Raw genomic sequence first — 48,575 nt, 5'->3', positions numbered from 1 at the left:
GCGCTCCAGGATGAGCTCGTGGGCGCGGCGCAGGATCTCGCTGCGTGCCCGGGGCGCCGTACGCGCCCACTCGGCCTGGGCCTGGACGGCGGCCTCCTCGGCGAGCCGTGCGTCCTTGGGGCCGGCGTCGGCGACGTGGCAGAGGATCTCGCCGGTCGCGGGGTCGTCGACGGGCATCGTGGCGCCGTCCGCGGCGTCCACCCAGGCACCGCCGATGAACAACTGGGTCAGTACCTCGGTCATGATGTCTCTCCTGTGTGATCGGCGGCGGGGTCGAGGAGTTCCGCGAGGTGCAGGGCCCGGGTGCCCTGGGCGCCGGCGAGGTGGTCGATCTGGGTGGCGCAACTGAAGCCGTCGGCGACGACGGGGCGTCCGTCGAGGGCGTCGAGGCGGGGCTTGAGGGCCAGGTCCGCGACGGCCATCGAGGTGTCGTAGTGCTGTGCCTCGAAACCGAAGTTGCCGGCGAGTCCGCAGCAGCCCTCGGCCTCGTCGACATCGCGGACGCCGAGGCGGCGCAGCAGGTCGGCGGGGCGGCGGCCCTTGAAGGTGGCGTACTCGTGGCAGTGGGTCTGGAGCACGACGTTCCCGGGCAGCGGCGGCGGGCTCCAGCCCTGGTCGGCCAGGTCGGTCAGGGCTCCGGTGAAGGTGTGGACGCGGTCGGCGACGCGGCGGGCGGCATCGGTGCCGAGCAGTTCGGGCACGTCGCGTTTGAGGGCGGCGGCGCAGCTGGGTTCGGCCACGACGATGGGCCGGTCGTCGCCGTCGTCGAGGGCGTCGACGGTTCGGGCCATGATGGTGCGGGCGGTGTTCAGCTGCCCGGTGCTGACCCAGGTCAGTCCGCAGCACAGGCCGTCCCGGGGCGTGCAGGGGACGCCGGCGTCGGCCAGGACGCGGCTGGCGGCTCCCGCGACCTCGGGGCGGAAGGCGCGGGTGAAGCTGTCCACGAACAGCACCGCCTTCGCCGGCCCTGCTGCCTTGGACGCGCGCAGGATCCGGCGCAGGGCGCGCCGGGAGGCGAAGGCGGGGATCCTGCGCTTCGTCGTGACGCCGCCGAGACGGGCGAGCAGCGTGCCGAACGGTCCGCGCAGCAGGGCGTTGATCGGTCGTGCGGCGTATCCGGCCAGGGCGGACGTCCTGGGCAGCCAGCCCAGTGAGTAGTGGGAGCGGGGGCGCAGGCGGCCCTTGTAGTGCTGGTGGAGGAACTCCGCCTTGTAGGTGGCCATGTCGACACCGACCGGGCAGTCGCTGGAGCAGGCCTTGCAGGACAGGCACAGGTCGAGGGCATCGCGCACCTCGGACGAGCGCCAGCCGTCCTGGACGGCCTCGCCGCGCACCATCTCCTGGAGCAGCCGGGCCCGGCCGCGGGTGGAGTCGTTCTCCTCGCCGGTGGCCCGGTAGCTCGGGCACATCACCCCGCCCGCGTCACTGCGGCAGCGGCCCACACCGACGCAGCGGCGCACGGCGCCCGCGAAACCGTCCTCGTCGTGCGGGAAGCCGAACGTCGTCTCCACCAGCGGGAGTTCACGCAGAGCGAGATCCGCGTCCAGCGGGGCCGGGTCGACGATCACGCCGGGGTTGAGCAGCCCGTCGGGGTCGAAGGTCTGCTTGAACGCGGCGAACGCGGCGATCATGCGGTGGCTGTACATGACCTCGAGCAGCTCACTACGGGCGCGGCCGTCGCCGTGCTCACCCGACAGCGTGCCGCCGTGCCCGACCACCAGCGCCGCCGCCTCGGTCAGGAACCGGCGCATGACCGTCCGGCCCGTCTCGCTGGCGGGATCGAAGTCGATGCGCACGTGCACGCAGCCCGCGCCGAAGTGCCCGTACAGCACGCCGGTCAGCTGGTGCGAGGCCAGCAGTTTGCGGAAGTCGCGCAGGTAGGAGGCCAGGTTCTCCGGCGCGACGGCCGCGTCCTCCCAGCCCGGCCAGGACTCCCCGCCGTCCACGAGCCGGGCGGCCAGCCCGGCCCCGTCCTCACGCACCCGCCACAGCGAACGGCGCTCTGCCGGGCTCTCCACGACCCGGCCGCCGGTCATCCGCCCCCGGGCCCTGAGCACATCCAGCAGCTCGGCGGCGCGGGCGTTCACCGCGGCCTGGTCGTCGCCTTCGAGCTCGACGTACAACCAGGCCCGTCCCTCGGGCAGCCCGGTCACCGAATCCGCACCACGGCGGGCGCGCATGGTGGCGACGATCGCCTCGTCCATGCCCTCCACCGCACTGGGCGACCAGCGCAGGATCTCCGGTACGTCCTCGGCCGCCTCGACCACATCCTCGTAGCCGAGGGTCAGCAGCGTGGATGCCTGTGCGGTCGCCACCAGGCGGACCGTCGCGGCGGTGACGACCGCACAGGTGCCCTCAGTGCCCACGAGCGCGCGGGACACGTCGAAGCCGTTCTCCGGCAGCAGATGATGCAGCTGGAACCCGGACACCTGACGCGGGATCCGGCCCAGCTCGGTACGGATCAGCGCCAGGTTGCCCTCCACCAGCCGCCGGAGGTCCGCTTCGAGCCGGGCGACGCGCCGCACAGCCTCCGCGTCGCCCGGCTCGGCGGCCCGCAGCCCCGAGTGGTCGGCCACGGCCCGCACGCCGTCGGCCGTCACGATCTCCAGGGCCTCGACGTGGCCGCTGGTCCGCCCGTCGCGCACGGACCGGTTCCCGCACGCGTCGTTGCCGATCATGCCGCCGAGGGTGCAGCGGCTGTGCGAGGACGGGTCGGGTCCGAAGTCGAGCCCGTGCGGGGCGGTCGCGCCGCGCAGGGCGTCGAGGACGACGCCGGCCTCGACGCGTGCGGTGCGGGCCGCCGGGTCGATGTCCAGGATCCGGTTCATGTACCGGGAGAAATCCAGCACGACACCGGGCCCGACCGCGTTGCCGGCCATGCTGGTGCCACCGCCCCGGGCCGTGACCGGAACACCCGTCTCGCGGCAGGCCCGCAGCACCGCGACCACGTCGTCGGCGGTGCGCGGGTAGGCCACGGCCCGGGGCGGCACACGGTAGTTGGAGGCGTCGTAGGCGTAGGGGCCCGTCGCCCCCGGGCCGGTCTCCACCCGCAGGCCGGGCGCGATCTCGGCGATACGGGCCGTGAGACCCGCCAGGTCGCGGGTGGTGGTGGTCATCGGCCCGCCGCTCCCGAGGTGCCGGCCTCGACGGCGTTCGCCCAGGCCTGGAGGCCCTCGTCCACGCCCGTCTCGTCGATCACGAGGGCGGGGATCATGCGGACCACCTGGTTCCACGCGCCGCACAGCAGCAGGAGCAGGCCCTCGTCGACGGCGGCGCGCTGCACACGGGCGGCGGTCTCGGGGTCGGGGCTGCCGTCCTCGGTGACGAACTCGGTGGCGAGCATGAGGCCGAGGCCCCGGACGTCGCCGATGCCCGGGGTCCGGTCGGCCACCGCCTCCAGGCCGTGGCGCAGCCGCTTGCCCATGGCTTCGGCGTTCTCGACGAGCTTCTCGTCGCGGACGACGTCGAGGGTCGCGCAGGCGGCGGCGCAGGCGACGGCGTTGGCGCCGTACGTGCCGCCCTGCGATCCGGGCCAGGCCTTGGTCATGAGTTCCTCGGAGGCGGCGATGCCGGAGAGGGGGAAGCCGCTGGCCAGGCCCTTGGCGGTGACGAGGATGTCCGGGGTGACGCCGAAGTGGTCGTGGCCCCAGAAGCGCCCGGTGCGGCCGACGCCGGTCTGCACCTCGTCGAGGATCAGCAGGAAGCCGTGCCGGTCCGCGCGCTCGCGCAGCCCTTCCATGAAGGCACGGTTCGCGGGCACGTACCCGCCCTCGCCGAGCACCGGCTCGACGATGATCGCGGCCGTGTCGGCGGGCGACGAGATCGTCTGCAGTGTGTAGTCGAGCTCCTTCAGCGCGAAGCGGGTGGCGGTCTCCTCGTCCCAGCCGTAGCGGAAGGCCGTCGGGAACGGGGTGACGACCACACCGCTCATCAGCGGGGAGAAACCGGACCGGAAGCGGGTCCCTGAGGTGGTCATGGAGGCGGCGGCGACCGTACGGCCGTGGAAGCCGCCGTGGCAGACGATGACGTTGGGCCGGCCGGTGGCCTGGCGCGCCAGCCGCAGCGCCGCCTCGACGGCCTCGCTGCCGGAGTTGGTGAAGAACAGGCTGTCGAGACCGGCCGGCAGCACCTCGCCGAGCTTGTCGACGAGGCGGCGCAGCGGCTGGTGCATGACGGTCGTGTACTGGCCGTGGATCAGGGTGCCCACCTGCTCCTGCGCCGCCGCCACGACCTTGGGGTGGCAGTGCCCGGTGCTGGTGACGCCGATACCGGCGGTGAAGTCGAGGTAGCGGCGGCCGTCCTCACCGTAGAGGTGGACGCCTTCGCCCCGGGCCGCCACCACGGGTGTGGCCTGGCGAAGGTGCGGCGACAGTGCGGTCATGTTCGTCTCCCGGCCTACGTCGAGGTCTGATGGCTTGCTCAGCTCCGGTAACCGAGCATCCAAGCCACCGCGAAAGGCGACAACGCGTGATCTGTCCAGCCGGAACGCGTTGTTCGGACGTTGTGTCAACCGCCGGACCCCTCGGGTCCCGCCCGCCCCTTGTGTGGGCAGCTCTTGCGCAGGTCAGTGCCGCTTGTCAGAGTGACCGGGCAAGCAGGGAGACACCGTGAACGAGAACCATCCGACGGCCCCGGCCGGTCGCGCGCCGACCGTCGGCGACGTCCTGGCCCTGCCCGTCCTGGCCGCCGGACAGCCCCAGGTCGTCACCGGGCTGGCGCAGCTGGACCGGCCGGTGCGCTGGGTGCACATCACCGAGCTGACGGACCCGGCCTCCTTCCTCAAGGGCGGCGAGCTGGTCCTGACCACGGGCATGCCGCTGCCCGAGGACGCCGCGGGCGTCCGCCGGTACGTCGACGAACTCACCGAGGTGGGAGCGGCCGCGCTGGTCATCGAGCTGGTACGGCGCTACCACCGCCCGCCCGACGCCCTCGTCCAGGCCTGCCGTGCCCGGGGGCTGCCCCTGGTGACCCTCGCCCGGGACGTCAACTTCCTGGAGGTCACCCAGGTCGTCCACGCCCTCATCCTCGGCAACCAGGCCGAAGCGATGCGCCGGACGCAACGCGTCCACGAGGCGTTCACGGCCCTGACGTTGCGCGGCGCGGGCCCTGCGGACGTGGTGCGCGCGGCGGCGGAGATGAGCGGCCGGACGGTCGTCCTGGAGAACCTGGTGCACCAGGCGCTGATCTGCGAGCCGTCGGGCAGCACGGTGGAGGAGGCGCTCACCGACTGGGAGCAGCGTTCCCGGGCCACCGCGCCCGGTGATCACACGGAGGTGGGCGGCCCGGAGGGCTGGCTCACGGCACCGGTCTCCTACCAGGGCGAACGCTGGGGGCGCCTGGCCATGCTCCCGTCCCCCGGTGAGGATCCGGGCTTCGGGCCGGAGCACATCACCGTCCTGGAGAGAACGGCGATGGCCCTGACCGTCGCCCGGCTCATCCACTCCACGCCCTGGGAGCACGCGGCCCATCGCAGCGCCCTGCGGGAGCTGGCGGAGCAGCGCCACCACTCCCCCGAGGACGCCCGCGCCCGCTGCGCCGCGCTCGGCCTGCCCACCCGGGACAGCCGCTTCCTGGCGATCCTCGTCGACCTGGGCGCCGGTGCCGGGGGGAGCGAGCCCGAGACCCGGCTGCACGCAGAGCTCAGGTCGGCGGGGGTCCCGGCGCTCGTCGGGGAGCTCTCCCCCGGCCGCCTCGGCGTCCTGCTGGCCCTGCGCCCCTCCCAGCCGTGGCGCCCCGTGGCCGAACGCCTGAGCCGCACCGCGCTGAGCCTGGTCCCCGAGGCGATCGTGAGCGTCGGCTCACCGGTGGCGGAACTCGCCGACACCGCACGCTCCTTCCGGGAGGCGGCCCGGGTCACCGAGGCCACCCCGCCCGGCCAGGTCCTCCCCGCGGACCGCTCCTTCCACGAGCTGCCGGACATCGACCTGCGCCGCCTGCTGTACGCCCTGCGCGGGGACACCCGCGTCCAGGACTACACCGAACGGCGGCTCGGCCGGCTCATCGACCACGACACCCGGCACGGCACCGACCTGCTGACGACGCTGGGCCACTACCTCGACGCCGCCGGCAACAAGACCACCGCGGCCCGCCGCGGCGGCCTGTCCAGGGAGACCATGTACCAGCGTCTGCGCACCATCGAACGCCTCCTCGACACCGACCTCGAATCCGGTGAACGGCGCACCGAACTCCACGTGGCGCTCACGGCCTTGCGCGTCCTGCGCACCGAGTGAGCGTGGGTCGGCCCGAGGCCCCGCCCGCCGGACCAGCCGCCATTCCTGTGAGCCGTCCGCGGCCTCGTGCTGGAGGGTCAGCGGCGCCCCTGGGGACGCGCCGGTCAGGTACAGGTCCGGGTTCTTCGCCGCCCGGAACCCGCCGCGATGAAGCTGCCCAGCACCTCGGCCGGTCTTCCTCCGTACACGGCCCCTCCACCGTCGGAGCCGTCACATGACTGCGCAGTCGCTCAGGTGTCGAAGTCCACCGTCAGGGTGTCGGAGACGGGGAACGACTGGCAGGTGAGGACGTAGCCCGCGTCGACCTCGGCCGGTTCGAGGGCGAAGTTGCGGCGCATGTCGGCCTTGCCGTCGGTGACCAGGGCGCGGCAGGTGCCGCAGACCCCGCCCTTGCAGGCGAACGGCAGGTCGGGGCGGGTCTGCTGGGCGCCTTCGAGGATGGTCCGCTCGCGGGGCAGGGCGGAGGTGGTGGAGCGGCCGTCGAGGGTGACGGTGACCTGGCTGACCGGGCCGGAAGGGCCGGCCTCGGCGTGCTGGACCTCGCGTACGGGTTCGTCGTCGGCGTAGAACAGCTCCTGGTGGACGCGGTCGCCGGGGACGCCGAGGCCGGCCAGCACCTGCTGGGCGGCGCGGACCATGCCGTGCGGGCCGCACAGCCACCAGTGGTCGGCGGACGGTACGTCGACCAGCGCGTCGACGAGCGCCGAGAGCCGGTCGGCGTCGAGGCGTCCGGAGAGCACCTCGGCCTCGCGGGGCTCGCGGGAGAGGACGTGGGCGAGCTGGAACCGCGTCGGGTAGAGGTCCTTCAGGTCGGCCAGCTCGTCGGCGAACATCACCGTGCCGGTGCGGCGGTTGCCGTAGAGGAGGGTGACCGTCGAGCGGGAGTCGGCGGCCAGGACGGATTCGGCGATGGAGACCATGGGCGTGATGCCGGAGCCGGCCGCGATCAGGACGTGGTGGCCGGGGGTGGTGAGGTCGGGTGTGAAGGCGCCGGTGGGGGCCATCACCTCGACGGTGTCGCCGGGGCGCACCTCGTGCACCAGCCAGGAGGAGAACAGTCCGCCGGGCACGACCCGGACACCGATGCGCGGTGCCGTGCCGGCGGGTGAGCAGATCGAGTAGGAGCGGCGCTCGTCCCGGCCGTCGATCTCGCGCCGCAGGGTGAGCGACTGGCCGGGCTCGAAGACGAACTCCTCGGCCAGCTCGGGCGGGATGTCGAAGCTGACGGCCGCCGCGTCCTCGCACAGCGGCTGCACGGCGGCGACCCGCAGGGGGTGGAAGACCGGACGTCGGCGGGCTCGCGCGCGCGGCGCCGGGGCGGGGGCCGGCTCCATCAGGTCCTCCATCAGATCTCCTTGACGTACTCGAACGGCTCGCGGCAGGCGAGGCAGCGCCACAGCGCCTTGCAGGACGTGGCGGCGAAGCGGGAGGTCTCCTCGGTGTCCGCGCTGCCGCAGCGGGGGCAGGGCACCGAGCGGCGGGTCGGCGACAGCACGAGCGGGACCGGTCCGGCGGCGCGCGCGGGTGCGGCCCCGGGCGGGGCGATGCCGTGTTCGGCGAGCTTGCGACGGCCGGCCGGCGTGATCCAGTCGCTGGTCCACGGCGGGTCGAGGACCGTGCGGATCTCCACACGCGGGTAGCCGGCCGCCTTGAGCCGGGCGGCCACGCCGGCGCGCATCTCGGCCATGGCCGGGCAGCCCGAGTAGGTCGGGGTCAGGCTCGCGACGACCGTCCCGTCCGGATCCAGGGACACCTCGCGCAGCACCCCGAGGTCGGCCAGCGTGAGCATGGGCAGCTCCGGGTCGGGCACCTGCTCGGCGATGCGCCGGGCCCGTCGCGCGTCCAGAGCCGTCGTCACCATGTCGCCCCCGGATGGGCGCGGGCCACGCTCTGCAACTCGGCCAGCAGCGGGGCGAGATGCTCGGTGTGCTCGCCGGCGCGGCCGGAGCCGGGCAGCGGCCGGTGGGCGGGCATGGGCAGCCCGGCCGCCTCGGTGACCTGGCGCAGGACCGCGACGACCTCGTCCCGGGCGTCGTACGCCGTGAACAACTCACCCAGGTAGGGCGCCACCTGCTCCAGCGCCCTGCGCGTGCGGCGGTGGGACTCCTCGGTGCCGTCGCCCAGCCGCACCACCCACTCGGCCGCGTACTGCCGGTGGTAGGCCAGTTCCTTCACACCCTTGGCCGCGATCGCCGCGAGCACCGGGTCGGGGTGGGTGGTGAGCCGCTCGAAGTGCGCGAGGCGCCAGCCGGAGAACACCAGCAGTCGCACGATCGAGAACGCGAAGTCGCCGTTCGGCAGTTCGGCCAGGCGTACGTTGCGGAACTCGTCGGCGTCACGGAAGTAGGCGTAGGCGTCCTCGTCGCGCCCGGTCCCGTCGACCCGGCCCGCGCGGGAGTACAGCAGGCGGGCCTGGCCGAGCAGATCGAGGCCGATGTTGGCCAGCGCCACCTCCTCCTCCAGCTCGGGCGCCCTAGTGGTCCACTCGGCCAGCCGCTGGGCCGATACCAGGGCGTCGTCGGCCAGGGTGACGCAGAGGGCGGCCAGCTCCCGGGCGTCGACATCGTCGGGGACGGTGGTGTCCACGCCGTGCAGGGGGTCTGCGAAGCCGGTGCCGTAGGCCCAGCGGGTGTCGTCCTCGTGTCCCTCGGCGAGGGTCATGTAGACGTGGTCGTCGCTCATGCCTGTTCCTCGATGGCCTCGGCGGGACTAGATGTGCGGGACGTCGTCGGGGATGTCGTAGAAGGTCGGATGCCGGTAGACCTTGTCGGCGCTGGGCTCGAAGAAGGGGTCCTTCTCGTCGCGGGTCGAGGCGGCGATGTGCTCGGAGCGCACCACCCAGATGCTCACGCCCTCGTTGCGCCGCGTGTACAGGTCACGGGCGTGGGTCAGCGCCATGCGGTCGTCGGCGGCGTGCAGCGAGCCCACGTGGACGTGGTTCAGCCCGCGCTTGCCCCGCACGAACACCTCGTACAGCGGCCAGTTCTGCCTGTCGGCGGTCATGCCACCGCTCCCTTCTGCGCGCGGGCCGCCTGCTTGGCCGCGTGGGCGGTGGCCGCCTCACGCACCCAGGCGCCCTCCTCGTGAGCGGTGCGGCGCCGCTCCATCCGCTGGGCGTTGCACGGGCCGTCGCCCTTGATGACCCGCATCAGCTCGTCCCAGTCGGGCGTGCCGAAGTCGTGATGCCCGCGCTCCTCGTTCCAGCGCAGCTCCGGGTCGGGCAGTGTCACGCCGAGCTTCTCGGCCTGCGGGACCGTCATGTCGACAAAACGCTGACGCAACTCGTCGTTGCTGTGCCGCTTGATCTTCCAGGCCATCGACTGCGCCGAGTTGGGCGAGGCGTCGTCGGGCGGGCCGAACATCATCAGCGACGGCCACCACCAGCGGTCCACCGCGTCCCGCACCATCTCCCGCTGCGCCTCGGTCCCCCGCATCATCGTCATCAGCAGCTCATAGCCCTGCCGCTGATGGAACGACTCCTCCTTGCAGATCCGCACCATCGCCCGCGCATAGGGGCCGTAGGAGCTGCGGCACAGCGGGACCTGGTTGCAGATCGCCGCCCCGTCCACGAACCAGCCGATCACACCGACGTCAGCGAAGGACAGCGTGGGGTAGTTGAAGATCGACGAGTACTTCTGGCGGCCTTCGATCAGCCGCTCGGTCAGATCCGCGCGGTCGGCGCCCAGCGTCTCCGCCGCCGAGTACAGATACAGCCCGTGTCCGGCCTCGTCCTGGACCTTCGCGAACAGAATGGCCTTACGGCGCAGCGACGGCGCACGGGTGATCCACTCACCCTCCGGCTGCATGCCGATGATCTCCGAGTGCGCGTGCTGCGCGATCTGCCGCACCAGCGTCTTGCGGTAGCCCTCCGGCATCCAGTCACGCGGCTCGATCCGCCGATCCCGCGCGATCGTCGCGTCGAAGTGCTGCTGGAGAACCGGCTCGGCGCCGTCCGCCCCCGGGGGGCTGGAGTGTGTCGTGTCCATCCGTCCCACTTCCCAACCGACCATTCGTTCGGTCCATCATAGAACGACCCCGCGCGCCGTGGTAGACCCCGGCTCTTGACAGGCCCGGAGGCGGCTGGATTACTTGGCGACGCCGAAGCTAACCGAATGGTCGGTCGGGTCACAAGATGATGCGATCGAACTACAAGGCGGTGCGAGAAGTGACTCATACCGGTGACGTGACGCCGACCGCGGAGGCGATGTTCGCCGCGGACCAGGCCTCCCGCGGCCTCGGCGTCGAGCTGCTGGAACACGGTGAGGGGACCGCTGCCCTCCGGATGACGGTGACCCCGGCGATGGTGAACTGCCACGGCATGGTCCACGGCGGCTATGTCTTCCTGCTCGCCGACAGCGCCTTCGCCTGCGCCTGCAACAGCCACGGCCCGATGACGGTCGCGGCCGGGGCCGACATCACCTTCGTGGCTCCGGCGCACGAGGGCGATGTCCTCGTGGCGCGGGCCGAGGAACGCACCCGGTACGGCCGCAGCGGCCTCTACGACGTGACCGTCCTGCGGGGCGACACGGTGATCGCGGAGTTCCGGGGCCGCAGCCGCAGCATCCGGGGCACGACGTCGAAGGAGTCGGGATGACCAGCGAGACGACGGCCGCGACGACCCCGGCGGCGGCCGGGCAGCGGCGGGGCGAGCCCCTCCCCCACGGCCTGCTGGACGACGGAGAGCGCCTGGCGCGCGAGGAGCTGCGCGAGCTCCAGGTCGACCGTCTGCGCCGGAGCCTGCGCCACGCCTACGACAACGTGGAGACGTACCGGAAGAAGTTCGACGAGGCCGGTGTGGGACCTGACGACTGCCGGACCTTGGCGGACCTGTCCCGCTTCCCCTTCACGACGAAGGCGGATCTGCGCGACACCTACCCGTTCGGCATGTTCGCCGTCCCCATGGACCAGGTCCGCCGCGTCCACGCCTCCAGCGGAACCACCGGCCGCCCCACGGTCGTCGGCTACACGGAGAACGACCTGTCCATGTGGGCGGACCTGGTCGCCCGCTCGATCCGCGCCGCCGGCGGACGCCCCGGGCACAAGGTGCACATCTCCTACGGCTACGGCCTGTTCACCGGCGGTCTCGGCGCGCACTACGGGGCCGAGCGGGCCGGGTGCACCGTCATCCCCGCCTCTGGGGGCATGACCGCGCGCCAGGTGCAGATCATCCAGGACTTCCGGCCCGAGATCATCATGGTCACCCCGTCCTACATGCTCACGCTCCTCGACGAGTTCGAGCGTCAGGGCGTCGACCCTCGGTCCACCTCGCTGCAGGTGGGGATCTTCGGTGCCGAGCCGTGGACGGAGGAGATGCGCCGCGAGATCGAGGAGCGGACGGACATCCACGCCGTCGACATATACGGCCTGTCCGAGGTGATCGGCCCCGGTGTCGCCCAGGAGTGCGTGGAGACCAAGGACGGCCTGCATGTGTGGGAGGACCACTTCTACCCCGAGGTCGTCGACCCGCTCACCGGCGAGGTGCTGCCCGACGGCGAGGAGGGCGAACTGGTCTTCACCTCCCTCACCAAGGAAGCCCTGCCGGTCGTCCGCTACCGCACCCGCGACCTGACCCGGCTGCTGCCCGGCACGGCCCGGCCCGCCTTCCGCCGCATCGAGAAGATCACCGGCCGCTGTGACGACATGATCATTCTGCGTGGGGTGAACGTCTTCCCCAGCCAGATCGAGGAGATCGTGCTGCGCACGCCCGGCGTCGCTCCGCACTTCCAGATCGAGCTGTCCCGGCGCGAACGGATGGACCACATGACCGTCCGCGTCGAAACCCGCCCCGGCACGCCCGCCGGCCTGCGCGAAGCCGCCGCCCGCGCGATCGCGAAGGACGTCAAGGACGGCGTCGGCGTGACCGTCGACGTGTCGATCGTCGAGCCGGAGACCCTGGAGCGCTCCCTCGGCAAACTCCGCCGGGTCAAGGACCTGCGCGGAAAGCGGTGACCCGCCCTCACAGGCAGCACCGGGCCGCGGGAACCGTGCCGGGAGCGGTCACCTCGGGCAGCCCTGCTTCGGATGCGGCCGGTTTGCGGATCAGGAGCAGGGCCGCGTCGTCGTGCAGCCGGCCGCCCACATGGGCCAGCAGCTCGTCGTGGAGCGCGCCGAGGGTGCGGGCCGGCTCGTGGGACACGTGTCGCTCCAGCCCTTCGGCGAGCGGGTAGAAGGCCTGTCCGTGGTCCCGGGCTTCGGTGACGCCGTCGGTGTACAGCAGCAGCTGGTCACCGTCGGCGAAGGGCAGCACATGGAGGCTGGGCCCGTGACCGGCGAGGGCGCGCAGCCCGAGGGGCGGGGACGGATGAGCGGGTTCCACCGGCGTGACGCTCCCGCAGGCGCGCACCAGCAGCGGAGGCGTGTGCCCGCAGTTCACCACCTCAAGGTGCCCGTCCTGCGGGTATCCGGCGACCACTGCGGTGACGAAGTCGTCGTGCCCGAGGTTGCGCGCCAGACTCCGCTCGATCCTGTCGACCACGGCGAGGAGGTCGGGCTCGTCGTGGGCGGCCTCGCGGAAGACACCGAGCACCAGCGCGGCGGTCCCCACGGCCGGCAGCCCCTTGCCGCGCACATCGCCGACGATCAGCCGCACTCCGTGCGGGGTCGGTATCAGGGCGTAGAGGTCCCCGCCGATCCGGGCCTCGGCCGCCGCGGCGCTGTAGCGGACGGCCGCCTGGAATGGTCCGACGGTCGACGGCACGGGCTTGAGCAGCGCGTGCTGGGCGGTCTCCGCGACCGAGCGGACCGCCGCGAGCACGCGCTCCCGGCGCACCCGCAGGACGCCGGCCAGACCGCTCGCGAGGGTGACGGCCACCAGCGCCGACAGTACGGCGGCCAGTTCCCGGCCCGGCATTCCGTCCCGGATGCCGAGCGTCACGCCGACCGCGACGGCAAGGAAGCCGATCCAGAGGACTCCGCGGGGCCCGTTGGTCGTGGCGGCGAGGGCGGGACCGGCCGCCAGCAGGGGCAGCCAGATCATCCCGGCTCCACCGGTGAGGTCGACGAGCGCGATGACGGTGACGATCAGCACCGGCAGGACGGGCGTACCGGCGGCCAGCTGTGCGGCGACGCGTCTGCGCGCCGAGGTCCCGGCACCGGCCACTCGGTTGCGATACGGCCGTACGGCCCAGTGGTCGTCACCAAGGTCTCGGGGGTGGCTCATGTCTGTGTCCGTGGTCCTCACCTGTGAGCGGGGGCGCGGGGCGGAGGGCGCATCCCTGAAATGTCTGTTTCATCCAGAAAACGAGGTGAGCCGGGACACCGGCAAGGAGCGGATTTTCAGATAGTGAGCGAGAGGCTCCGCGTCACGCGGCTCGCGGTCGGGAGCAGCCGCGTGCTGATCTCCGGCAGCCGGGAGAGCCGGTTCGCCGGCAGCGAGACGCCGAGGGAGCCGAGTGTGTCCCCGCTGTACACCGGGACGGCGACGCAGACCGTGCCGAGGGCGTACTCCTCCAGGTCCGTGACCGCCGGGGCCAGGGGCGAGGTCGCCAGCCGCCGGAGCAGTTCCGGCCGGCTCGTGATCGTCCGCGGGGTGAGGTCGGCGAGGTGGTGGCGGGAGAGGTAGTCCTTGCGGGCCTCCTCGTCCAGTTCCCTGAGCACGGACTTGCCCAGCGCGGTCGCGTGCCCCGCGTCCTCGAAGCCCACCCAGAGATCGACGCGGGGCGTCCCGGGGCCGTCGACGATCTCGGCGACCCGGATCTCGCCCTCCTCGTAGAAGGTGAGATAGGCGGGGGTCGCGAGCTCGTCCCGCAGCGCGGCGAGCGTGGGCCGGACGCGGCTGAGCAGCGCCTGCGCACGGCCCGTGGTCCGGAGGGTCTGCAACTTGTCACCGAGGACGAACCCGCCGTCATCCAGCTTCCGCACGTACCCGTCGTGCACCAGCGTCCGCAGCAGGTGATAGGCGGTGGCCAGAGGCAGCCCGGTCTCACGCGCCAGCTGCTTGGCCGGCGCGCCGTTCTGGTGCGCGCTCACCGCCTCCAGCAGCCGCATGGCCCGCTGGACGGAGGTGATGAGCGTAGGGCCCTCTTGCCCACCCATAGGACCAGCCTGCGCCAGCGGTACGGCGCGGGCAAGACAGGGACGGGACCGGCTCGCCGGACCGACGACAACTGCCGCCCGGCGGCTACCGGGATTGCGGCTCCCGGGGCGGCGGAGGCGCGGTCGAGGCGCGCACCACGAGTTCGACCAGGGGGTCGTTCGCCGGTGGCAGTGGCGCGTCCGGCTTCTCGATGGCCTGCACCAGGAGCCGGAGTCCCTCTCGCGCCACGTCGTCGAACGGCTGGCGCACCGTGGTCAACGGTGGGGTCACGTACGCGGGGCGACGGGGATGTCGTCGAAGCCGACCACGCTGACGTCGTCCGGCACGCGCCGCCCGGCCTCGGTCAGGGCGCGGATCACGCCGATGGCCATGCCGTCGTTCGCGGCGAACACGGCGGTGACGTCAACGTCGGCGGCGAGCGCGCAGCCCGCCCCGTGGCCCGACGCGGCCGACCAGTCGCCGACGAGCACGGCCGGCTGCTCCGCGCCCCGGGCGGCGAGGGCGCTGCGCCAGCCCTCCCGGCGGTCCCGGGCGGCGAACCACCGTTCGGGGCCGGCGACGTGGTGGACGGTCGTGTGGCCGAGGTCCAGCAGGTGTTCGGTGGCGGTGCGCGCGAGGAGTTCGGCGCCGACGCCCGTGGCGACGGTCCGGGTGCCGCCGAACGCGGCCGGCGCTCCGAGGACGAGGACCGGCACGTCGACACTGAGGGAGACCGTTCCCCCGTCGATGGGCTCGGAGACGACGATGCCGTCCACGCCCTGCTCCAGCAGCGACTCCACGGCGCCGACGACACCTCCCGGGTCGCCTTCCAGGGTGTTGACCACCCGGAGCGCGTATCCCGCGTCCCGCGCGGCGTGCTCGACGCCGACCAGGAGCGACGCGGGCCCGTAGAGGGCGGTCCCGAGCGTGACCACGCCGATGGAGCGGGTCCGCCCGGAGGCCAGCGCCCTGGCCGCGCCGTTCAGGCGGTAGCCGAGTTCCCCGGCCGCCTCCAGCACCCGTCGGCGCGCCTCGTCGGAGACGCAGCGCTCCCCGTTGAGGACCCTCGACACCGTCTTCTGTGAGACGCCGGCCGGCCGGGCCACGTCCACGCTGCGCGGCGCCGGACCGCCGGCCCGTGCTCCCACTCGCGTCATGCGTCTCCCCTCGTGTCCTGCCGGACTGCGCCGTCAAACGCACGCAGTGAAGCGGGCCGCGTCAAGAAGCCGGGCGTGCGGGTGACCGCGCGGCCGGGCGAGTGGCCCGGCCGCGCAGGCGGTCCGGATGGCGGAAGAGACCCGCGGAGACCGGCGAAACGCCGCCGTGGTCCTTCTCGGGTCTCCCCCGAGCGGCGACCATGCCATGTCATGGACATCTTGCTCGTCGCCAGCGCGTTCAACAGCCTGTCCCAGCGTGTCTACGCGGAACTGTCGGACCAGGGCCACCGCGTGGACGTCGTCCTCGCCTCCCACGGCGCCGACGCGGTCCGGGCCGCCGTCAGCGAGGTGCGTCCGGAACTGATCGTCGCGCCGATGCTGAAGTCGGCCCTGCCGGAGGACGTGTGGCAGGTGCACACCTGTCTGGTCGTGCACCCGGGGCCACCCGGCGACCGGGGCCCGTCGTCGCTGGACTGGGCGATCGCCGAGGAGGCGCCCGAGTGGGGCGTGACGGTGCTCCAGGCCGAGGCGGCGATGGACGCCGGTGACATCTGGGCGGACGGGTCCTTCCCGGTGCCGCCGGTCGGCAAGGGCGACCTGTACCGCAACGAGGTGTCCGACGCCGCCGTGGCCGCCGTGCTGCTGGCCGTGCGGCGGTACGCCGACGGATCGTTCAAGCCGCGGCCCCAGAGCGATCCCGGGACGCGTGTGGTGTGGCGGGACTTCTTCCGCCAGGAGCAGCGGCGGATCGACTGGGAGAACGACAGCACGGAAACGGTGCTGCGCAAGCTCCGCGGGGCCGACTCGCAGCCGGGCGTCCTGGACGAACTCTGCGGCCGGGAGGTGTTCCTGCACGGCGGGCACCCCGAGGACCGGCTGCGCGGACGGCCCGGCGAGCTGCTCGCGACCCGGTCCGGCGCGGTCTGCCGGGCCACCCGGGACGGTGCGGTGTGGATCCCGGAACTGCGCCCCCGCAAGAGCTCCGGCGACCCGGCACCGTTCCGCCGCCCGGCGGCCTCGGTCCTCGCCTCCTTCCCCGCCCCGCCCGGCAGCGGCCCCGGCATGCCGAGTTCGACCCCCCGCCCGTACTGGCTGCCGGAGATCGCCGCCCCGCTCGAACTGCCGCCGAACCGCACCACCTGGTCCGACATCCGCTACCGGCAGCGGGACGACATCGGCTTCCTGTCCTTCTCGTTCCCGAGCGGGGCGATGAGCACCAACCACTGCCGCAGGCTGCTCGCCGCCTACCGGTACGCGCTCACCCGCTCCACGTCGGTGCTGGTGCTCGGCGGCGCCCGCGACTTCTTCTCCAACGGAATCCACCTCAACGTCATCGAGGCGTCGAGCGACCCGGCGGGCGAGTCCTGGTCCAACCTCGTCGCCATGAACGACCTGGTCGAGGCCGTGCTGTGCACCACCGACCGGCTGGTGGTGGCGGCGCTCGGCGGCAACGCGGCAGCCGGCGGTGTCATGCTGGCCCTGGCCGCCGACGAGGTGTGGTGCCGCACCGGCAGCGTCCTCAACCCGCACTACCGGAACATGGACCTGTACGGATCGGAGTACTGGACGTACTCGCTGCCGCGCCGCGTGGGAGCCGAGACGGCCGAGCGGCTGACGAGCGAGGCGTTGCCGGTGAGCGCCGCCACGGCTGAGCGGATCGGGCTGGTGGATCGTCTGGTGCCCGTCCCGGCCGGGGAGTTCCCGAGCGAGGTCGAGCGCCTGGCTGCCGATGTGGCGGGCGACCCGGATCTCGCACGCCGGATCACCGCCAAGGCCACGGCACGTCACGCGGACGAGCTCCAGCGCCCCCTCGCCGAATACCGGCGGACCGAACTCGCCCGCATGCGTGCCGTCTTCTTCGACCCGCAGGCGCCGTACCACGCCCTGCGGTCCGCCTTCGTCCGCAAGAACCCGATCGGCTCCGCCCGGCCGCTGGCCCACGGGGGCGCCGGATGAGTGCGCGGCTGCTCGTGGCGGGCGTGGGCAACATCTTCCTCGCGGACGACGCCTTCGGCCCCGAGGTGATCCGCGCCCTGGAGCAGCGCCCGCTGCCGCCCGAGGTGAGGGTAGGGGACTTCGGGATCCGCGGCCTGGACCTGGCCTACGCACTGCTCGACGGCCACGACACGGCCGTCCTGGTCGACGCGGCCGTACGGGGACACGAGCCGGGCACCCTGTCGCTGATCGAGCCGGACCTGCCCGACCGCGCCACGGCCGGCGCCCCGCCCGAGGCACACGGCATGGACCCGGCGAAGGTCCTCGCCCTGGCCGCCCACCTGGGCGACGAGCCGCTCCCGCGCGTGCTCGTCCTGGCCTGCGAGCCGGAACTGCGGGCACCCGCCGACGAGGACATCGCCCCGGGTGTCAGCGGGACGGTGCGCGAAGCGGTCGGACGGGCCGTCGCGGCCCTGCACACCATGGTTCCGGTGCTGCTGGCGGACCCCGCGGCCACGCCCCGGTTGAGCCACCCGGACGAATCGCCCGCCCTGTCCCCGCCGGGCTGCCGGGCACCGTGAAGGACGGCGCCGAGGATCGGTGGCGGACCGTTTTCCCCATCGACCGCGAGGAGCGGCGCCCATGTGCGATTCCGTGGACGAGGTCACTCAAGCCGTCCTGGCGAAGAACGACGGTCTGGCCGCGGGCCTGCGCGACGAGCTGGCCCGCCGCGCGGTGAGCGTGGTCAATCTGCTGTCCAGCCCGGGCAGCGGCAAGACGGAACTGCTCGGGCGGGTGCTCACCCGGGCGGTGGAGCGCGGCCTCCCGGTGGCGGCGCTCACCGCCGACCTGGCGACCGAGAACGACGCCGACCGGCTGGCCCGTTCGGGAGCCCCGGTGAAGCAGCTGCTGACGGACGGACTGTGCCATCTGGAGGCACGGCAGCTGCGCGGCCATGTGGAGAGCTGGCTGCCCGAGGAGACCTCGCTGCTGTTCGTGGAGAACGTCGGCAACCTCGTCTGCCCGGCGTCCTACGACCTCGGCGAGAGCCTGCGGATCGTGCTCATGGCGGTGACGGAGGGCGAGGACAAGCCGCTGAAGTACCCGACGGCATTCGGGTCCGCCCACCTGGTGGTGCTGACCAAGACCGACCTGGCCGAACCCGCCGGGTTCGACGAGACGGCCTTCGACACCCACGTCCAGCGGGTCAACCCGGGGGTGGAGGTGCTGCGGTCCTGCGCCCGCACGGGCGCCGGCGTCGACGCTCTTCTGGAGCGGGTGCTCGCCGCGCGGGACGGGGCCGCGGTGCACCGGCCTCCTCTGGCGCCCCGCCCGCACAGCCACACCCGTGAGGGCGCCGAAGCCGGTCTCGTCTCGTGACAGCGCCCGCAACACAGGCGGTGCGCCGCCGCGTCACCGTGCGCGGCACCGTGCAGGGCGTGGGGTTCCGCCCCTTCGTGCACCGCCTGGCCACCGGTCTCTCGCTCGCGGGGTTCGTGAGCAACACGGCGAACGGAGTCCTCATCGAGGTGGAGGGCCCGCCGGAACGCGTCGCCGACTTCTGTGACCGGCTGGCCACCCAGCCGCCGCCGTTGGCCGCTGTCACCGACGTCGGGGTCGAGGAGCTGCCCGTCAGCGGCGCCGACGACACCTTCGCCATCCGTGCCACCGACCACTCCCCCGGCCGCACCCGTCTCCCGCCCGACACGGCGACCTGCTCCGACTGTCTGCGGGACCTGACCGATCCGGCCGACCGTCGGCACCGGCACCCCTTCGTCACCTGCACCCACTGCGGCCCCCGCTTCACCATCGCGACGGGCATGCCGTACGACCGGGCGGTCACGACCATGGCCGGCTTCCCGATGTGCGCCGACTGCGCCCGGGAGTACGGCGATCCCCTCGACCGCCGCTTCCACGCCCAGCCCGTGGCCTGCCCCGGCTGCGGTCCCCGGCTGCACCTGGTTCCCGCGCCCGGCAGCGATGTCCGTCCGGCGCGGGACGCGGGCGCCCTGGCGGCGGCACGGGCGCTGCTGGCCGCCGGGCGGATCGTCGCCGTCAAGGGTCTCGGCGGCTACCACCTGGCGTGCGACGCGACCGACGCGCGGGCCGTCGAAACGCTGCGCACCCGCAAGGCACGCGGCGGCAAGCCGTTCGCGGTGATGTGCGCGGACCTGGACACCGCACGACGGATCGCCGTGCTCTCCGCGCCCGAACTGGCCGCCCTCAGCAGCCCCCGGCGCCCCATCGTCCTGCTCCGCAGACGGGCAGAGCAGGCGGCCCTCGCACCGGGCGTGTGCCCCGGCAGCCCCCGTCTCGGCGTGATGCTGCCCTATACGCCCTTGCACAGCCTGCTGTTCGGCCTGCCCGGCGATCCGCCGGGACCGCGCGTGCTGGTCATGACCAGCGGCAACCGTTCCGGCGAACCGATCGTCACGGACGACGACGAGGCACTGGTCCGGCTCGCGGGGCTGGCCGACGCGTGGCTCGCCCACGACCGGCCCATCGCCTCGCCCTGTGACGACTCCCTGCTGCGGGTGCGCGCAGACGGCACCGAGCAGGTGCTGCGCCGGTCCCGGGGGTACGTGCCCCGCCCGTTGCGGCTGCCGGTGCCGGTGCGGCCGGCGCTCGCCGTGGGCGGCGACCTGAAGAACGCCCTGTGCCTCGGCGAGGGCGACCACGCCTGGTTCGGTCCGCACATCGGCGACATGGGCGATCTGACCACCCTGGAGGCGGCCCGGCGGGCGGAGACGCACATGCGGTGCCTGACCGGCGTCACCCCCGAAGTCGTCGCCGCTGACCGGCACCCTGGATACCATTCGGCGAGTTGGGCCACCCGACTTGCCGGGCACGCCCCGGTGCTGGTCCAGCACCACCACGCGCACATCGCCTCGACGATGGCCGAGCACGGTCTCGAGGGCACCGCACCCGTGATCGGAGTCGCCTACGACGGCACCGGCTACGGTGACGACGGCACCGTCTGGGGCGGCGAGATCGTGCTCGCCGACTACAGCGGCTTCCGGCGCTACGCCCGTCTCGCCCCCGCCCCGCTGCCCGGCGGCGACGCGGGCGTGGCCAACCCCTGCCGCCTGGCCCTGGCCCGGCTGTGGGCGGCGGGGCTGCCGTGGGAGGCGGACCTGCCCTGTGTCAGGGCCTGCGCATCCGACGAACTCACCGTGCTTCACCGGCAGTTGGAGCGTGGCCTGGCCTGTGTGGCCACCTCCAGCATGGGTCGCCTCTTCGACGCCGTGTCGTCGCTCGTCGGCGTGTGCCATCGCGCCGGATACGAAGCGCAGGCCGCCCTGGAGCTGGAGGCCACGGCCGCTGCGGCCTGGGACGCCGATTCATCGCCGTACGCCTTCGGCTTCGCCGCCGGTACGTACGACCCGGCCCCGATGCTGAGGACGCTGGTCGCCGACCTGCGGCGCGGTGTCCCGGCCGCCGTGCTCGCCGCCCGCTTCCATCGCGGGGTGGCGCGGGCCGTCGCGGAGATCTGCCGGCGTGCACGCCGCGACACCGGCCTGGCCACGGTCGCCCTCAGCGGCGGGGTCTTCGCCAACGCGCTGCTGGAGGAGGAGTGCACGCGGCTGCTGGCCGACGACGGCTTCGTGGTGCTCCAGCACGGCGAAGTCCCCCCGAACGACGGCGGATTGGCCCTCGGCCAACTGGTGGTCGCGGCGCACCTACGACAGGAGGAGTGACCCATGTGTTTGGCAGTGCCCGGCAAGGTCGTGGCCATCGACGACAGCGCGGATCCGCTCACCGGGCTGATCGACTTCGGCGGAGTCCAGAAACAGGCGTGCCTGGAGTACGTGTCCGATGTGCGGGTGGGCGAGTACGTCATCGTGCATGTCGGCTTCGCTCTCCAGCGCCTGGACGAGGAATCGGCCCTGGCCTCGCTGAAGCTGTTCGAGGAACTGGGGCTGTTGGAGGAGGAGTTCGGTGACGCCTGGGAGCAGGCGGCGAAGGAGGCTGGACCGGCGTGAAGTACATCGACGAGTTCAACGATCCGGGCCTGGCCCGGCGACTGCTGGACGAGATCCGGGCCACCGCGACCCGGCCGTGGGCCCTGATGGAGGTGTGCGGCGGGCAGACCCACTCGATCATCCGGCACGGCATCGACCAACTGCTCCCCGAACAGGTTGAGTTGATCCACGGCCCCGGCTGCCCCGTATGCGTCACACCGCTGGAGGTCATCGACAAGGCGCTGGAGATCGCGTCGCGGCCCGGGGTGATCTTCTGTTCCTTCGGTGACATGCTCCGGGTGCCGGGCACCGGCCGCGACCTGTTCCGGGTCAAGGGCGAGGGCGGCGACGTACGCGTGGTCTACTCGCCGCTCGACGCCCTGGAACTGGCCCGCCGCCACCCGGACCGGGAAGTGGTGTTCTTCGCGATCGGCTTCGAGACCACGGCCCCGGCCAACGCGATGGCCGTGCACCAGGCGCGCAGACTGGGTCTGGACAACTTCAGCCTGCTGGTGTCGCATGTGCGGGTGCCTCCGGCCGTCGAGGCGATCATGACGGCTCCGGCCTGCCGGGTGCAGGGTTTCCTGGCCGCCGGACACGTGTGCAGCGTGATGGGCACGGCGGAGTACCCCGAGCTGGCCGAGCGGTTCGGTGTGCCGATGGTGGTGACCGGGTTCGAGCCACTGGACATCCTGGAGGGCATCCGCAGGGCGGTCCGCCAGCTGGAGCGTGGCGAGCACCGGGTGGAGAACGCGTATCCGCGTGCCGTGCGCGAGGAGGGCAATCCGGCCGCCGTGCGCATGATCGAGGAGGTGTTCGAGGTCACCGACCGGTCCTGGCGCGGTATCGGGCGGATCCCGGCCAGTGGCTGGCGGCTGCGTGACGCCTTCCGCGCGTACGACGCCGAGCACCGCTTCGATGTCACCGGGATCCGCACCGAGGAGCCCGCCGAGTGCCGCAGCGGTGAGGTGCTCCAGGGCCTGATCAAGCCGACCGAGTGCGCCGCGTTCGGCACCATCTGCACCCCGCGCACACCGCTCGGCGCCACCATGGTCTCCAGTGAGGGCGCCTGCGCGGCCTACTACCTGTACCGCCGGATGAACTCCCCGACCCCGCAAGCGGGCGGGGCCGCACACGAGGAGGCGGCTCCCGTTGCCTGAACGACTCGCCGGTGTGGTGGACCCGGCCGACTGGACCTGCCCCGCCCCACTACGCGACCAGGGGGTGGTGGTGATGGGGCACGGCGGAGGCGGAGCACTGTCGGCGGAGCTGATGGAGCAGGTCTTCGCGCCCGCCTACGGCAACGCCACGCTCGCCGGTCTCGCCGACTCCGCCGTCCTCGAACTGGGCGGCGCGCGGCTGGCCTTCTCCACCGACTCCTACGTGGTCCGGCCGCTGTTCTTCCCCGGCGGCAGCCTGGGCGACCTCGCGGTCAACGGCACCGTCAACGACCTGGCGATGAGCGGTGCGCGGCCCGCGTTCCTCTCCGCCGCGTTCGTCCTGGAGGAGGGCGTGGAGCTGACCGTCGTCGAGCGGATCGCGCGCGCCATGGGTGCGGCGGCCGAGGCCGCCGGGGTCACCATCGCCACGGGTGACACGAAGGTGGTGGAGTCCGGGCACGGCGACGGTGTGTACGTCACCACCGCCGGTGTGGGGCTCGTCCCGGACGGGGTGGACATCCGTCCCCAGCGTGCGCGGCCGGGAGACGCCGTGATCGTCAGCGGGCCGATCGGTCTGCACGGGGTGGCGGTCATGAGCGTGCGGGAGGGGCTTGAGTTCGGGGTCGAGGTCACCAGCGACACCGCGCCGCTGGCGGATCTGGTGACGGCGATGCTGGCCGTCACCCCGGACATCCATGTGCTGCGCGACCCCACCAGGGGTGGCCTGGCTGCGTCCCTCAACGAGATCGCCCGCGCCTCGGGGACCGGGGTCCGGCTTCAGGAGCGCGCCGTCCCGGTGCCGGACGCGGTGGCGAACGCCTGCGGGTTCCTCGGCCTCGATCCCCTCTACGTCGCCAATGAAGGCCGGCTCGTCGCCTTCGTGCCCCTCTCGGCGGCGGACGAGGTCGTCGCGGCGATGCGAGCCCACCCTCAGGGTGCCGGGGCCACGCTGATCGGCGAGTGCGTCGCCGACCATCCCGGCATGGTCGTGGCCGCCACCGGCCTCGGCGGCACCCGGGTGGTGGATCTGCCGCTCGGCGAGCAGTTGCCGCGCATCTGCTGATCCGGTCCGGACGTGAGCGGGCCCCGCCCAACACGTCGGCGGGGCCCGCTCACGCTATGCCGGGGCCGGTGACGGCTCGATCCCGGTGATCTCCAGTTCGCGGCCGCTGCGCAGGTCGTTGGAGGGGCGGTCGCAGCGCGGGCACCAGAAGAACGGGGGCATGCCCAGCGGGAACTCCTCGGCGCACGGGCCGCACCAGGCCTGCGCGGGGACCTGCTCGACCACGAGCCTGGCCCCGGCCAGGGCGGTGCCGTCGCGGGCCACCTCGAAGGCGAAGTCCAGGGCGTCGGGGACGACGCCCGCCAGTTCGCCGACCCGGACGGTCACCGCCGCGACGAAGCCCGTCCCGTCCGCCCGGGCCATCTCACCGGCCCGCTCGATGATCGCGTTCGCGATCGACAGCTCGTGCACGGCCGGGCTCAGGGATACCGGCGGCCCGCGCGGAACCCGCCGGCCATCCGCCAGATCCGCATCTCCCGCCTGAGGCTGGGGAACTCCCAGCACAACAGTGCCAGGGCCAGACCGCCCACGAGGACGGCCTCGGCCTTCAGCACCCGCTGTCCGCTCATCTCGGCTCTTCGGCGCGAGGCGGGCCTTCGTGCTCGTTGGATCTTCATTGCGGCGACTCCCTGCTGTCTGTCATCCCGGCGAGATGTTCGGCATGGTCTCCGCGAGCGCGTCATGCCGCTTCCAGTGGATCCCGGTGGAGCGGCGCGCATCGGCGGTGCCGTCCTCGTGATGCCCTTTCTGGTCCTGGTACCGTCCCTTGTTGCCCTGGTGCATGCCGGCGACGTGGCCGGGTGTGTCGGGCTTCGCCTGGGGCCGGCCCACTCTGATGTTGCCCATGGGTTGTTCTCCTTCCTCGCCTCCGACCTTGCGGAGTGTGTACTCAGGGCCGCTCGGTGAGGTCCTCGAAGAACCGCTCGACGGCCGGCCAGACCCGGCCGCCTCCGGACAGGCCGCGCCACTCACGGCGTACGACGGCGACCATCCGGTAGCAGTCGTCGATCGGCACGATCCAGTGGTGGTCGAGCCCGTGCACGGTGTTCACCAGCAGGGCCTCCACCTCGGGTTCCACGGTGGCGAGCCGCGGACACGTCACGGCCAGCTCCTGCCAGGCCGCCGCGTCCACGTCCCACCGCATGGCCCCCGCCGGGCTGGGGCCCTGGGCGGTGACGGTGCCGTCCTCCCGGGGCACGAAGAAGACCAGGCCCACGGGTACGCCCAGCACCCCTGTGTCGACCTTGGGCAGCCGCACTCGGCGGCGGGGCACCAGCCGGTAGTGGCCGTCCCCCGCCCCACCCTGGGCGAACAGCACCGAGCAGGGGCCGCAGACGCAGCGCACCTCCTCCTGCCCGGTGTCGTACAGGTGGGCGTGCTCGTCCGGCACGAGCGCGGCGCACAGGTCGCACACCTCCGCCTCGGCCTCCGCCGCGCGGTCGGCCGAGGAGCGGATGAGGCGGGCCAGCGCTCCGTCCGTTGTCATCGTGCGCCCCGGTGCGTCAGCGTGGCCAGTGGTACGAACGCGGGTGCCGACTGCCGGTCGGAGGCGGTCGGCAGGGGCTCCACCGCCGTCAGCTCCGGAGCGGCGGCCAGCACCGCTTCCCGGACCACGTCGGTGACCTCGTTCGATCCGCCACCGCACCCGGAGCCGCACCCGCCGCCCGCCTTCAGGCGCACCCGGGCCACCTGTCCCTGCACACCGGCCCACTCCACGTCACCACCACGTTCCTGGACGGCGGGCCGCAGCCGTTCGACCGCGCGGGCCGCGCGGCGCTCGGCGGGCTCGGGGTGGACGTCGTGCAGCACCATCAGGTGCCCCAGCAACTCATCCTCGGCCAGACGTTCGGCCAGCTGCCCGTCGGCGTGGTCCAGGACGCGGGCCAGCGCCTCGCCGTAGACCTCGGTCAGCAGCCGTACGGCCTCGGTCGCGGAGCGCGTGGTGGGGCCGGGCGCGGCCTCGAGTCCTTCCAGTACCTCGTCGAGCCGGGCGAGCCGGGCCTCCACATCCGGATCCGCCAGCCGTTCGGCGGTGGCCTCAGCCATGGTTGGCCCCGTACGTCGGCGAGTGCAGGGTGGTGAGCGTCTTGCCCTTGCCGACGTACATGTGCACACCGCACGGCAGGCAGGGGTCGAAGCTGCGAACCGTGCGCATGATGTCGACGCCCTTGAAGTCGTCCGGTCCGTTCTCCTCGAAGACGGGCTGGCCCTGCACGGCGTCCTCGTACGGGCCCGGGGTGCCGTACATGTCGCGGGGGCTGGCGTTCCACGGGGTGGGTGGGTACGGGTGGTAGTTGGCGATCTTCTTGTCCTTGATCACCAGGTGGTGGGAGAGGACACCGCGTACCGCCTCGTGGAACCCGCAGCCGATCGCCTCGTCGGGCACCTCGTAGTTCTCGAACACCTTGGTCTCGCCCGCTCGCACGAGTCCCATGGCCTCTTCCAGGAACTGGAGGGCCATGGCGGCCGCGTAGGCGATGAAGTACGGCCGGGCGCGGTCGCGTTCGATGGTGTTGCTCCACTGCGGGATGCGCCACTCGAGTGTGGTCTCCGGCAGGGCCTCCCCCTTGGGCAGGGAGATGCGCACGCTGTGGCCGGTGGCCTTGACGTACGGGGTGTCGACCAGGCCGCTCAGCGCGGTCGACCAGAGCCGGGCGAGCGGGCCGCCACCGGTGTCGAGGGCGAGGTGCTGGTCGGTCCTCTTGTCGTACCAGCGCGGGCTCATCACCCAGCTGTACTTGCCGTCGAATTCGCGCTTCTGCGGCACCGGGACGGTCGTCTGGTTCCAAGGGTGGCGCATGTCGACGGGGTTGCCGAGCGGGTCGTGCGTCACGAAGGGCTGTTCGTTGACCCAGTCCTCGTAGTACGAGCTGCCGAGCAGGATCCGCAGGCCGAGGTTGATGTCGACGAGGTTGTTGGTGACCAGTTCGCCGTCGACGACGATGCCCGGGGTGACGTACATGTCCTTGCCCCAGGAGTTCATCGTCTCGTACCGGTAGTCGACCGTCTTCGGGTCCTGGAAGGCACCCCAGCAGCCCAGCAGCACGCGACGGCGGCCGACCTCCTCGTAGCCGGGCAGCGCCTCGTAGAAGAAGTCGAAGACGTCGTCGTTCATGGCGACGGCCTTCTTGACGAAGTCGATGACCCGCATCAGCCGGCTGAGGTAGTCGGTGAAGGTGTTCGGCTGCGGCATCGTGCCGACGCCACCGGGATAGAGCGTGGACGGGTGGACGTGCCGTCCCTCCATCAGACAGAACATCTCGCGGGTGACCCGGCTGACCTTCAGGGCCTCCTTGTAGACCTCGCCCTCGAAGGGGTTGAAGGCCCGCATGATGTCGGCGATCGTGCGGTAGCCGTGGATCTCGCCGCGGGGCGCCTCTGTGCGCTCGGCGCGGGCCAGCACGCCGGGGTTGGTGGCCTTGACCATGGCCTCGCAGAAGTCCACGAACACCAGGTTGTCCTGGAAGATCGTGTGGTCGAACATGTACTCGGCCGCTTCACCGAGGTTGACGATGTAGTCGGCCAGCGGGGGCGGCTTGACACCGTAGGCCATCTGCTGAGCGTAGTCGGAGCAGGTGGTGTGGTTGTCGCCGCAGATGCCGCAGATGCGGGACGTGATGAAGCCGGCGTCGCGCGGATCCTTGCCCTTCATGAACACGGAGTAACCGCGGAACAGCGACGAAGTACTGTGGCATTCCACGACTTCCCGGTTTGCGAAGTCGATCTTCGTGTAGATGCCCAGGTTCCCGATGATCCGCGTGATGGGATCCCAGGACATGTCCACGAGCTGTGGCGGCTTGCGCCCCGTGGGCCGGGCCTCGGTGGTGGTCATCTGCGGTGCTGCCCCTCGCTGTCGGTGCTGCGTCGACGGATGGTGGAGTGCGTGGCGTGCGCCATCAGGCCCGCCAGTGCGGGTCGTAGCCGCTGGTGAGCTTCCGCTTGTTGTGGCGCCACTTGGGCTCGTGGTTGACCAGCTCGTTCGTCATGCCGCGCAGTCGGCGGATGACCGCCCCGTACGGCTTGATGGCCAGTGAGGACAGCGTGCCGCCGGGGGGCTCGTCCATGAACGGCATGAAGGCGTCGGGGAAACCGGGCATCGTGCACCCGATGCAGATGCCGCCGACGTTCGGGCAGCCGCCGATGCCGGCCATCCAGCCGCGCTTGGGCACGTTGCAGTTGACGACCGGGCCCCAGCAGCCCGTCTTGACCAGGCACTTGGGTGAGTTGTAGTCCTTGGCGAAGCTGGCCTGCTCGTAGTAGGCGCCGCGGTCGCAGCCCTCGTGGACGGTCTTCCCGAACAGCCACTGCGGACGCAGCATGTGGTCCAGCGGTGGCGGGGGTGCGGAGCCGGCGGCGTGGTAGAGGACCCAGACCAGGGTTTCCATGAAGTTCTCGGGCTGGATCGGGCAGCCGGGCACGTTGACGACCGGCAGACCGCCCTGGGAGGTGAAGTCCCAGCCCAGGTAGTCGGCGAGGCCCATGCAGCCGGTCGGGTTGCCGGCCATCGCGTGGATGCCGCCGAACGTGGCGCAGGTGCCGGCGGCCACCACCGCCCAGGCCTTGGGGGCCAATTGGTCGATCCACCAGTTCAGGGTCTGCGGCTCGCCGGTCTCCGGGTCGTTGCCGAAGGACGTCCAGTAGCCGTCGCCCTCGATGATGTTCTGGTTGGGGATGGAGCCCTCGATGACGAGGACGAACGGGGCCAGTTCCCCGCGTGCCGCCGCCCGGTAGGGAGCGAGGAAGTCCTCGCCGCCCAGGCTCGGGGAGAGCACCTTGTTGACGAGGTTCACCTTCGGCAGGCCCGGGATCAGACCGAGCACCAGGTCCTCGATGGACGGCTGGCCGGCCGCGGTCAGGGAGACGGTGTCGCCGTCGCAGCTCATCCCCTCGGAGATCCAGAGGATGTGGATCTCGTCCATGCCCTGCCGGTCCTCGGCCTGACTGGGCTCTTTGCTGACTTCTGCGGTACTGCTGTGCGTCGTCATGTCATCGGCCTCCGCTGCTGCGGGTCTCGGAGTCGGTCGTGTGCCGCGCCGGGGCTGCGGCGGGAGCCGGTGTCGGCGGCTCGTGCCGGGGTTCGGCGGGCTCGAGGGGTTCGAGCTCGTCGGGCCGGAAGTAGTGGAAGCGGCCGTACCAGGTGTGCAGTTCGGCCGCCGGGTCGTCGTCGAGGGTGACGGCGAGGTGCACGGTGCCGTCCACGTCGTGGAAGACGGCCGCGACCTCGGCGGTGCGGCCGGCCAGGAACATGTCCTGGGCGTCGGCGCCGCGTCCCCGGGGACGGAGCCGGACGCGGCTGCCGCCGCCGAGCGGGATGCCGTCGACGAGCACCGTGTCGGTGGCCGGGGAGAGACCGTCGTCGGCACCCTCCTGCCACCAGGCGGGGCGGCCGGCGGGGGCAGGAGTATCGGGCGCAGGGGTGGCGGGGGCGGCCGGTGCGAGGGAGCGGACGGCGCCGTGGAGCCGTTCGAAGACCTCCTGCGGCATCGTGTCGACGCGGTCGAGGATCTCCGCCGCCCGCAGGTCGGTGGCCCGCGCCTCGCGCTTCTCCTCGTCGGTCAGCAGCATCGTGCGCAGCGTGAGGATCTCGTCGATCTCCGCGGCGTCGTGCAGGTCGCCCGGGCTCTCGGGGGCCACTTGTGGGTGGTCGGGCAGGATGATCGGCGCGGAGACCAGGACGTGGCCGTCGCCGCCGAGGACGGGGAAGGTGAACTCGTTGCGGCATGAGCGGGCGGGTGTGCGCAGCTCCGTCGGCGGGTCGATCAGCGAGACGAACTCCACCCCGTCGCCGCCGATGAGGGTGTGGGTGGCGATGAGGGCGCGGCGCAGTGCCTCGTCACGAGCGGCCCGCGGTGCCGGTGGCGGCCCGGTGTTCGTGGTGCGCACCCGGAGCCTGCAGAGATCGTCCGCCAGTCGTTCGGCGGTGACGGTGACCTCGGCCCGGACCTCGTCGCGGTGCCGCACCACCCGCCCGGCGTGACCGGGCAGCGGTTCGACGTCCACGCCGGCCGGCGCGACCACGGGAACGGTGCGTCCGCCGTGCAGGAGGTCGTCGAGCGGGACCTCGACCTCGCGCTCATGCGGCACGGCCTCGTCGAAGGTCAGGTGCGTCGTGCCGTCGGCTGTGCGCAGCGACTCGACGGCGTGATGACGGCCGTCCCGGATCTCCTCCACCTGCTTGCGCTGCAGCTGAAGGTGACGGATCCGCACACGTACGGAAGCACTGCCGGGCCGCCGGATCCGCAGCAGGCACTCGGTCTGCTGGTACCAGGAGTCGGCGGAGCCGGAGACGCCGGGGACCACGGGGCCGTCCGCCTCCACCCAGCCCCGCGGGAACAGGACCCCGAACTGCCATCGGACGCGATTCTTGGCCGAGGACCGGCGGTAGGGGTAGAGGAGGTAGCCCTCGTAGAGGACGGCGTCGGCGACGGCGCTCACCTGCTCGAAGGCGTCCGGGGACGGGTCGGCGGGCGGGTCCTCGCCGCCTCTCGTGGCAGCGCGCGCCGTGCCGCCCTCGGCCAGTCCCTTCGCCATCGCGCCTCCTCGCCCGGTGAGCACCCGCGTCCAAGGGGTGCACGTGCATCCCTTCCACCACAGTCACACCACTCATCCACGGTCGCCCCTCCGGCGCAGTGGCCTTGGACCGTTCGGGGCAGTCGCGTGCTGCACGACGACGGCCCGTCGGCGGTGGGCGCGACGGGCCGGTGTCGGGATCCTGGGAGCCTCAGGGCGTCACCTCTGCACGTGGGACAGCCGCCGTGCCACCAGCGGGATGATCACCGCTGCGGCCACCACATGCGACAGGGCGAGGACGATCTGGGTGGACGCGGCCGTGTGCGGGGCGACGGCCGGGCCGGCGAGGGACACCGCGGTGAGGACGACGGTGGTCACGGTGAAGGTGCGGGCGGGCCGCCCGGCCCACCGGGCGAGCGCCACCGCCAGGACGATCCCGGCGACCGACCAGAACACCACGCCGCCGCCGAAGCCGCCGACGGGGATCTCCGCCGCCTCCTTCGCCCCCGGGCTGGCCGCCTCCATCGGGACGCCCGCGGCCCGGGCGACGAGAGCGAACGCCTCCGTGACGACGGCACCGGCGAGCGCCGCCAGGACGCCGACGAGCCACACGGGGCGGGTGGAAAGGAAGCCGGTGGTGCGCCGGGACTCGGTGCGGGCCTGCGTCTGAGGGGTCGTCACGCTCATGTCGCCTTCTCCTGCTCGGTGTTGGGCTCGGTGCGCCGTACGGAGAGGTAGACCGGGCGACGCGCCGGAACTCATCGGTGGACCGAGGGCCGGCACGGCCCTTCGGCCGAACAGTGCAAGTCGCCTGCACGAACCGGCGAGTCCAGGGAAGGCGTCACCCCATGGACCAGCCGAAGACCCAGCACCCCCGCACGACCACCAGCCCCGGCGTCACGACCCTGGCCGACCCGCTGGTCAACAAGGGCACCGCCTTCAGCCGGCAGGAGCGCGCCGAGCTCGGCCTCGACGGGCTGCTGCCACCCGCCGTGGAGACCCTGGACGAACAGGTCGCCCGCGCCTACGAGGCGTTCCACGGCTACGACAAGCCCCTCAACCGGCACATCTACCTGCGCCAGCTCCAGGACACCAACGAGGTGCTCTTCCACCGCCTGGTCACCGAGTACCTGGAGGAGCTGCTGCCCATCGTCTACACGCCGACGGTCGGTGAGGCCTGTCAGCGTTTCAGCGAGATCTACCGGCGGCCGCGCGGGCTGTTCCTGACGTGGGAGGACCGGCACCGCTTCCGGGACATCCTGCGCAACCGCCCACACCGCGACAAGGACGTGGACGTCATCGTCGTCACCGACGGGCAGCGCATCCTCGGCCTGGGCGACCAGGGCGTCGGCGGGATGGGCATCCCGATCGGCAAGCTCAGCCTCTACACGGCGATCGGCGGCATCCACCCCGCCCGCACCCTGCCGATCCTGCTGGACGTCGGCACCGACAACGAGGACCTGCTCGGCAACCCGCGCTACCTCGGCCGGCGCGCCCGCAGGCTGACCGGCGCGGACTACGACGAGATGATCGAGGCCTTCGTCTCGGCGGTGGAGGCGGAGCTCCCCGGCACGCTCCTGCAGTGGGAGGACTTCGCCACCGCCCACGCGCACCCGATCCTCGCCCGCTACCGGGAGCGGCTGCTCACCTTCAACGACGACATCCAGGGCACGGCGGCCGTCACGCTCGGCGCCCTGTCCACCGCGGCGAACGTCTCCGGCACCCCGCTGCCCGACCAGCGCCTGGTGATCCTGGGGGCGGGGTCGGCCGCCATCGGTGTCGCCGACATGATCCGGACGGCCATGATCGAGGAGGGCCTGTCCGAGGACGAGGCCACGGCACGGTTCTGGATCCTCGACGTCGACGGCCTGCTGGTGCGGTCGCGCACGGAACTGACGCCGCAGCAGCGGATGTTCGCGCGCGACGACGGCGAGGTGACCGACTGGGACGGCACCGGCCTCGCCGAGGTGGTGCGCCGTGTCGGGCCGACGGCGCTCATCGGGCTGTCGACGGCTCATGGCGCGTTCACCGAGGAGATCGTGCGGCAGATGGGCTCGACCTGCGAACGCCCCGTCATCTTCCCGCTCTCCAACCCCACCTCCCACTCCGAGGCCGATCCGGCGGATCTCACCCGCTGGACCGACGGCCGGGCGCTGATCGCCACCGGCTCGCCCTTCCCGCCGCTCACGGTGGACGGGCACGAGGTGCCGGTGGCGCAGTCGAACAACGTGTACGTCTTCCCGGCCATGGGCCTGGCGGTGACGGCGAGCCGGGCCACACGCGTCACCGACCGCATGATGGTGGCCGCCGCCCGGGCCGTCGCCGAGTGCGCGGTGCGGGCGGCACACGGCGCGGACGGTCCGGTACCGCTGCTGCCGCCCCTGTCCGGGATGCGCGAGTCCGCTCGCGAGATCGCCCTGGCCGCGGCTCTCGCCGCCGTCGAGGACGGAGTGGCCCCGGGGGCGACCGAGGAGGAACTGCGTGAGGCGATCGCGAAGACGCAGTGGACCCCGCGGTACGAGGCCTAGACGGACGCCGGCCGGGCGCGTCGTCCGGAAGCGGGTACGCCGTGGACGGGGTGCCGGATGCGAGCGCGCCGGGGGACGTACTGTCTGAGGCACGACGGTCGACCGCGGAGGCATCGGCAGCATGGACCAGGGACAGCCCCTCACCGACGGCGCGCTGGGCGCGGCGGCGGACGCGTTCGAGCGCCAGCGTCCACGGCTGTTCGGTATCGCCTACCGCGTTCTGGGCAGTGTGTCCGAGGCCGAGGACGTGGTGCAGGAGGTATGGCTGCGCTGGCAGGACGCCGACCGGAGCGCGGTGCTGGATCACGGGGCGTTCCTGGCGAAGATCACCACGCGTCTGGCGATCAACGTGGCCCAGTCGGCGCGGGTCCGCCGCGAGGCCTATGTGGGGCCGTGGCTGCCGGAGCCGGTGGACACCAGTGTGGATCCGCAGGTCGGCGCGGAGCGGGGCGAGGCGCTGGAGCTGGCCGTGCTGCTGGTCCTGGAGCGGCTGAACCCTGTGGAGCGGGCGGCCTATGTGCTGCGGGAGGCGTTCGACTACGCGTACGACGAGATCGCGGGCATGCTCCAGCTGAGCCAGGCCAACACGCGGCAGATCGTCAGCCGGGCCCGCAAGCGCCTGTCCGCCGAGCGCCGTGAACCGGTCGACTCGGCTCAGCACCGGCGCCTGCTCGAAGCCTTCGTCGCCGCCGCGCGGCACGGTGATGTCGCGGCGCTGGAGGACGTGCTGTCGGCCGACGTCGTCGCCTACGCGGACGGCAACGGCATGCGCGGCGTGGCACGTCTGGAGATCGCGGGGCCCGAGCGCGTGGCCAGGGTCACCGCCTTCGCCCGGAAGTTCTTCCCCGGAGCCGAGTACGTCATCGTCGAGGCGAACGGGCGGCCCAGCCTGCTGCTCGCCCGGGACGGGGCCGCCGTCGCCCTGGTGAGCGCCACCGTGGGGCCCGGTGGCATCGACGGGCTCTACTGGGTCCTGACACCGGAGAAGCTGAGGGCGTACGAGCGGTCGGCGCGCAGGCTCACCGACCGCCCGTAGCCCCTTGGGTCAGTTCTGCTTGAGCCACTCCTCGTAGCGGGTGGACGCGTGGTGCGCGGTGCCGTCGCCGGTGAGCACGTCGGGCATGCCCGCGAAGAGGCCGGCGGTCTCGTCGGTGACGACGGTGCGGCCGTCCGGCTTCGCGGCCAGGGTGAGCTCACCCAGCCGGTCGAGCCCGTGCACTTCGGGTCCGGCGATGTTCCGGATGCCGTTCGACGGTGCGCCCTGGGCCGCCTCGGCGACGGCCGCCGCGACGTCGGCGGAGGCGATCGGGCGCAGTCGCGTGGACGGCAGGCGCACCTGAGTGCCCTCGGTGGACATGTTCATCACCGGGGCGACGAACTCGAAGAACTGGGTGGCGCGCACGATGCTGAAGGGCACGCCGCTGCCGCGCACGGCGTTCTCCTGGGCGACCTTGGCCTGGTAGTAGCCGTAGCCGGGCACCTGGTCGACACCGACGATGGAGAGCCCGACGTGGTGGCGGACGCCGGCCTCCTTCTCGGCGGCGAACAGGTTCCGTGCCGAGCGGGTGAAGAAGTCCAGCGCCGGCTCGGTGTCGAAGGACGGCGAGTTCGACACGTCCACGACCACGTCCGCGCCCTTGAGGGCCTCGGCCAGTCCCTCGCCGGTGAGGGTGTCGACACCAGTGGAGGGAGCGGCGGCCACGGCGTCGTGCCCCTTTTCGCGCAGCAGCGCGACGACCTGCGAGCCGATGAGCCCGGTACCGCCGACGACCACGATCTTCATCACTGTCTCCGTTTCGCTGAGGGGTTGACTCACCAGAGAGACAGGGCAGGGCCCGGGCCTGTGACAGCCGGCTCCGAGGCGGCGGGGCCGGAGCCGATCGCGGGCCTGCCGGGAAGGGCAGCGGGTCAGTCGAGCGCGACGCCCGTGTGCCTCTCCAGGGCGTGGACGAGCTGGGCCTGGAACCGTTCGTCCCGCGTGGCGGGGTGTGGCGTCCGGGTCTGCCGGTGGTACCAGTAGCCGCCGGTGCTCGGGGTCACGTCGTGGTGGGTGGCGAGCCATGCCTGTGTCTCGTGCCCGGCGGTCAGATCGTCGGGTGCGCCGCGACCGCCCATACGGGTGGGGACCCACCCGGGGTCGACCGCATGGCTGGAGGTTCCTTCCCAGCGGGAGGCGACGGCGAGCGCGAGAGTGGTGACCCAGAGTTTGGTGTCGTCGTAGGAAGCGGATCCGACGGCCAGACGTCGCAGGTCGGTGGAGCCGGTGCGGTGCATGGAGCTGCTGAGGTAGATGAGCCGGGCCGGCTTGTCCATCAGGGCCGTCAGCATGTACGGCGCGACCGTGTTGACGGTGACGTCCTCCGGGCTGTGCATGACGCCGGCGTTGTGGATGACGGCGTCGAAGCGGCCGAACCCGGCGGCCTGCCGGGCGACGCCGCGGATCTCGTCCAGGTCGGCCAGGTCCCCGGTGACGACGCCCGTCCACCGGGCGGTGTCGTCCGCGTCGGTGAGCCGGGCCCGGTTGCGGACGTGGACGACCACGTCGTGCCCCCCGGCGGCCAGCGCGTCCGCCGTGTTGCGCCCGAGCCCGCCGGCCGCCCCGGTCACCAGAACCAATGCCATGTCCGTCCCATCTCCTTACGTCGTCCACACCATGCTCGATGCCCTCATCGAGTCGTCCACCCCGCTCCGGCGATGTCGCCGTCAGCATCGGCCCCGCCAGGAGCCGTCCACGAAGACGGTCACCGGTTGTGCCGTTGCTGTCATGTCCGGTCTCCCGGCTCAGCGGATGGTCGTGCCGTCGGGCTCGTCGAACAGGCCGAGTTCGTCCTGCGTCGGCAGGCCCTCCCAGTCGCCCCGGGTGGCGACGGCGAAGGCGGCGGTGGTGACGGCCCGGTGCAGACGGGCGGGGATGTCCGCGCCGGCCAGGAGTCCGGACAGGTATCCGGCCACGAAGGCGTCGCCCGCACCGACCAGATCGACCGCCTCGACCCGTCGGGCGGCGCGGTCGGTCGCCCCGTCGGCGGTGAAGCTCGTCGCGCCCCTCGCGCCCCGCTTGACGACCACCTCACGGACGCCAGCGGACAGGAGACTGTCCACGGCCTCCGACTCGCCCGCGTCGGACCGTTCCAGCACCAGCGGCAGTTCGTCCTCGGAGGCGATGAGCAGGTCGACGTGGGCCAGTATCGACCGCAGGGCCGTGCGGGCGCGGTCGGCGGACCACAGCCGGGAACGGTGGTTGACGTCGAGGCACACGGTGATGCCGGACTCGCGCGCTGCCGTGGCGGCGGCCAGGGTGGCCTCGGCCGCCGACGGGCCGAGCGCCGGGGTGATGCCGGTCAGATGCAGGACGCGGGATCCGGGCGCCAGTGCGGGCAGTACGTCGGCCGGGGAGAGGGCCGAACCCGCCGAACCGGCGCGGTAGTAGCTGACGCGGGTGAGGGTGCCCAGGCGGGGTTCGGTCAGGAGCAGACCCGTGGGGCGGCCGGTGTCGTCGGTGACCGCGTGGCCGGTGTCGATGCCCTCGGCGCGGAGCGTGCGCAGCACCAGCGCGCCGAGTTCGTCCGCACCGACCCGCCCGGCCCAGCGCACCCGGTGTCCCAGCCGGGCGAGGCCGATGGCGACGTTGGACTCGGCTCCCGCCACGGACAGGCCGAGACTGCCGCCGAGACGCAGCGCGCCCTGGGCCCGCAGCGCCGCCATCGTCTCGCCGAAGGTCACCACGTCGGGCGGGGTCCGGGGCTCCGGTGCCGTCACGGCGTCTCCCCCGCGATCACCTTGCGGAACACGGCCGTGCGGGCGCGGAGTTCGTCCACGTCGCCGCCGTCGGCCGCGTCCCCGACGAGCGGTGAGCCGACACCGACGGCGATGGCGCCCCGGTCCAGGTAGGCGCGGGCGGCTGCCGCGTCCACTCCGCCGACGGGCACGAACGGCACCTCGGGGAACGGGTCGCGCAGGGCCCGCAGATAGCCGGGGCCGCCGAAAGAGCCGGGGAAGAGTTTGATCGCGTCGGCGCCCCGCGTGAGGGCGAGTTCGATCTCGGTCGGTGTCAGGGCGCCCATCAGCACGGGTATGCCGTAGGGCTCGAGTCCGTCGACCAGTGCCGGGGTGACGAGGTACGAGGCACCGGCGTCCACGGCTCGTTCGGCGTCGGCGGCCGAGCGGACGGTGCCGGCGCCGAGGAGTGCGTCGGGGCCCAGTTCGGTGCGCGCCTGCCGGATCACGGTCAGGGCGTCGGCGGTGGTCAGCGAGACCTCGACGGCCGCGATGCCCTCCGCGGCGAGGGTCCGGACGGTGCGCAGTGCCGCGGCGGGGTCCTTGCCGCGCACGATCGCCAGCAGGCGGTGGGCGCGGAGCGATTCCACCAGGTTCATGTGAGGGGGCCCTCCTTGGGGCGTGGGGTGCGGTGGCCTGGTGCTGCTCACCATTCGGTGAACGCGCCGTCGGCGCCTCGCCATACGGGGTTGCGCCAGCGGTGTCCGGCTTCGGCGGCGCGGCGTACGGCCTTCTCGTCCATCTCGACGCCGAGACCCGGGCGGGACCCGCGGACGGCGTGGCCGCCCTCGAAACGGAAGGGTTCGGGGTCCATCACGTACTCCAGCAGGTCGCACTGCTGGTTGTAGTGGATGCCCATGCTCTGTTCCTGGATGAGGAAGTTCGGCACGGAGAAGGCGATCTGGAGGCTGGCGGCCAGGGCGATCGGGCCGAGCGGGCAGTGGGGCGCCAGGGCGACATCGTACGTCTCGGCCATGGCCGCGATGCGGCGGACCTCGGAGATGCCGCCGGCGTGCGAGAGATCGGGCTGGGCGACGGCGATGCCGCTGGTCATGACCTCGCGGAAGTCCCAGCGGGAGTAGAGGCGTTCGCCGGTGGCGAGCGGGATGCTCGTGGACTCTACCAGGCTGCGCAGGTGGCCCGAGTGTTCCGGCAGCACGGGCTCCTCGACGAACAGCGGGTGCAGGGGTTCCAGCAGCGGCAGCAGGCGGCGTGACGTGGCGGTGGAGACACGGCCGTGGAAGTCGACGGCGATGTCCCGCTCGTCGCCCAGCACTTCGCGGACGGCCGCGACCCGCTCGACGACCTCGGCGGTGCGGGCCGGGGTGTCGATCGGTGCGAGTTCGGCCGAGGCGTTCATCTTCACGGCGGTGAAGCCGGCCTTCACCTGTTCTCCGGCGAGCTCCGCCACGTCGCTCGGGCGGTCTCCGCCGATCCAGGCGTACATCCGGACGCGGTCCCGTACCGGGCCGCCGAGGAGGCGGTGCACCGGGACGCCGTAGGTCTTGCCTGCGATGTCCCACAGGGCCTGGTCGATGCCGGCGACGGCGCTGGAGAGGATGGGGCCGCCGCGGTAGAAGCCGCCCTTGGTGAGCACCTGCCAGTGGTCCTCGATGCGCAGCGGGTCCCGGCCGACGAGATAGTCGGCCAGTTCGTGGACGGCCGCGCGCACCGTCTCGGCGCGGCCCTCGATCACGGGCTCGCCCCATCCGGTGATGCCCTCGTCGGTGGTGACGCGCAGGAACAGCCAGCGCGGAGCGACGAGGAACGTCTCAAGTCCGGTTATCTTCAAGGAGCTTCCTCCGGCTGCGTGTCGTGTGCATCGTCCTGATGTTCGCGCGCCCGTACGGCCGCCAGGTCTTGGGCGGCGTCCGGGTCGCCCGCTGCGACCGCGCCCCGCCGTCCTGCGGCATTCCGTCATCCCGCGCCTCTCCCCTCCGCTGCCTGCGCTCGACCTGCTGCACCCACCGTAGCTGTTTAAATTAATAATGAATATATCTTCACTCAAGTGCGCCGGGCTGTCAGCGCAGCGCGGCGGACAGCCGGTACCGCCCGGACGGCAGGCGGTAGGTGCAGACCCCGTCGGCGGCTCCGAGGAAACGCACTCCGGGCACCCGGGCCAGCGGGGTGCGTCCCTCGCGGACGGCGTCGGCGGAGACCGCCGGAAGGCGCAGGGTCGCCTCTGTGTTGGCGGGCACGGCGGCGTCGTACACCAGGGTCCGGCCCTCCTCGACGACCTCCCACGCACTCCTGATCTCGCCGTACGGCGACTCGTGGGAGCCCGCCACCCGCCTGATCCTGCCCGTGGGGTCGAGGTGGGGCCGGAGCAGGAAGTGCCGGAAGCCGGGGCTGTCCGGGTCGGGGGCGATGCCGGCCATGTGCGTGTACATCCACTCCATGATCGCGCCGTAGGCGTAGTGGTTGAAGGAGTTCATGCTGACCGGGCCGAAGCCGGCGTCGTCGGAGTAGGAGTTCCAGCGCTCCCAGACCGTGGTGGCGCCGTTGCGCACCGAGTACAGCCAGGACGGCAGGGCGTCCTGGTGCAGCAGCCCGTAGGCCAGGTCGACGCGGCCCTCGTCGCTGAGGACGGGGGCGAGGACGTTGACGCCGAGGAAGCCCACGGACAGGGTGTTCTCGGCATACCGGACCCGGCTGCTGTCCGGGTGCGCCGCCTTGTAGGCCGCGTCGTTGCCGATGTTGTCGGCCAAGTGCCCGATGAGTGCCCGGCGTTGTTCCTGCGTCTCGTAGAACCCGAGCTTGAGGACCCACAGCAGCGCTGTCTGGCTGTTGTCCTCCGTCTTCTGGTCGGGGTCGGCGCCCGGCTCGATCGGGGAGGCCTCGCCCAGGCTGGACCGCACCGTGACCCGGCCGTCCGAGGTACTCAGGTACGTGCTGATGAACGCCTGCCTGATGCGCCCGAAGAGGCGCTGGTACTCCTCCGCCTCCGCCGTCCGTCCGATCGCCCGGGCCATCTGTGCCATCAGCCGCGCGGAGTAGCCGTAGTAGACGTCGCTCATGAGCTGGGCGCTGGTCTTCTGCGGTGCCAGCCAGTCGCCCGTGAGGGAGCCCTGTCCGGCGTAGGTGTCGCCGGTCTGCTCGTGGATCCAGTCCAGGTAGCGGGTCATCGCCGGCCAGTTGTCCTCGACGATGGTCGCGTCACCCGTCATCTGCCACACGGTCCACGGGACGATCACACCGCAGTCCGCCCAGCCGCTGCCGCCCCCGGGGAAGTTGTACCGGCCGCCGGGAGCCACGCCGGTGAACTGTGCTCCGTCCGTGCCGTAGCCGGCCTGGGAGTCGACGACGGTGTCCTGGAAGTGGCCGAGGAAGGCGCCGGCGTCGGCGTTGAACAGGCCGGTCGTGGCGAAGACCTGGGTGTCGCCGGTCCAGCCGAGGCGTTCGTCGCGCTGCGGGCAGTCGGTGGGCACCCAGAGGTAGTTGCCGCGCTGGCCCCACCGGATGTTGCTCACCAGCTGGTCGATGTCGGGATCGTCGGTGGTGAGGGTGCCGGTCTCGCGGATCGCGGACGTGGCGACCTTGCCGGTCAGACCGGTGATCGTGACGGTGTCCGTCGCGGTGACGGAGACGTAGCGGAAGCCGTAGAAGGTCAGGGCGTCCTGATGGGTCTCGCCGTGCGGGTCGCCCTTGAGGATGTACGTGCTGGTGGCCTTGGCACTGCGGAGGTTGGCCCGGTAGACGGAGCCCTCGGGGCCGTCCGCGCCGGCGCTGTCGTCGTTGAGCATCTCGCCGAACCTGAACTCGACCCGGGTTCCGGCCGGGCCGCGCAGGCCGTAGCGGGCGACGCCGACCATGTTCTGGCCGAGGTCGAAGACGGCGGTCTCGCCGCTGCCGATGGTGACGGAGGCGGAGGCCGCCCGCTCCGGGTCGGTCACCGTCCGGGCGGGGTCCACGACGATGCGTCCCTTGCCGTTGGGGCGGCCGTCCTGGCCGGTGACTCCGGTGGCGACGGTGATCGACCGCGGCCTGCGGTCCCACTGCGGCATCAGACGCGCCGTCTCGGCCGGGTAGGCGATGAGCCGCGCGTCCGAGTACCTGTCGTCGAAGGCGACGCGTTCCACGTCCGACCACGCGCTGTCGTCGAATCCGGGCGCCGTCCAGCCGGGCAGTTCCCTCCGGGCGTCGTAGGTCTGGCCGTCGTAGATGTCGTCGGCCCGGTAGGGGCCGGTGTCCGTGGCCTTCCAGCTTCCGTCCGGCTCGGTGACGACCGTCTGCTCCGTGCCGTCGGTGTACCGGACGAGCAGCTTGGCCTTCACCGCCAGCGCGTTGCCGTCCTGCGAGTAGTACGTGCTGCCCTCGGAGACACGGCCGTTGTACCAGCCGTTGCCCAGGACGAAGGCGAGGGTGACGGTCCGCTGCCGCGTCACGAGGTGCGTCACGTCGTACGTCAGGTAGCTGACGCGCGCGTCGTAGTTGGTCCAGCCCGGGGGCAGCAGTTCGATCGTCGTGCCGCCGTCCTGCGGAACGGTGACGTGCTCTCCGTTGACGTGGGCGTCGTAGACACCGAGGGCCGAGGCGTAGAGCCGGGCCTCGCGCACCTGCCGCCGGCCGTCGGTCGTGAGGGGTGTCTCGTTCCGCAGCAAGGGAGCGCCGGCCGAGCCGGGGGCTTTCCCCTTCATGCCGATCCATTGCGCGCCGTCCCATCCGGTCACGCCGTCGGTGCTCATCAGGCCGGTCTCGAAGGTGGACGGGGACGCGACCCCGACCGGACGGTCCTCGGTGTCCCAGACGGTGACGGTCCAGTGGTAGCGGGTCGAGGCGCCGAGCGGCTCGCCCTCGTAGCGGACGGCCACGGAATCGGAGGAGCGGACGCGCCCGCTGTCCCAGAGGTCCGCGCGGGCGGTGGAGAGCTTGTCGGGCGAGCTCGCCACGAGGATCCGGTACGCCCCCTGGCTCCGGCCGCGGGTCTCCGACCGCATGCGCCATCCGAAGCGCGGCCTGTTCGCGTCCATGCCGAGAGGGTCGGTGCGGTGTTCGACGGTCAGCCCCCACACCGTGCCGCGTTCCGGAGGGCGGGACGACTCCGCCGCCGCGCTCGTGCCGGCTCCCGTGGCACCGGCCCCTACCGACACGGCACCGGCCGCCGCGGCGAGCACGGTTCGACGACGCACCGCCACGCCGTGCGCGCGGGGAAGCTCTCCCGCGCCGGCCTCTCGGTCGGCGCCGTCCGCACTGCGCTCCTCATGCCTCACACCTGCTTCCTTTCGGTTCTCCGGTCATCGGCCGGGAGGGTCGAAGACCGGCTGGGCACGGCAGTCTCTCTGAATCGATTCAAATCGGCGTTTTGGGTAACGTTTCCCAAAGGCGTGGTGGCCCGACCCTAGGGAGAGGCCTGAGTGACGTCAAGAGGCCCGGCACGCTGCGCGGCGCCTACGGCACCCAGCCCCCAGATGCGCGCCGAGGTGCGCCGGGCGATCGACGAACTCGGCTACCGGCCGCACGCGCAGGCGGAGGCCCAGGTCACCGACGCGGTGATCGACCGCGGCACTCCGCTGTACGACACGGTGGCGGACGGCGACGCCGAGGGCGCCTCGCTCGAAGCCGTCACCGAGGCCGGACCGCCGGTCCCCGGTGACATCTCCGTCGCCGGATACGACAACACCACCTTCGCCGCCCTCGGCCCCATCTCGCGGATCAGCGTCGACCAGGCGGGGCCGGACCCGGCCCCGGCCCCGGCGTAGGCGGTCCCACCGGGCCGGGGCACGCGTCCGACGGCCGCCAGTCGACGCGTATCTCGGCGTGTTGCAAGCGGTACTTGGCCGTCTCGTCGACGGCGGGGGCGCCCAGCCCGGTGGCGCGCAGGCGCAGACAGCCGCCCCTGGCGGAGGTGAGGGTGTCGGTGACCCAGTCGGCGTTCTCCGGGGTGAGTTGCTGGTCATTTCGCGGTCCAGGGCTCGGACTCCGCGGCGGACGCCGCCGGTTCGCCGGCGGGAGAGGTACTGCATCGAGGGGACCGTCACGGAGTGCGGCGAGGAGGGGAGAGGAGAGGGACTGCGCGGATCGAGCTTCCGGAGATCTGCTTGAATCGATTCAATCTCGGGTGTGCAGGCGGGATCTTCAGCCCCGACGCCGCTGAGGGACCTCCGCAGGGAAGAGGTCGATCGGCGTCACGAGCCCTCGATCGACGCCAGGACGAACGTCAACGGCAGTGTGGCGGCGGCGAGGGCGAGCCCCGCGGCCGCCATGCCCGCACGGATCTCCCGGCTGCCGCGGACCCCCAGGTATGCGGCGATCAGCGGCAGGAGGAGCCCCAGGAGAAGGCTGAAGCGCCAGCCCTCTTCCTTCATGAGGAAGACCGTGGCGCCGAGACAGGCCGGCACCGAAGCGACGGTCAGGACGCGGCTGCGCGAGAGGAAGAGTTCAAGGTCGTCGACCCCGCCGAAGAAACTCATGACCGGACTGTCTTCTCCTTTTCCGCGGGTCAGTCGTCGCCGACGGCGCGTCCCTCGCCCCCGGCCGTCCGGTCGTCGTCTTCCTGCGCCGGGCCCAGCAGGACCTCGATGCCCGCGCGCAGGTAGCGCTCCAGCGTGGCGTCCGGGGCCGAGACGAGGGCGGGTGGGCGTATCTCCGTGCGCATCAGGCTGGTGCCGAGCATCCAGGCCGCCAGGAGTTCCGCCCTCAGGTCGGCGTCAGGGCCGTCGAGGCGGGCGGCCAGACGGCGGGAGAACACTTCCGTGAAATCCGCCCGCAGCCGCGCCACCGCCTCGTCACGACCGGAAGACCTCAGCACGGACAGCACCGGATGCGGGAAGTCGCCCTCCCTCGGCTGCCCCATGAGCAGCGCGCAGAACCAGTCGGGGATCGCCTCGACCGGCTCGTTCAGCAGCGGCTCGAACATCTTGCCGGTGCCCGATACGTCGTTGAACAGCGCTTCTTTCGAGCCGAAGTAGCGGTAGACGAGGGCGGCGTCCACCCCCACGTCGCCCGCGATGTCGCGCACGCTGGTGCCCTCGTAGCCGTACTTGCCGAAACGGAAGGCCGCTGCGGCCCGCAGCGCGGTGCGCGTCGCCGAGGCCGAGCGTTTGTGGGCGGGCCTGCGGGCCACCGCCTTGGCCGCCTCGCCGTTCTGTACTCCGGTCACGTACCGCACCTCCGTGGTTCACGGCCCTCTGGCCATCCGCCCATGTTCCAGTCTGCGGCGACTGTCTCAAAGTCACCGACCGATGTCATCAATCGTTGACTTACGTTCTCGCCCCATGCGATACCTGACTCAGGTCAACGATCGATGACTTGAGTCCTCGCTCTGCCCGGGCCGTACGACGGAGTCGGCCCTTCCAGGTCCGCCGCACGACGCGATCGAGCGCGCCCTCGCACGTTCCTCGGCCGTCGCACGCGGGCGCCCCCACCGACCGGAAAAAGGTGATCCTCTGTGCCTGCTCGACGTGTCGCCGTGATCGGAACCGGCTACGTCGGACTGACAACCGGCGCCTGTCTGGCCTCCCTTGGGCACTCCGTGGTGTGCGCGGACGCCGACCCGCACAAGGTCGAGCGACTGCGCGAGGCCCGCGTGGACATTCTGGAGCCCGGTCTGCCCGGGACCGTCCGGGACGCCCTGGACGCCGCCCGGCTCGACTTCACCGGCGACACCGCGGCCGCCGTGGCCGAGGCCGAGGTCGTGTTCCTGTGCCTGCCCACGCCCATGGGGGCGGGCGGCGCCGCGGATCTCGCCGCCGTGGAGGCCGTGGCCGCGCAGATCCGCGACGTGCTGCCGACCGGCTGTGTCGTCGTCAACAAGTCGACCGTGCCGGTCGGAACGAGCGAGCGAGTCGCCGCGCTGCTCGGCCGGGACGACGTGGCTGTGGTGAGCAACCCGGAGTTCCTGCGCGAGGGCCGCGCCGTCCAGGACTTCCTGCACCCCGACCGGATCGTGATCGGCGCCGCGGACCGGGACGCCGCCCGGCGCGTGGCCGATCTGTACGCCGGACTGGACGCGCCGCTGGTGCTCACCGACCCCGCCAGCGCCGAACTGACCAAGTACGCGGCGAACTTCTTCCTCGCGATGAAGCTGTCCTTCGCCAACAACCTCGCCACCGTCTGCGAACGCTTCGGCGCCGACATCAACGATGTCACCGAGGGCATCGGCCGGGACCCGCGCATCGGCTCCGCGTTCCTGCGGCCCGGGCCCGGCTGGGGCGGTTCCTGTCTGCCCAAGGACACCCACGCCCTGCTGACCGTGTGCGAGCTGGCCGGGGTCGACTTCCCCCTGCTGCGCGCCACCATCGAGACCAACGTCACCCACCAGCAGCAGCTCGTCGAACGGGTCGCCGCCGCGTGCGGACGCGGCGGCGACGGCTCGCTGCGCGGTGTACGACTGGCCCTGTACGGCCTGACCTTCAAGGCCGGCACCTCGGATCTGCGCGACTCCCCCGCACTTTCCGTCGCCCGGCTGCTGCGCGAGCGCGGCGCCGAACTCACGGCGTACGACCCGGCGTTGCGCGAGGAGCGGCCCGACCTGAGCGATCTGGTCGAGCTCGTCGACGACCCGGTGCGGGCGGCGGAGGGGGCAGCGGCCTGTCTCGTCCTCACCGAGTGGCCGGAGCTGCGCGACCTCGACTGGGCGGCGATCGCGGCGCGCATGTCCGGCCGGGAGGTCCACGACTTCCGCAACCTGCTGGACGCAGACCGGCTCGCGCGGGCCGGGCTGCGTCGGCAGGGCATCGGGCGCGCGGAGGCACCGACGCGGGTGGCGTGACATCTCCTCCCCGCCTCGGAAACGGGTTCAGAGCAGTCCGCCGGGCCGAAGGCCGCCGGAATGGGCGAATCCCAGAAGAAGAGTCCGAGAAGAATCCAGAGAGAAAGGCTCACCCCATGCGGGTTCTGTGCACCACGCTCGGCAGTCCCTCCCACGGCCGCGCTCAGCTTCCCCTGCTGCGCGCCCTCGCCAAGGCCGGGCACCAGGTGCTGGTGGTCACCACCGAGGCCCTCGTCCCCGTCTTCCGTGACGACGACGTGCAGGTGAACGCCGTTCTACCGGAGTTCGATCCGCTCGCCGCGATGGGCCCGTACCTCGCCGAGCTCGACGAAACCCCCGACCTGACGGAACCGACGGACGCGCTGGCCCGGCTGCTGATGCGCAACGTGGCCGGGCCGGGAATCAAACCGCACCTGGACATCCTGCTCCCCCTCGCCCGGGACTTCCGGCCCGATGTGATCCTGCGGGACGGTATGGACATGGCCGCGGTGCTCACCGCCGAACTGCTCGGCGTACCGCAGTTGCCGACGCCTTCCGGGTTCAGCAACGTCCTGGACCCCGCCGAGGTGCTGCCGCAGCTGAACCAGCGGCGCGAGGAGCTGGAACTGCCCGTGCGGGACGACCCGCTGTCCCTCGTGCCGCACGGGCGTGTCGACTACGTGCCGTCCGCCTTCTCGTTCGCCCGGCACCTGCCCAGGACCTGGGCGTACCGGCAGACGGTGGACGTCGAGCGCGGCGTGGTGCTGCCGGAGTGGGCCGCCGGACTGCCCACGGACCGGCCGCTGGTGTACGCCGCGATCGGTACCGCCCTGCCGAAGATGCGTGCGCGGATGGAGGACCGCGAAACGACTCTGCCCGTGAAGCTGCCGGACGCCGCCGAGAGCCTGCACGCGATCGTGAGGGCGGCGGCCGAGCTGGACGACTGCACGGTGGTCGTGTCGACGTCCGGGCTGGCGGTGGACACCGAGGGGCTGCCCGGGCACGTCCACGTCGCCGAGCGGGTGCCGCAGCCGCTGCTGCTGGAGTCGGTCGACCTGTTCATCACCCACGGCGGCTTCAACAGCATCCGCGAGGCCATGCGCACGGGCACGCCGCTGGCGGTCCTGCCGCACTTCGGGGACCAGCCCGCCAACGCGGAGCGCGTGGAGGAGCTGGGCCTGGGCCGTCACATAGCGGACCGCAGCGCGGCCGGCATCGCCGACGTGTGCCGCAAGCTCCTCGCCGATCCCGAGCCCCGGGCGCGGGCCCGGTCGGCCCAGCTCGCGATGCTGACGCTGCCGGATGTCGAGCAGGCGGTCGACGACCTGGCCGGCCTCGCCGGCTAGCCGCCCCGGCCGGCCGACCCCGGCCCGGCGCGGGCCGCCCCGGAACCCCGGGGCGGCCCGTGCCCGAGCGCCGTACCCGCCCCCACCCCGAGGACGACACGTGACCTTCTCCGACACCCAAGAACAGGGCGCGGCCGGGGACCTGCCCCCGCGGCTCAGTCACCGGCAGATCACCACCGTCATGTCCGGGCTGGTGCTCGGCATGTTCCTGGGGGCGCTGGACCAGACGGTGGTCTCGTCGGCGCTGCGGACCATCGCCGACGACCTGCACGGGCTGACCGCCCAGGCATGGGTGACCACCGCGTACCTCATCACCGCCACCATCGCTACGCCGCTCTACGGCAAGCTCTCCGACATCCACGGCCGCAGGCCCGTCTACCTCGCCGCGATCGCCCTGTTCACCGTCGGCTCGCTGCTGTGCGGATGCGCCACGTCGATCTACGAACTCGCGGCGTTCCGCGCCGTACAGGGTCTCGGCGGCGGCGGGCTGATGTCGCTGGCGATGACGATCGTCGCCGACATCACCAGCCCGCGCGAAAGGGGTCGCTACCAGGGCTACTTCATGGCCGTGTTCGGCGGCGCCAGCATCGTCGGGCCGCTGGTGGGCGGCGCGTTCGCGGACCGGGCCGACCTGCTCGGGACAGCCGGCTGGCGCTGGATCTTCCTGATCAACGTGCCGCTCGCCGCCGCGGCCGCGGTGGCGATCGTGCGCGTGCTGCGCTTCCCGCACCGGCGGGTGCGGCACCGGCTGGACTACGCGGGGGCGCTCGCCCTGGCCGTGGGACTGGTGCCGCTGCTGACGGTCGCCGAGCAGGGCCGCACCTGGGGCTGGGACTCGCCCCGGGCCCTGTCGATGTACGCGATCGGCGTGGCGGGGCTGGCGGTGTTCGTCGTGGTGGAGCGGCGGTCGGGCGACGCCGCGCTGCTGCCTCCGCGCCTGTTCCGCATCCGGACCTTCCGGCTGGGCGTCGGGCTGCACTTCGTCGTCGGCATCGGCATGTTCGGCGCGATGACGACGCTGCCGCTCTATCTCCAGCTCGTGCGCGGCATGAGCCCCATCGAGGCGGGCCTGGCCACCCTGCCCACGGTCGCCGCGAACCTCGCGGTGACTCTGCTGACGGGCCGGATGATCGCCCGGACCGGCCGGTTCAAGGTCCATCTCGTCGCCGGTGTCGGCTCGTTCACCGCCGCGATGCTCGTGTTCGCCACGCTGCGCGTGGACAGCCCGCTGTGGCACCCGGCGCTCGGCATGGTCCTGATGGGCGCGGGGCTCGGCGCGTCGATGCAGACGCTGACCACGCTCGCGCAGAGCGAGGTGCCCCGTACGGACATGGGCGCGGCGACGGCGTCCGTCAACTTCTTCCGCTCCAACGGCGGCACGGTCGGCACCGCGGCGTTCCTGTCGATCCTGTTCACCACGGCGGCCGGCAGCATCGCCGGGCGGCTGGCCGAGGCCCGCCGCGACCCGGCCTACCGCCATCTCCTGGCCCAGCCCGACAACGCGCACGCCCTGACGGGCGTCCTACGGCCCGGTGGCGGCGTCAACCTGGAGGACTCCGCCTTCCTGCGCACCCTCGACCCGAGCGCGGCACTGCCGTTCCTGGAGGGCTACGTCACCTCGATGCGCCTCGTCTTCCTCACCGGCGCCGCGGTGTCCCTGGCCGCCTTCGCGCTGGCGGCCTGGCGGGTCCCCGACCTCACGCTCTCCGACGAGTAGCGTCCGGTCGACGTCCGGCCCCGGCCCCCTCGCGGGTAGGCGTCTCGTCATACTTCCGGGGGACGGGCCGGCCCCCGGTCGCACTTTCGGCCGTCCCGGAAACGGGCATGCGGAGGGACGCCCTGCGGATCATCGGCGCGGAGGATGGTGGGGCCCTCGAAGCACAGTGCCCGACAGGAGCCCCCCGTGATCACCACACCCACCGCTCGCCGCGCCACCGCGGTGGCCGCACGCGCCGCGGAGCTGTCCAAGGTGTACGGACAGGGCGAGACCCGGGTGGTCGCCCTGGACCACGTCACCGTGAACTTCCACCAGGGCGAGTACACCGCGATCATGGGGCCGTCGGGCTCGGGCAAGTCGACGCTGATGCACTGCGTGGCCGGGCTCGACACCTTCACCGGCGGCTCGGTCCGCATCGGTGACACCGAGCTGGGCTCGCTCAAGGACAAGCAGCTCACGCGGCTGCGGCGGGACAAGATCGGCTTCGTCT

The 48,575-nt window shown here is 72.3% G+C and carries 44 protein-coding genes and 1 pseudogene; 17 read left to right on the top strand and 28 right to left on the bottom strand.

Annotated elements, in window-relative coordinates:
* The 3 genes from GTY47_RS29520 to GTY47_RS29510 all read right to left on the bottom strand — a co-directional run.
* Nucleotides 1-243, bottom strand: a 243-nt coding sequence (locus GTY47_RS29520; RefSeq protein ID WP_010043952.1) for an aldehyde dehydrogenase family protein, incomplete at its 3' end; no start/stop codon positions are given.
* A complete protein-coding gene (locus GTY47_RS29515; RefSeq protein ID WP_010043950.1) occupies nt 240-3,116 on the bottom strand; it encodes an FAD-binding and (Fe-S)-binding domain-containing protein in 2,877 nt (958 codons plus the stop codon). The genes GTY47_RS29520 and GTY47_RS29515, both read right to left, overlap by 4 nt.
* On the bottom strand, nt 3,113-4,381 hold the full coding sequence (locus tag GTY47_RS29510; RefSeq protein WP_010043949.1) for an aminotransferase class III-fold pyridoxal phosphate-dependent enzyme: 1,269 nt from the start codon (nt 4,379-4,381) through the stop codon (nt 3,113-3,115). Before GTY47_RS29510 ends, GTY47_RS29515 begins: the two co-directional genes overlap by 4 nt.
* Before the next feature lie 226 nt (nt 4,382-4,607).
* On the opposite strand from GTY47_RS29510, the gene GTY47_RS29505 reads away from it, so the two are divergent.
* Nucleotides 4,608-6,230: a PucR family transcriptional regulator ligand-binding domain-containing protein gene (locus tag GTY47_RS29505; RefSeq protein WP_010043948.1), complete on the top strand. Its 1,623-nt coding sequence runs from the start codon at nt 4,608-4,610 to the stop codon at nt 6,228-6,230.
* A 230-nt stretch (nt 6,231-6,460) separates the two neighbouring features.
* Here the strand turns inward: GTY47_RS29505 and paaE are convergent, their stop codons facing one another.
* Genes paaE through paaA form a run of 5 tightly spaced genes read right to left on the bottom strand, consistent with a single transcriptional unit; the run spans nt 6,461 to nt 10,216 of the window.
* Complete coding sequence (gene paaE / locus GTY47_RS29500) at nt 6,461-7,564, bottom strand: 1,2-phenylacetyl-CoA epoxidase subunit PaaE (protein WP_040903686.1); 1,104 nt, start codon at nt 7,562-7,564, stop codon at nt 6,461-6,463.
* Between the two features lie 11 nt (nt 7,565-7,575).
* Entirely contained in the window at nt 7,576-8,091 is a 516-nt protein-coding gene (paaD, locus tag GTY47_RS29495; protein WP_010043943.1) for a 1,2-phenylacetyl-CoA epoxidase subunit PaaD, read from the bottom strand.
* Nucleotides 8,085-8,912, bottom strand: coding sequence for a 1,2-phenylacetyl-CoA epoxidase subunit PaaC (paaC, locus tag GTY47_RS29490; RefSeq protein ID WP_010043940.1), 828 nt, complete (start codon nt 8,910-8,912; stop codon nt 8,085-8,087). The genes paaD and paaC overlap by 7 nt, the downstream gene beginning before the upstream one ends.
* Nucleotides 8,913-8,939: 27 nt before the next feature.
* Nucleotides 8,940-9,233, bottom strand: coding sequence for a 1,2-phenylacetyl-CoA epoxidase subunit PaaB (paaB, locus tag GTY47_RS29485; protein ID WP_010043938.1), 294 nt, complete (start codon nt 9,231-9,233; stop codon nt 8,940-8,942).
* Nucleotides 9,230-10,216: a 1,2-phenylacetyl-CoA epoxidase subunit PaaA gene (gene paaA / locus GTY47_RS29480; protein WP_029181456.1), complete on the bottom strand. Its 987-nt coding sequence runs from the start codon at nt 10,214-10,216 to the stop codon at nt 9,230-9,232. Before paaA ends, paaB begins: the two co-directional genes overlap by 4 nt.
* A 218-nt stretch (nt 10,217-10,434) precedes the next feature.
* On the opposite strand from paaA, the gene paaI reads away from it, so the two are divergent.
* Nucleotides 10,435-10,824 (top strand): hydroxyphenylacetyl-CoA thioesterase PaaI, encoded by a 390-nt coding sequence (paaI, locus tag GTY47_RS29475; RefSeq protein WP_050810292.1) that lies wholly within the window; start codon nt 10,435-10,437, stop codon nt 10,822-10,824.
* A complete protein-coding gene (paaK, locus tag GTY47_RS29470) occupies nt 10,821-12,179 on the top strand; it encodes a phenylacetate--CoA ligase PaaK (protein WP_010043929.1) in 1,359 nt (452 codons plus the stop codon). The genes paaI and paaK overlap by 4 nt, the downstream gene beginning before the upstream one ends.
* Nucleotides 12,180-12,186: 7 nt before the next feature.
* On the opposite strand, the gene GTY47_RS29465 is transcribed toward paaK, so the two are convergent.
* The 3 genes and pseudogenes from GTY47_RS29465 to GTY47_RS29455 form a co-directional block, all read right to left on the bottom strand.
* Entirely contained in the window at nt 12,187-13,389 is a 1,203-nt protein-coding gene (locus tag GTY47_RS29465; protein ID WP_173937222.1) for a PP2C family protein-serine/threonine phosphatase, read from the bottom strand.
* 116 nt (nt 13,390-13,505) lie between these two features.
* Entirely contained in the window at nt 13,506-14,264 is a 759-nt protein-coding gene (locus GTY47_RS29460; RefSeq protein WP_010043927.1) for an IclR family transcriptional regulator, read from the bottom strand.
* Nucleotides 14,265-14,349: 85 nt separating this feature from the next.
* A pseudogene (locus GTY47_RS29455) lies at nt 14,350-15,401 on the bottom strand (LacI family DNA-binding transcriptional regulator).
* 210 nt (nt 15,402-15,611) lie between these two features.
* Here GTY47_RS29455 and GTY47_RS29450 point away from each other — a divergent pair.
* The 7 genes from GTY47_RS29450 to hypE all read left to right on the top strand — a co-directional run bounded on the left by GTY47_RS29450 (nt 15,612) and on the right by hypE (nt 23,521).
* On the top strand, nt 15,612-17,357 hold the full coding sequence (locus tag GTY47_RS29450; protein WP_010043926.1) for an enoyl-CoA hydratase-related protein: 1,746 nt from the start codon (nt 15,612-15,614) through the stop codon (nt 17,355-17,357).
* Nucleotides 17,354-17,917, top strand: a complete 564-nt coding sequence (locus GTY47_RS29445; protein WP_010043924.1) for a hydrogenase maturation protease — start codon at nt 17,354-17,356, stop codon at nt 17,915-17,917. The genes GTY47_RS29450 and GTY47_RS29445 overlap by 4 nt, the downstream gene beginning before the upstream one ends.
* A gap of 61 nt (nt 17,918-17,978) precedes the next feature.
* Complete coding sequence (gene hypB, locus GTY47_RS29440) at nt 17,979-18,716, top strand: hydrogenase nickel incorporation protein HypB (protein WP_010043921.1); 738 nt, start codon at nt 17,979-17,981, stop codon at nt 18,714-18,716.
* Nucleotides 18,713-21,034, top strand: a complete 2,322-nt coding sequence (gene hypF, locus GTY47_RS29435) for a carbamoyltransferase HypF (protein ID WP_029181455.1) — start codon at nt 18,713-18,715, stop codon at nt 21,032-21,034. The genes hypB and hypF overlap by 4 nt, the downstream gene beginning before the upstream one ends.
* A gap of 3 nt (nt 21,035-21,037) precedes the next feature.
* Nucleotides 21,038-21,319, top strand: coding sequence for a HypC/HybG/HupF family hydrogenase formation chaperone (locus GTY47_RS29430; protein ID WP_029181454.1), 282 nt, complete (start codon nt 21,038-21,040; stop codon nt 21,317-21,319).
* A complete protein-coding gene (gene hypD / locus GTY47_RS29425; protein WP_010043915.1) occupies nt 21,316-22,458 on the top strand; it encodes a hydrogenase formation protein HypD in 1,143 nt (380 codons plus the stop codon). Before GTY47_RS29430 ends, hypD begins: the two co-directional genes overlap by 4 nt.
* On the top strand, nt 22,451-23,521 hold the full coding sequence (gene hypE / locus GTY47_RS29420) for a hydrogenase expression/formation protein HypE (RefSeq protein WP_029181453.1): 1,071 nt from the start codon (nt 22,451-22,453) through the stop codon (nt 23,519-23,521). Before hypD ends, hypE begins: the two co-directional genes overlap by 8 nt.
* A gap of 54 nt (nt 23,522-23,575) precedes the next feature.
* On the opposite strand, the gene hypA is transcribed toward hypE, so the two are convergent.
* The 9 genes from hypA to GTY47_RS29380 form a co-directional block, all read right to left on the bottom strand.
* On the bottom strand, nt 23,576-23,932 hold the full coding sequence (hypA, locus tag GTY47_RS29415) for a hydrogenase maturation nickel metallochaperone HypA (protein WP_010043911.1): 357 nt from the start codon (nt 23,930-23,932) through the stop codon (nt 23,576-23,578).
* A gap of 8 nt (nt 23,933-23,940) precedes the next feature.
* Entirely contained in the window at nt 23,941-24,090 is a 150-nt protein-coding gene (locus tag GTY47_RS40470; protein WP_173937223.1) for a hypothetical protein, read from the bottom strand.
* A gap of 70 nt (nt 24,091-24,160) precedes the next feature.
* Entirely contained in the window at nt 24,161-24,367 is a 207-nt protein-coding gene (locus GTY47_RS29410; protein WP_010043909.1) for a hypothetical protein, read from the bottom strand.
* A gap of 43 nt (nt 24,368-24,410) precedes the next feature.
* Nucleotides 24,411-25,007, bottom strand: coding sequence for a DUF5947 family protein (locus GTY47_RS29405; protein WP_010043907.1), 597 nt, complete (start codon nt 25,005-25,007; stop codon nt 24,411-24,413).
* Nucleotides 25,004-25,567, bottom strand: a complete 564-nt coding sequence (locus GTY47_RS29400; protein ID WP_010043905.1) for a NifU family protein — start codon at nt 25,565-25,567, stop codon at nt 25,004-25,006. The genes GTY47_RS29405 and GTY47_RS29400 overlap by 4 nt, the downstream gene beginning before the upstream one ends.
* On the bottom strand, nt 25,560-27,353 hold the full coding sequence (locus tag GTY47_RS29395; protein WP_010043903.1) for a nickel-dependent hydrogenase large subunit: 1,794 nt from the start codon (nt 27,351-27,353) through the stop codon (nt 25,560-25,562). Before GTY47_RS29395 ends, GTY47_RS29400 begins: the two co-directional genes overlap by 8 nt.
* 64 nt (nt 27,354-27,417) lie before the next feature.
* Entirely contained in the window at nt 27,418-28,506 is a 1,089-nt protein-coding gene (locus GTY47_RS29390) for a hydrogenase expression protein HypE (protein ID WP_029181452.1), read from the bottom strand.
* Nucleotide 28,507: 1 nt separating this feature from the next.
* On the bottom strand, nt 28,508-30,052 hold the full coding sequence (locus GTY47_RS29385) for a hypothetical protein (RefSeq protein ID WP_010043899.1): 1,545 nt from the start codon (nt 30,050-30,052) through the stop codon (nt 28,508-28,510).
* 198 nt (nt 30,053-30,250) lie between these two features.
* Nucleotides 30,251-30,718, bottom strand: coding sequence for a DUF6069 family protein (locus tag GTY47_RS29380; RefSeq protein WP_010043896.1), 468 nt, complete (start codon nt 30,716-30,718; stop codon nt 30,251-30,253).
* A 161-nt stretch (nt 30,719-30,879) separates the two neighbouring features.
* On the opposite strand from GTY47_RS29380, the gene GTY47_RS29375 reads away from it, so the two are divergent.
* Both GTY47_RS29375 and sigJ read left to right on the top strand, forming a co-directional pair.
* Nucleotides 30,880-32,559: an NAD-dependent malic enzyme gene (locus GTY47_RS29375; protein WP_010043894.1), complete on the top strand. Its 1,680-nt coding sequence runs from the start codon at nt 30,880-30,882 to the stop codon at nt 32,557-32,559.
* A gap of 121 nt (nt 32,560-32,680) precedes the next feature.
* Nucleotides 32,681-33,595 carry an RNA polymerase sigma factor SigJ gene (gene sigJ / locus GTY47_RS29370; protein WP_010043893.1) on the top strand — a complete coding sequence of 305 codons (915 nt, stop codon included), beginning with the start codon at nt 32,681-32,683 and terminating at the stop codon, nt 33,593-33,595.
* Between the two features lie 9 nt (nt 33,596-33,604).
* Here sigJ and GTY47_RS29365 read toward each other — a convergent pair whose 3' ends face one another.
* The 6 genes from GTY47_RS29365 to GTY47_RS29340 all read right to left on the bottom strand — a co-directional run bounded on the left by GTY47_RS29365 (nt 33,605) and on the right by GTY47_RS29340 (nt 41,423).
* Nucleotides 33,605-34,342 (bottom strand): NAD(P)H-binding protein, encoded by a 738-nt coding sequence (locus GTY47_RS29365; protein WP_010043892.1) that lies wholly within the window; start codon nt 34,340-34,342, stop codon nt 33,605-33,607.
* A gap of 125 nt (nt 34,343-34,467) precedes the next feature.
* Nucleotides 34,468-35,181, bottom strand: coding sequence for an SDR family NAD(P)-dependent oxidoreductase (locus GTY47_RS29360; RefSeq protein ID WP_029181451.1), 714 nt, complete (start codon nt 35,179-35,181; stop codon nt 34,468-34,470).
* 159 nt (nt 35,182-35,340) lie between these two features.
* Nucleotides 35,341-36,315 carry a sugar kinase gene (locus tag GTY47_RS29355; protein WP_010043890.1) on the bottom strand — a complete coding sequence of 325 codons (975 nt, stop codon included), beginning with the start codon at nt 36,313-36,315 and terminating at the stop codon, nt 35,341-35,343.
* Entirely contained in the window at nt 36,312-36,932 is a 621-nt protein-coding gene (locus GTY47_RS29350) for a bifunctional 4-hydroxy-2-oxoglutarate aldolase/2-dehydro-3-deoxy-phosphogluconate aldolase (RefSeq protein ID WP_010043889.1), read from the bottom strand. Before GTY47_RS29350 ends, GTY47_RS29355 begins: the two co-directional genes overlap by 4 nt.
* Nucleotides 36,933-36,979: 47 nt before the next feature.
* The gene (gene dgoD, locus GTY47_RS29345; RefSeq protein ID WP_010043888.1) at nt 36,980-38,125 is read right to left on the bottom strand and encodes a galactonate dehydratase; all 1,146 of its coding nucleotides are present in this window, start codon (nt 38,123-38,125) and stop codon (nt 36,980-36,982) included.
* Nucleotides 38,126-38,354: 229 nt separating this feature from the next.
* Nucleotides 38,355-41,423: an alpha-L-rhamnosidase gene (locus tag GTY47_RS29340; protein ID WP_231911217.1), complete on the bottom strand. Its 3,069-nt coding sequence runs from the start codon at nt 41,421-41,423 to the stop codon at nt 38,355-38,357.
* 318 nt (nt 41,424-41,741) lie between these two features.
* On the opposite strand from GTY47_RS29340, the gene GTY47_RS40465 reads away from it, so the two are divergent.
* On the top strand, nt 41,742-42,032 hold the full coding sequence (locus tag GTY47_RS40465) for a ribose operon repressor (RefSeq protein ID WP_010043883.1): 291 nt from the start codon (nt 41,742-41,744) through the stop codon (nt 42,030-42,032).
* A gap of 426 nt (nt 42,033-42,458) precedes the next feature.
* On the opposite strand, the gene GTY47_RS29330 is transcribed toward GTY47_RS40465, so the two are convergent.
* Both GTY47_RS29330 and GTY47_RS29325 read right to left on the bottom strand, forming a co-directional pair.
* Nucleotides 42,459-42,743, bottom strand: coding sequence for a hypothetical protein (locus GTY47_RS29330; RefSeq protein ID WP_010043880.1), 285 nt, complete (start codon nt 42,741-42,743; stop codon nt 42,459-42,461).
* 29 nt (nt 42,744-42,772) lie between these two features.
* Nucleotides 42,773-43,432 (bottom strand): TetR/AcrR family transcriptional regulator, encoded by a 660-nt coding sequence (locus tag GTY47_RS29325; protein ID WP_010043878.1) that lies wholly within the window; start codon nt 43,430-43,432, stop codon nt 42,773-42,775.
* Nucleotides 43,433-43,720: 288 nt separating this feature from the next.
* On the opposite strand from GTY47_RS29325, the gene GTY47_RS29320 reads away from it, so the two are divergent.
* From GTY47_RS29320 to GTY47_RS29305, 4 genes are all read left to right on the top strand, one after another.
* Nucleotides 43,721-45,043, top strand: coding sequence for a UDP-glucose/GDP-mannose dehydrogenase family protein (locus GTY47_RS29320; RefSeq protein ID WP_010043876.1), 1,323 nt, complete (start codon nt 43,721-43,723; stop codon nt 45,041-45,043).
* Between the two features lie 116 nt (nt 45,044-45,159).
* A complete protein-coding gene (locus GTY47_RS29315; RefSeq protein ID WP_010043874.1) occupies nt 45,160-46,368 on the top strand; it encodes a glycosyltransferase in 1,209 nt (402 codons plus the stop codon).
* Between the two features lie 100 nt (nt 46,369-46,468).
* Complete coding sequence (locus GTY47_RS29310) at nt 46,469-48,085, top strand: MDR family MFS transporter (protein ID WP_010043873.1); 1,617 nt, start codon at nt 46,469-46,471, stop codon at nt 48,083-48,085.
* Nucleotides 48,086-48,271: 186 nt separating this feature from the next.
* Nucleotides 48,272-48,575, top strand: a 304-nt coding sequence (locus tag GTY47_RS29305) for an ATP-binding cassette domain-containing protein (RefSeq protein WP_010043871.1), incomplete at its 3' end; no start/stop codon positions are given.

The sequence above is a fragment of the Streptomyces sp. SID5464 genome (assembly GCF_009862985.1).
In the GTDB taxonomy this organism is placed as follows: domain Bacteria; phylum Actinomycetota; class Actinomycetes; order Streptomycetales; family Streptomycetaceae; genus Streptomyces; species Streptomyces chartreusis_D.
The sequence above is the reverse complement of the archived record's forward strand: the minus strand, read 5'-3'. Positions and strand labels throughout refer to the sequence as shown.

Coding starts and splice junctions, on each gene's coding strand:
- GTY47_RS29515 (WP_010043950.1), bottom strand. CDS start 3,116: ATGACCACCACCACCCGCGACCTGGCGGGTCTCACGGCCCGTATCGCC.
- GTY47_RS29510 (WP_010043949.1), bottom strand. CDS start 4,381: ATGACCGCACTGTCGCCGCACCTTCGCCAGGCCACACCCGTGGTGGCG.
- paaE (WP_040903686.1), bottom strand. CDS start 7,564: ATGGAGCCGGCCCCCGCCCCGGCGCCGCGCGCGCGAGCCCGCCGACGT.
- paaD (WP_010043943.1), bottom strand. CDS start 8,091: ATGGTGACGACGGCTCTGGACGCGCGACGGGCCCGGCGCATCGCCGAG.
- paaC (WP_010043940.1), bottom strand. CDS start 8,912: ATGAGCGACGACCACGTCTACATGACCCTCGCCGAGGGACACGAGGAC.
- paaB (WP_010043938.1), bottom strand. CDS start 9,233: ATGACCGCCGACAGGCAGAACTGGCCGCTGTACGAGGTGTTCGTGCGG.
- paaA (WP_029181456.1), bottom strand. CDS start 10,216: ATGGACACGACACACTCCAGCCCCCCGGGGGCGGACGGCGCCGAGCCG.
- paaI (WP_050810292.1), top strand. CDS start 10,435: ATGTTCGCCGCGGACCAGGCCTCCCGCGGCCTCGGCGTCGAGCTGCTG.
- paaK (WP_010043929.1), top strand. CDS start 10,821: ATGACCAGCGAGACGACGGCCGCGACGACCCCGGCGGCGGCCGGGCAG.
- GTY47_RS29465 (WP_173937222.1), bottom strand. CDS start 13,389: ATGAGCCACCCCCGAGACCTTGGTGACGACCACTGGGCCGTACGGCCG.
- GTY47_RS29460 (WP_010043927.1), bottom strand. CDS start 14,264: ATGGGTGGGCAAGAGGGCCCTACGCTCATCACCTCCGTCCAGCGGGCC.
- GTY47_RS29450 (WP_010043926.1), top strand. CDS start 15,612: ATGGACATCTTGCTCGTCGCCAGCGCGTTCAACAGCCTGTCCCAGCGT.
- GTY47_RS29445 (WP_010043924.1), top strand. CDS start 17,354: ATGAGTGCGCGGCTGCTCGTGGCGGGCGTGGGCAACATCTTCCTCGCG.
- hypB (WP_010043921.1), top strand. CDS start 17,979: ATGTGCGATTCCGTGGACGAGGTCACTCAAGCCGTCCTGGCGAAGAAC.
- GTY47_RS29430 (WP_029181454.1), top strand. CDS start 21,038: ATGTGTTTGGCAGTGCCCGGCAAGGTCGTGGCCATCGACGACAGCGCG.
- GTY47_RS40470 (WP_173937223.1), bottom strand. CDS start 24,090: ATGAGCGGACAGCGGGTGCTGAAGGCCGAGGCCGTCCTCGTGGGCGGT.
- GTY47_RS29410 (WP_010043909.1), bottom strand. CDS start 24,367: ATGGGCAACATCAGAGTGGGCCGGCCCCAGGCGAAGCCCGACACACCC.
- GTY47_RS29405 (WP_010043907.1), bottom strand. CDS start 25,007: ATGACAACGGACGGAGCGCTGGCCCGCCTCATCCGCTCCTCGGCCGAC.
- GTY47_RS29400 (WP_010043905.1), bottom strand. CDS start 25,567: ATGGCTGAGGCCACCGCCGAACGGCTGGCGGATCCGGATGTGGAGGCC.
- GTY47_RS29395 (WP_010043903.1), bottom strand. CDS start 27,353: ATGACCACCACCGAGGCCCGGCCCACGGGGCGCAAGCCGCCACAGCTC.
- GTY47_RS29390 (WP_029181452.1), bottom strand. CDS start 28,506: ATGACGACGCACAGCAGTACCGCAGAAGTCAGCAAAGAGCCCAGTCAG.
- GTY47_RS29385 (WP_010043899.1), bottom strand. CDS start 30,052: ATGGCGAAGGGACTGGCCGAGGGCGGCACGGCGCGCGCTGCCACGAGA.
- GTY47_RS29380 (WP_010043896.1), bottom strand. CDS start 30,718: ATGAGCGTGACGACCCCTCAGACGCAGGCCCGCACCGAGTCCCGGCGC.
- GTY47_RS29375 (WP_010043894.1), top strand. CDS start 30,880: ATGGACCAGCCGAAGACCCAGCACCCCCGCACGACCACCAGCCCCGGC.
- sigJ (WP_010043893.1), top strand. CDS start 32,681: ATGGACCAGGGACAGCCCCTCACCGACGGCGCGCTGGGCGCGGCGGCG.
- GTY47_RS29365 (WP_010043892.1), bottom strand. CDS start 34,342: ATGAAGATCGTGGTCGTCGGCGGTACCGGGCTCATCGGCTCGCAGGTC.
- GTY47_RS29360 (WP_029181451.1), bottom strand. CDS start 35,181: ATGGCATTGGTTCTGGTGACCGGGGCGGCCGGCGGGCTCGGGCGCAAC.
- GTY47_RS29350 (WP_010043889.1), bottom strand. CDS start 36,932: ATGAACCTGGTGGAATCGCTCCGCGCCCACCGCCTGCTGGCGATCGTG.
- GTY47_RS40465 (WP_010043883.1), top strand. CDS start 41,742: ATGCGCGCCGAGGTGCGCCGGGCGATCGACGAACTCGGCTACCGGCCG.
- GTY47_RS29330 (WP_010043880.1), bottom strand. CDS start 42,743: ATGAGTTTCTTCGGCGGGGTCGACGACCTTGAACTCTTCCTCTCGCGC.
- GTY47_RS29315 (WP_010043874.1), top strand. CDS start 45,160: ATGCGGGTTCTGTGCACCACGCTCGGCAGTCCCTCCCACGGCCGCGCT.